Genomic DNA, 57671 nt, shown 5'->3' on the forward strand with positions numbered 1-57671 from the left:
TGAAATAAACTCATGAATAGAAATGCCTTTTTGGAATTGAATCTGATTTTTAGCCATTTTCATTTACCTCCACACAGACTTATTTTAAGTATACGCCTATGGGAGCTGAATTTAAGTGATAATCAGGTTATTCTATGAGTAGTTGGCTTATTATTCGTATTTCCAGCATTAATAATTTAAAAGATAGACAAATATTTTCTATTCGAAATAATGTCTTATTTATTCATAAAATAGAACTTTAATTTGTTATAATATATGGTGTAAAAACTAATTCCGTTATTAAGGAATGATAAATATATTTCTGTTATATATAATTGAACAGAAAAATTATTTGTAGATATTAATGGTGGTTGTTATATTGAGTTTACAAGGTGAAAACATTATTTGTTTTATATTTTAGAGTCTGATTCATTCGAGTTCATAATATTAAGGATGATATTTATATTGAAAGGAACTTATAATAAATAATAAGTTCCTTGATAATTAAATGAGATTACAGATAAAGGTTTTATGAACAAGTATTAACCGCGTCTACAGAGTCAAGTACCAATCTGGCTATAGCAGGGCCAGCCAGTGCTATTTCTACAATAAATGCAGCTCCATCTGTAGCAAACCATATAGTTAATTGTGCTATTGCAGTTATTCCAGTAATAACCCAGTCGTACCAATGCATTGACTCCTTTAAGCAATTAGTTATTCCAGAAATACCTATATCATCCTTAACTTTAGCAATTAATGACCAGGTATTCTTTGATTTATCAGTAATAGAATTCGAATTCTTAAGGTCATGAACTATAGTCAATAACTCATGTATAGCCTCATGACCTAATTTTTTCAATAATATCTGTGTGGCTGATTCTCTTTCGGGTTCATGTATGCCCATGAATTTAAATGCAAGTTTAAAAGCACCTGCGACAACTGTACCAATTGCAAGAGTGCATGGAGATACACCTGCGTACTCTATTAATTTTGATCTTCCATCAGTGTCAGTTGGAGCTGAATTATTAAAATGCAATCTCTTGTAAGCATCATTTACAACCATGTCAAAACTAATATTTTCTTTTTGATGATCCGAAAGTTGATCATAAAAATCTTTATAATACGGCGTCAGTGCTGTAGCAAGGTCTTCTTTGGATAAAGTATATAACATTTCTTTATTTTCAATGTTCATTTTTTACCCCAATCAAAGTGAAATTAAAAATAATTTTTTAAAGGTTCGTGCTTATCAATAGAAATACAACCAAGCACAAATTAAATATAGTCGTATTTGAGATAATTCAAATGATATTATTGTGGCGTAATTCACATATATTAAAATTAATCTTGTGTAAAATATGGTTTTATTAAATTTTAATTAATACTCTTATTGATGGTCGATATTAATTATTATTTACATGGATAAATATATTTTTAGGCTAGGTGGATTAATAAATTTTTATATTATTTTTTTTGTGGTGTATTTGTTAATTTATTTTTTACATATTGGGATTTTATCATTGAAAATTAGATTGTGAATTATTATTTCAATATTAATGCCTTGGTTAATTTGTCACTTATATATTATTTAAGTTTTGGGGTGCAATCACTCCTCCGAAAGGAACAGGAATCCAACATGGGGCAATCAGTCGCCACCGTCTAATGGAGTCCCCACCGAAATTCAGTGGGGGAAATGTATTATGAATAGAAACGAAACCAGTGGCGGTATCAATTTTATGCAAAGATAATCTTTACGGAGCTGAATTTTCCAAAGGCAATTTCTGTACTACAGAAATAATTCCAATAATGAATTTAGGAACAGTTTGCCTTTTTGCGTGATTTGCCAGTGTGTTGCTGTTTCAGAAAGATAACCTGCGGCTAAGGCTTGCCCTATTTGAGTACGGATTGAGTCTTCAGATAACCCTGTAAAATCACTGAAATCTTGTTTTGGCATTATTTCCAGTAAACGGAATCGGTTCATAAAAAATTCAAATGGCCGATCTTCATTTTCTACCTGATGCTGTTTATCCAGATAGCGTCCTTGCATATATCCACGGGGATGTTTGGTTTTCACTGTGCGCAGAATACGGCCATCTTCAAATGTGATTTTTCCGTGAGCGCCGCAGCCAATACCAAGGTAATCGCCAAAGCGCCAGTAGTTGAGATTATGTTGGCATTGATAGCCTGGTTTGGCATAAGCAGAAGTTTCATATTGCTGATAACCTGCTGCTGTCAGCAATTGGTGACCTTGTGAAAAGATATCCCATAAAGCGTCATCATCGGGCAGAACAGGAGGGCGAGAGCCAAAGCTGGTATTAGGTTCAATAGTCAACTGATACCATGAAAGATGCGGTGGTGATAATGCGATTGCTTGACGTAAATCATCCAGCGCTTCATCAAGGCTTTGGTCCGGTAAACCATGCATCAAATCCAGATTAAAACTGCGTAGCCCCAGACTGGCGGCTAAACATGCCGCCCGTTTGGCTTCATCCGGCCCGTGGATACGGCCAAGGCGTGCCAGTTTATCCGGGCTGAAACTCTGCACGCCAATGGATATTCGGTTAATACCCGCTTGCTGATAACCACTAAAACGATCAGCTTCCACAGTACCCGGATTGGCTTCCATAGTAATTTCAGCTTGCGGCGATACCGGTAGGAGAGCACGGACACCATCCAGCAATTGTTGCATTGCCTGTGAGCTAAGTAGGCTGGGGGTTCCACCACCAATAAAGATAGTCGTAATTTCCCGTCCGTTGACCATTGGCAGATCCGTTTTCAGATCTGCTAATAAATGGTCAACATACTCCTGATGCGGAACATCACCTTTCAATGCATGAGAGTTGAAATCACAGTAAGGACACTTTTGTACACACCAGGGAATATGGATATAAAGACTTAGTGGTGGAAGCTTAAGCATTGCTGAGTGTATCCAACATCATTTTTAGTGCCTGACCACGGTGCGAAACGGCATTTTTTTGATCACCCGTTAATTCAGCGGCAGTACAGCCTAATTCCGGTATGTAGAAGATGGGATCATAACCAAACCCCCCATTACCGGCAGGTTGATGTGCGATAACTCCCGGCCAGCGGCCATGAAATACCAGCGGTGTTGGATCTTCGGCATGGCGCATATAAACCAGCACACAGTTAAACTGAGCTTGACGTTGATCATCAGGAACATCTTTCATCGAATCTAGCAGTTTTTCTAGATTTTGCTGATCGGTGCTGTTTTCACCGGCATAACGAGCTGAATAGATACCTGGAGCGCCGCCAAGGATATCTACGGATAGACCAGAATCATCCGCAATCGCCGGTAGGCCGGTAATTTGCGCGGCATGACGGGCTTTAAGAAGGGCATTTTCAATAAATGTCAGCCCGGTCTCTTCGGCTGAATCTACGCCTAATTCAGTTTGAGCAACAATATCCAGCCCAAAATCAGCCAGTAATTGTGCCAGTTCACGAACTTTTCCGGGGTTGCCGGTTGCCAGAACGACTTTTTGCATTATTTTGAATCCAATTTAATTCTTATTTACTGTATTAACCATGAGAGAACATCAGCACGAAGATAGTTCAGGGCGTAGAGGATCAAAATGACGATCATTGCTGAGAAATCAAGGCCGCCCATCGTTGGGATAATACGGCGGATAGGCGCCATCAACGGTTCTGTCAGTTGCATCAAAACATAGTCAATCGGATTGCGCCCCTGACTTATCCAGCTTAGTAAAGCACGCGCCAGCACCAACCAAAATACCAGTTTACCTGCTGCTGTCAGCAATTCGATTAACCCGACAGGAAGGAAAAGTGCGTGGAAAGCAACCGAACCGGTATTGAACCAAAGTTGCATGATAAATTTAAACAATACCAGAACATAAGCGACAACAATGGAGGCAGTATCAAGCGAGCCAATAGCCGGTATGACCCGGCGTAATGGCCGAACGATCGGTTGAGTTATTTTCACAATAAATTGGGCGAATGGGTTATAAAAATCACAACGAGTCCATTGCATCCATACACGAAGTAATAAAACAGCGATGTATAAATCCAGAACGGTGGATAGAATAAAGTGTAAAAATTGCATTTAGCGGCCTTGATAAAATTAAAATTGTTTTTCCATTTCCTGCGCCCGGCGAATAACCGCCTGCATAGCGTTGGATACAGTTTCCGGCAATCTGCCTTCATAAAAGATACGTAATGCTTCCGCAGTAGTACCGCCTTTAGATGTTACCTGTTCACGCAGGGTTGCAAAAGGGAGATCTACGTTTGATGCGGCCAGTGCCGCAGAACCTATTGCCGTTTGCAAAACAATTTCACGGGCTGTCTGGCTATCAAAACCTAAACGTTCTGCTTCCTGTTGCATTGACTCCATAAATAGGAAGAAATAAGCGGGCGCACTGCTTGCTACGGCGATAATGTCATTGATGCCGCTTTCATCTTTTACCCAGTAGGTTTTACCGACGCTGTTCATTAATGCTTGAGTGAAATCACGGTCAGACTGGCTGACGTGTTCAGATGCGAATAATCCACTCAACCCCTGACCAATTAACGCCGGCGTGTTTGGCATGATACGGACAATATTGAGTTTGTCTTGTAATAAAGCATCAAAGCGTGCAACGGAAATACCCGAGGCGATAGACAAAACCAGTTTGTTACTGAAATCTACCTTTTCTTGCAGAGGCTGACAAACATCCGCTATCACTTGCGGTTTTACCGCCAGAACAACAACGTCGGCTTCCTGTGCGTAGCGAATATTGTCACTACCGCTGTTAACGCCATACTCTTTTGCTAGTGCATCACGGCGAGTATGACTTGGCGCGCAGACATTAATCAGTTCAGCAGGGTACCCTCCTTTTACTAATCCGGCGATGATGGCGTGAGCCATATTACCTGCGCCAATAAAGGTAATTTTACGTTCTTCCATTTAAATACCTCGTAGTGTTGAAATGGTTAATTGTGATACTGACGCGCACCGAAAATTGCTGTTCCAATTCGTACTAATGTGGAACCACAATTAATCGCAGCGGCCATATCATCAGTCATCCCCATTGAGAGGGTATCTATTTGAGAATATTTAGTTTTCAGGCTAAGGAAGGCTTGCTCCATTCTCCTGAAAACCACCAATTGACGTTCATAGTCAGGTTCCGGCGCTGGGATTGCCATTAAACCCCGGAGCTTTACGTTTGGTAGTTTGTTCACTTCGGCAGCCAGAGTAGGTAGTGCATCAAGTTGAATACCTGATTTGCTCTGTTCATCACTGATATTTATTTGAATAAGAATATTCAGCGGTTCCATTCCCTCCGGGCGTTGTTCGTTCAGGCGTTGTGCTATTTTTAAGCGGTCAATGGTATGGCACCAGTTAAAATTTTCTGCCACTAAACGGCTTTTATTAGACTGCAACGGACCGATAAAGTGCCATATCAAATCATTACGATTGGCAAAATAAGCAATTTTTTCCACACCTTCCTGCACATAATTTTCACCAAAATGGCGTTGCCCGGCAGCGATTGCTTTTTCGATATCTTCCACAGGTTTGGTTTTACTGACTGCAAGCAAGGTAATTTCTTCTGGAGCGCGTTCGCATTTTTGTGCGGCAATGGCTATGTGGGTCCTGACATCTTGTAAATTTTGTTCAATATTGTTCATGGTGACTCAGGAGATTAAAAAATGAATATGGATAAGTTAGTGGCCCTTAGTGTAAAGCATAATGCTTCGGATCTGCATCTTTGTATTGGACAAGCTCCCGTATTACGTATAAATGGAGTGCTTTGCCCGCAAACTCAACTGCCATCTGTAAATAATCTATTGTTGGAAGAGTGGAGTAGACAATTTTTATCAGAAAATCAGCGACAACAGCTATTAACTGGCGGGCATGTGGATTTTGCGTTGGAGACAGAAAATGGCCAACGATTGAGAGGCAATATCTTTCGTCAGCACTCCGGGTTATCAGTCGTTTTGCGTTTAATTCACTCTCAGTGTTCAACTCTGGAACAGCTAAAAGCACCTGAAATTATCCGTGAGATGGCTTTGCGGGAAGAGAGTGGGTTGATTCTGGTAACCGGCGCTACAGGCAGCGGGAAGTCGACAACGTTGACTGCCATTGTGGATATGCTGAACAGCCACAGTTGTCAGCACATAATTACATTGGAAGATCCTGTGGAATTTATCCACCACAGCCGCAATTGCCTGATACAACAGCGACAAATTGGATTGGATTCGCCCAGTTATCAGGCTGCGCTAAAAGGGGCGCTCCGGCAAGATCCTGATGTATTGCTGTTGGGGGAGTTGCGGGATAAGGAAACAATACGTTTGGCGTTAACTGCGGCAGAGACTGGGCATCTGGTATTGTCGACTTTGCATACCAGAGGTGCTGTACAGGCAATTGACCGATTGGTAGATATTTTCTCTGCCGAAGAAAAAGGGTGGGTACGTAGTCAGCTAGCAGGCAGTTTGAAAGCGGTGATAGCCCAGCAATTAGTTTCTGCTCAGGGAGGAGGGCGAGTCGCTATATATGAAATATTGGTAGTTAATCAGGCTGTGAGCCATTTGATACGAGAAGGAAAAAATCATCAAATAACAACGCTTATGCAGACGGGCGCTGCCAGTGGGATGCAAACCTATGAGCAAGGCTGGCAGCAGCGTAAATTGCAGGGATTACTGGCAGAGCAAACGGAGAGGAAGATTAAAGAAAATGCTATACCCTATGGATTTCAAGATGCATCGCGACGGCAAAGGAGCGAATCCCCGGGAACATAGATAACTATGTGACTGGGGTGAGTGAGTGCAGCCAACAAAGAGGCAACTTGAAAGATAACGGGTATATCAGTTAATCGCGAATCGCGGTTATACGATTGCTGTTAATTGATCGCTATTAATAACGTTTAATAGTGCTGTTCAAACCAGCTCTCCAGAATAATAACAGCGGAAGTAGCATCTACTTTTCCTTTACTTAAGGCTTTATAACCACCTCGATCGAACAGATGAGCGCGGGCTTCAACGGTTGTCAGGCGTTCATCTTGGAGTTGAACTTGTACGCCAAACCGGCCATGCAGCCGGTTTGCAAATTTACGTGCTTGTACTGTGACTAATTGCTCAGTGCCATCCATATTAAGGGGAAGACCAACGATAACTAAATCGGGTTGCCACTCTTTAAGTAATTTTTCGATTTGTTGCCAATTGGGGATACCATCTGTGGCTTTAAACGAGGTTAATGCTCTAGCGGTACCCGTGATTTCTTGCCCGATGGCTGCGCCGATGCTGCGGGTGCCAAAATCAAAAGCCATTATTGTACGGTTGCTCATCTACGCATGTCCTGCTTGTGGAGCAATATTGTAGATATTGATACCGAGCAAAGATGCAGCTTCACGCCAGCGGTCCGCAATGGGTGAGTTGAAAATAATATGTGGATCAGCGTTTGCTGTTAGCCAGCTATTCTCCATTATCTCTTTTTCAAGTTGGCCTTTTTCCCAACTGGCATACCCCAACGTGACCAATATCTGTTTTGGTTGGCGTGGTGTACCCAAGGTTTCAAGGACATCTTTGGATGTGGTGATCATTGTGTCATCGGAAATTTTGATACTTGAATTGAAACCTGGTTTTGGTGTGTGCAATATAAAACCATGATCTTCAGCCAGTGGGCCGCCAGTCATGACAGGTTTGTTTAGACTGATGCTTTCATCCCGATCTTCTGGTGATATTTTCAGCTTTTGTAAAACTTTCCGAACGGAGATTTGCTCAATAGGTTTATTTATCACCAATCCCATAGCCCCATTTTCATTGTGTTCACAAATGTAAACAACTGAGCGTTTGAAATAGGGATCAGATAATGAGGGCATGGCGATAAGAAAATGGTGCTGTAGATTCATTTTATTTCTAGTAATTAACCTTGCTGTGTAAGGATTATTTAGCCCACAGTATGTGGGCTAAAAGTATAAATGACAAACCCTGACAGGCAAATTCGCAAAAAGAATTTTTTATTTCTTTAACCGTTCTTCAATCGCATTCATTAACATGCCGATGATTGAAATATCAGGGAAAGCGGCTTCTATCTCACGTGCACAGGTCGGACTGGTGACATTAATTTCAGTCAGTTTGTCACCAATAATGTCCAGACCAACAAAAATTAACCCTTTTTCTTGTAAAGTCGGAGCAACAGCTCTGGCGATAGCCCAGTCACTTTCTGAAAGCGGGCGAGCTTCACCACGGCCGCCCGCGGCAAGATTACCGCGAGTTTCACCTTGGGCAGGGATACGAGCCAGGCAATAGGGAACGGGTTCGCCGTCGACAATTAATACCCGTTTATCGCCTTCTTTGATGGCCGGTAAGAAATTTTGCGCCATGCAGAAACGATTGCCATGTTCCGTCAGGGTTTCAATGATAACCCCAACGTTTGGATCATCTTTTTTCAGGCGGAATATCGATGCGCCGCCCATACCATCTAGTGGTTTAAAGATGACATCACCATGTTTCTGGTGGAATTCACGCAACTGAACGGCATTGCGAGTCACTAATGTATCTGGTGTTAAATCAGGGAACCAAGCTGTGAATAGTTTTTCGTTACAATCGCGCAGGCTTTGTGGTTTATTGACAATGAGAGCGCCTTTCTCTTCCGCACGTTCCAAAATATAAGTGGCGTAAATGTATTCAGTATCAAATGGTGGATCTTTACGCATCAGGATGACATCCAATGTTTCCAGTGCCAGATCTTGTTCTCTATCGAACTGATGCCATTGCTGTGGGCTGTTTTCTACCTGTAATAGGCGGGTACGTGCGCGGGCTTCCCCTTGGTGCAGATAGAGATCACTCATCTCCATATAATGGAGCTCCCAGCCGCGGCGCTGCGCTTCCAATAGCATGGCAAAACTGGTGTCTTTCTTGATGTTGATGGATGAAATGGGGTCCATCACTATGCCGAGTTTGATCATTCTTTCTCCTTAACCCAAATCGCCGAAACGCACTTGTAATGCGGTAATTGCGGTGAGCGCTGCCGTTTCTGTTCTCAGCACTCGTGGTCCTAATAGGATATCAGTAAATTGGTAATTAGCTGTCATAGCAATTTCATCTATCGATAATCCACCTTCCGGGCCGATCAGTAAGCGTACTTTTTCTACGGGTAAAGGCAGGGTATTGATGCTTTGGCTGGCTCGTGGATGTAGATTCAATTTTAAACTGCCATCATCTTCCGCACACCAGTGTTCGAGTTGCATCACTGGGCGAATTTCAGGTATACGGTTGCGACAGCATTGCTCACAGGCGGCGATAGCAATCTTCTGCCACTGTTGCAGTTTTTTAGCCAGCCGTTCTCCATCCAGCTTTACGCCACAGCGTTCAGAAATTAAAGGCGTAATAACATTGACCCCTAACTCTACAGATTTTTGAATGGTGAATTCCATTTTCTCGCCGCGGGATATGACTTGCCCTAGATGAAGATTAAGTGGCGATTCATTATCGGCAAGTTCGCTATTGCTAATATGTACTTTGACGGATTTTTTGCTAGCTTCGGTGATCTGAGCGTTGAAGATCTGATTGCTGCCGTCAAACAGTTGTAACGGTTGACCATTGTTCATTCTGAGAACCCGCCCGACATGGTTAGCCGCCTCATCACTCAGATAAATTTCAGTATTCGATGAGAGTAATTCCGGGTGATAGATGCGGGGTATACGCATGTTTTTCTTTCCTTCCAGCGGGGTATAAGGCAATAAATAATGGAGGGTATGATAAGGGAGGCCTAATCAAATTATCAAGCTATCTCGATACGGATTGTTATCTCTGAATAAATGTTGCGAGTCTGCTCGCATATTTATATTTAATTTGACTATTTTATATTTATTGTGTTGTTTTAAAAGGTCGTTGTTTATTACTATATTTTTATGTCGAAACCATAATTGATATTTGTTTTTTTATTTAATTGAAATATTCATAATGGAATAATGTTGGAGGTATTTTATTAAATGGATTTTAACATTAAAATCATTATTTTGGCTATTTTTGTCGGGGTAGTGGCAGGGATAATTTTGAATAAAATGATATCGGTATTTCCTAAAACTATTTATGGATATGAAAAAATAGATTTTGGTTATTTTCAGGTTGAATTAGTAACACTATTTATAACTGCTTTTTTTATGATTTGTTTTCCATTGAATTTCAATTTATATGTGGTTTTGATATTTGTTTGGATGCTAATTATAATTTCTTTTATTGATATAAAAATTAAATTATTACCAGACATAATAAATTATTCCCTTTTATGGTTAGGATTATTATTGAATTTAAATCAAATTTTTGTGCCTATTGAACACGCTGTAGTCGGTGCTATTGCGGGTTATTTGATTTTATGGTCACTCCATTGGTTATTCAAAATAATTTGTCATAAAGAGGGGTTAGGATATGGTGATTTTAAGTTAATGGCAGCGGTTAGTGCTTGGTTGGGGATTGGTGCAATTCCTTTATTAATGTTTTTATCCTCACTGTTTGGTCTTATTGGGTACTTTTGGATGTGGAGAATACGAGAAAATTACCAAGAGTCTGTTGCTTTTGGCCCCTATATAGCCATTTCTGCGATCATCATGATCTATATGCACTTATTGGGAATGGATGGGTTATTGTGAATGGCGCCCGATAGCTGAAAATGTATGGGCGCCAGTAGTTAAAATTGTGGTATTAAAACTGATAGTGAATCAGCGCGTCTTGCCAACGTTTTGGTTGTCCCAAGTATTTATCAAGAGAAATAATAGATAGCTCGTTTCTGTTATTTTCTAAAATAAACGTAGGGAAGCCTGAGCCGCCAACGGCTGCCAACAGTTCACGGCTTTTCCTAATATGTTGGAGACTTTCTGACTCATTATTCAGTGCCAGCTCTTGCTGAAACAGTTCTGAATCAAGCTGTAACTCATTTGCTAAATTCAATAATGTTTCAGTTTCGCTGATTTTTAATCCACGAACATAATGCGCTTTTTGTACTGCCAGTAACATTTCAACACCTTTACCAGCCAACTCTTCTGCTGCAAGAATGGCTGATATTGGTGGTAATGAATCCATAATCAGTGATTTATCATTTAACAGTGCGACATATTGCTCACTGAAAATTTGCCCGGTAAGGCTTGCGATCCGTTTATCCTGACTAAGGACATAATCACGCCATGTGCTGTCTATTTGGCGTCTGTTATCCCCTGTCAGCATTCCGCCGCCATGCAATTCAATTTTCACATTTGCGACCTCTTTTGCTGCTTGTATCAGAGAGGAAACGCCATAACACCAGCCACATAGTGGATCATAGATATAATGCAGAGTCATTCCGGGCATATTACTTATTCCTGAAAAAGAGTTAATTTACTTATTGGGGCCACTTCATTTCGCCTTTCAGCACTTTGGCGCTTAATTCGAGACTGGATTTGTCCGCAAGTTTTGGATAGCACTTTTCCATTGCTGCTATCAGCGCTTTTGAATCTTTCGCTTTTGCCAGCTCTTTTTCAAAAGTAGTCAGATATCTTTGCGTAAACTTGACTGATTCCAATGTCATTGGTGTGTTGCCAATGAAATGTCCCGGAACCACAATGGTTGGTTTCAGCGCTTGTATACGATCTAATGTTTGCATCCAGTTTTTACGCGACTCTTTAGTCTGTGTATCTGCCATCCAGACATGAATGTTGCTTGAAACGGTGACGCCGCCTACTACCGCTTTTAATTTTGGTATCCAAACAAAAGTACGGTCAGCCGCGGGGCCATCAAGACCTTCGACGATTAACTTCTCACCGTCAACTGTAAAAGTGTTACCTTCCAACGGTTGCGGCACGATAACTTTTTTGGGGGCCTGTTCTTTCAGAACACCTCCCCAATAAGCCAGTTTGCCATCTTTGGTTTTTTTGATTTCTTTAATGGTTTCTGGTGATGCAATAACTTTTGCGTTAGGGAACGCTTTGGTCAGTGTATCAAGGCCAAAATAGAAATCAGGATCAGACTGACTGATATAGATAGTTGTCAGTTTTCTGCCGGTATACTTAATTCTTCTGGCCAGTGCTTCAGCGTCATTTTTTTGGAACTGAGCATCGATCAATACAACTTCTCTATCACCGATGATGAGCTCAGAAGAGACGGGAAATACGCTTCTTTCACCTGGATTGAAAACATCCAGTTTTAGGTTAGTGGCTTGTGCCAGAGAAATGGTACCCAAGGAAAGGATACCTGCCAGAGCAATATTTAGTGTTGTTTTGCGAGTCATGATTGAATTCCTGATGTTGTGTCAATGAGGTTCATAATAAGTTGCGTTTTTCGATGAAAAAACCGCATAATTGGCAATTATTTGTTGCATAAATCGAGCTAATTGATGGATAGAGTCACTGCTGCGCAAGTGTTCACTATAATTGTAGAACAAGGCAGCATGATTGCCGCATCGGAACGGTTAGATATGTCGCGGGCAATGGTATCTCGCTATCTGGCTGAAATGGAAAAATGGGCGGGAGTACGTCTGTTACATCGTACAACGAGAAAGATCAGCCTGACATCGGCAGGAGAGATCGCCTATCAGCGCAGTCGTAAATTATTGCAATTGGCGGAAGAGATACCGGTTCATCAACCTGTAGAAGCACAGGAGCTGAGTGGTCTTTTACGGATAAGCAGTTCTCAATCTCTGGCGGTGAGCGCATTGTCTGTGGCGATTCCTGAGTTTATGCAGATTTATCCTCAGATAGCTATTGATATGCAAATGAGTAATAAGGCAATAAATTTGGTCGAGGAGCGGATAGATTTAGCGTTACGCATCACGAATAATCTGGAACCGAATTTGATCGCCAGGCCGTTATCAACATGCCATTCTGTAGTTTGTGCCGCTCCTTCTTATCTGGCAGGAAAAATGCTTCCGCAAAAGCCTGCTGATTTAGCTTTGCATAACTGTATGACTTATAACTTCTTTGGTAAAAGTCTTTGGTTATTTGAACGCCGAGGGGAAAAGTATTCTGTTCCTGTTAGCGGTACTTTAAGTGCTAATGAATCGGTTGTATTAATGGAGGCAACGTTGCAAGGGGCGGGAATCGCCATGCAACCCTATTATTCTGTTGCTTCGCATTTGGCGTCAGGAAAATTGATTCAGTTGTTGCCAGACTATCGACCTCAGGCGATGGGAATTTATGGTATTTATGCCAGTCGTCAAAATATGCCAGCAACGTTGAGAGCATTACTGGATTTTCTGGTTCAGTGGTTTGCTTCTTCTCCGTACTGGCAAGCACTAATGCTGAAAAGCTGACTTTAGTTTTTGAGGAAACAGGGCAATTTGTGCTTTTAGGTGTTCAATAAAAGTATCTACTGGGGCAGAAGAAGGGCGATGAATGGGCTTTATCAGGCTGACAGTAAAAGGAATATCGATACTAAATGGGCGAGCGCATATTTCAGATTTGTCGTGGCTGTCCAGATAATCGAGTACGGTCAGTGGGTTGACGATAGAAACGCCAATGCCTTCTCGCACCATTGCACATACTGATGCAGCACTGTGAGTTTCCATAATCATGCGGCGGCGAATATGGTGTTCTGCGAATATGCCATCAATGAGTTGCCGGTAGCTATCCGTTATTGAAAGGCTGATAAAATTTTGCTCGCTGAAATCTTCGGGAGTCAATAGCGGTTTATGACTGAGAGGATGCTCGGCGGGCAATACGCAAATTTCATTCAGCGTGATCAATGTTTCTCTCTGTGTACCGGGTGGTGTCTGCAAATGTTCTGTCAAACCCAGATCATGGCGTTGAGCTGAAAGCCACTCTTCCAGTAGCGGTGATTCCTGTGGAATGATGGTTAAATTAGTATCAGGGTATTGACAGGTGAAGTGGCGGCAAATTTTCGGTAACAGTGATTGAGAAAATACCGGCAAGCAAGCAATGGAAAGCTGAGCATGTTGAAATTTACGTATATTGTCAGCCGCATTCATTATTCTTTCAAGTCCGTAATAAGAGCGCTGAACTTCTTCAAAAAGGCGTAATCCTTGTGCTGTCGGATGCAGGCGGCCTTTTACTCGGTCAAATAGTTTGAATTTTATCAGATGCTCAAATCGTGCTAATTCACGACTGACGGTTGGTTGTGATGTTTGTAATAAAATAGCCGCTTCTGTCAGGTTTTTTGTCGTCATTACCGCATGGAAGATTTCAATATGGCGCCATGAACAAGAAGACATAAATTGTTCCTTCAAATGATAATTCTATATCACAGATGAATAGACTATAACGAAATGGATATTTTTATTCCTGTTTTTTGCTGTCAATAATGGGTTATCTGCTGACTTTGTGAGAGAAACCCTGATGAGTACTTTTACCCGCAATTTTACCTGCAATAGTTGTCCTAATCTGATAGCGGAGAATTTGAGTCGTCTGCCAGAAACGTACGGTACTCCATTATGGGTTTACGATAGTGAAACAATTATCCAAAGAATCAAATTATTATGTCAGTTTGATGTCGTCAGGTTTGCTCAGAAAGCTTGTTCTAATACTCATATTTTGCGCCTGATGCGTGAGTATGGTGTGAAAGTTGATGCTGTTTCGCTAGGGGAAATTGAGCGTGCTTTGCGGGCCGGATTTTGTCCAGGGCAAGAAGTGTCAGACATTGTTTTTACTGCTGATTTAATCGATGTGCCGACGTTGCAACAAGTAACCAAATTGGATATTCCGGTTAATGCGGGTTCTATCGATATGTTGGAACAGATTGGTCAATGTAAACAAGGGCATCCAGTATGGCTGCGGATTAATCCCGGGTTTGGTCATGGTCATAGCCAGAAGACGAACACGGGAGGGGAAAATAGCAAACATGGTATTTGGTATCAGGATCTTCCACGAGCGATTGAGAAAATACGCCACTATGGATTGAAATTGCTTGGTTTACATATGCATATTGGATCTGGTGTTGATTATCATCATCTTTCCAGTGTATGCGATGCGATGGTTGAACAGGTTATTCTTTGTGGTGAAGATATTCAGGCGATTTCAGCCGGCGGTGGTTTATCGACCCCTTATCATCAGGGAGATGAGCAAATCAATATCGCTCATTATTTTGGGTTGTGGGATGATGCGCGTAAAAGAATTGAGCAGCATTTAGGTCATAAAGTTGAGCTGGAAATTGAACCGGGACGTTTTTTGGTAGCGGAATCTGGCATTTTGATGACAGAAGTTCGGGCGGTTAAGCAGATGGGGAACCGTAATTATGTGCTGGTGGATGCGGGATTTAATGACTTAATGCGCCCGGTAATGTATGGCAGTTATCACCATATTTCAGTTTTGCCTGCTGATGGACGTAAGATTGAGCAATTTTCATTGCAAGAAACATTAGTTGCGGGGCCGTTATGTGAATCTGGCGATATCTTTACACAGATTGAGGGGGGAGGCATTGCGCCAAGAGCGTTGCCGCCGGTTCGGGTTGGTGACTATCTGGTTTTTCATGATACTGGTGCTTATGGTGCGTCAATGTCTTCCAATTACAACAGCCGCCCGCTGATCTCTGAGGTGCTGTTTGTTAATGGTAGCCCCCAATTAATTCGCCGTCGCCAAACAATTGAAGAGTTATTAGCGTTGGAAGAAGTACCCTGTCCCTCTACACCATAAAAGATGGGGCGATACTTTAAGGTATCGTCCAGTCTGTTGATAAACCTATCCCTTAATCCTGTCAGTCCGACAGCATTTCCTTAAAAAGCATGTGATATATAAAACCGATACCACTATTGATTGCAAATTTATTTGTATTCGAAAATGTTAAATTAATGAATATAAATTATTAAATTTAGGCGATAAAACACACTTATTTTTATAACTTTCGGAATATTCCTATATATTTTTAAATTAAATCTGTTGCACTATTAATCAGATATTAACTGGTTAGTAGTAAGGCCATCTCAGGTAGAACCGACACGATGGGCAGAACCCTGACCGGACAGAACGAGGCTGACGAAAATCTGCAACCGGGCCGGTGGTAACACGCTGGTAGAGTATTATGGGATTTATGGAGAAGTAAGTATGGCAATATCCAATAGCGGCAAAATGTGCCCGGCTGTCACATCAATCACCTGTACGATGGAAATAGGGGTCTTTCCCGCCGATGAAGATCCCTGTTATCTGGCGAGAAAAGCCGAATATGCCCTGCGTCTGCCGGCAATGATTATCACCAAACTGGGGGCTATTCGCTTTCTTAATCAGGTCATTATGAGTGGGTTGATTAAGGTTGAGGAACTCAAACATGACTTCCTGTGGCCCTATAAAGCGGAAGTGGTGTTTGCTATCCGTCGGCCCGATATTATTCTGGTTAAAGATGAAACTCTCCGCTGGCCGGGCAGAAATGCCACCTACTTCGATGGTTCTGTGCACCCTGATAATTTGAAAATGTTGATTTAAGTGAAATTTATGGGCGATAAACTTGCCGAAGATCAAGAAATAGATTACATCCAAATTGCAACCGAAGACCGCTTTGGTGTAATGCGTATCAGCGATAATCGCACAGAAGAGTAAAAACAGTATGATGAAGCGTGGCGAAAACTTTATCAGCCCGGTTCCCAACACTATAAAAATCCCATCCCACTGGCCCCGCTACCGACGGGTTCGCCTCCTGATGACGAAGCTTTACCCGCTCCTCCCGCAGAGGGTGTGCCGGGGACCATTCCGCAGCCGCTGACAAAAAATCCACCGCTTCTCAGTACTTCCCGTTGGTCTTTTTTACCCAGCTATGAAGACTGGGTTATCCTCGGGCAGGAAGTGGCGAGTCTGGCTGAAAACGGGTTGAATTATGTTCGCGACAGTACCCGGGAGCTTCTTGCCCAGTTTGGTTCATGGCTCAATCAAACCGGCAAGTGGGTGTGTGAAGAGATTATTGACCCGATAAGCCATCAGGTCAGCTACGCATTTTCCTGGGTCAGTGAACAAACGGGGAAAATCGTGACCTGGACGGAGAGTGAGATAAAAGCCCGCTGGCAGACGGTGCAGCAGGGTTCAGATATCACCTTGGAAGAGCTAAAAAATATTAGCTGGATGCAGATATTGAAAGAGGTGGGTGAAAGCATGCTGGAAATGGTGGTGATTATTGCCGGTGTTGCCGTTGTTATTCTTGTCACCCTTGCCGTCGCTGCCGCATTGATTGCACTGGTGGAAATTTTAGCTGCCGCCGCCGCAGTGAGCGCCGCGGCGTTAGCCTCTGTCTTGGCAATATTGGCGAGTGTGACATTCGCCACCGCTTCATAATTAACGGAGAAAATATGGAAACTTCAGACTACTTTGCCCAGTTGAAATCACAACTGACCGCGTTTACCTTCCTCAATGGCGATGGGCTGACTGTTTCTCGTCTTGGGATTTCTATCACCCTGTTTTTTAAACAAGGCTACACCTCGGAGAAAAAACAGCGCATTCTGGCCTGCTACCGGCGCTTTCGCGAAGAATTTGGTACCTACCTGCGTTTTCATCGTCATTCGCTGGAGGGATTAAAAAAATATTCCCCAGAAAATATTGCCAAAGTTGAAGAAGGTATTCTTAATCGGAAAAAAAACCAGCCCTCTAGTTGGGTAGTCAGTGATGCCAAAAATCTCTATGAAGCCCCTCGCTATCTGATGCGTTACCTTGATTCCGATGAAGCTGATGGTGACGATAGTAGCTCTTACCTAAGCCTGACATTTCCTTGGGATTACCTAAAAGAACAAGATGGCATGACTCGTTTTATGGCCTGGCTGGAGTTTCTGTGTGAACAACTCGAACCGGACAGTGGGGATTGTGGCTACAGCCTGGTTATCCCCAGAGATTACCATGACTACTTTCCTTTAGAATACCAGCTAGCGCAGCGTTACCCCTCCCTGCAAGTCAATTCTGCGGTTCATACTGCGGTATTACAGTATGGACATTCCATCCGTGGCATTAACTGGATCACCTTGCTGTCCAAACGATTTGTAAACCGGCTGGGTGGGGAATACTGGATACGTCAGGTGCTGCGTCCCTACCGGGATGTGGTGATGACTTCTTACCGTGATGGCCTGATTATCCGGGCCGGTGAATACCCGGACTTAACGCCGCTCCCGGGCAGTGTCCCGGAGAGTTATTTTGCCATTAACCAGTTGATACGCCCGATACGGGTGATACCTCGTGAAGGCCATTCCTTGCACTTCTATGGTGACGGTCATTTTGATGATATTTCCACCCTGGCTTGGTATGCCCGTTATGACCGGGGACCGCTGCAAGTGACTCCTCTGAGAGGCGACCACCCTGCACTGGTCAGCGGGATCTGGCAAACCGATAGCCTGCCGGGCAAGCAGTACTTCTTTGCTCAGGGTACGATGTCTTTTGATGTTCCAGGTACAAAACCGGGCACAACCCTCTGGCATCTGATCCGGGAAGCGGCAAGTATGTGGGAATAACAGATTGTCCACTACCTGATAATCATAGGTATTTACACAATTTTCATAAAGAATGGTTAAGGACAGCCATTTTTCGTCTGTCAATATGGTTTTAAAATCTGGAAAACAGAACCAGAGTACCATGAGAAAACAGGTAAAAAATTTAATCATTAAAAGTAAAAAGCAGTGATTAAAGATTTTTTAAAGTGAGTAAAAGATTCGATACTCTTCTGACATTGGAAGAAAAAACATCAAGAAAAACGGGTTTTAGATTGAATTAATAAGGTGACAAAATAATAACATTAACCCAATAACAAAAACGTGCGATTATATTAAAACATTTAACAGGATTAACCGTATTAAACAAATTATCAGTTAAAAAGCACAAAAACACTTAAAAAGCATTAAAGATTATTAAAGAAATGAACGTTGTTTTTAATACCATTAGCTCATCTGTTATCCTCGCTGGTTTTAAACCTAAAAAAATCACATACAGAGAAAGGAAAAATGAGAAAACTTAACTATCAGTTTACGGGCATTAAAAAGTTTTCTAGTCGTTATTTTACAAAGTAAGTCATAAAAAAATAGCGCAATAAAGAATAGGTAAAACGGTTAATTTACCCGGGTTTAAGCCCTGAAAAAGATCTGATTATTCGAAAAGATATAAAGGGGTATTTTTATATCATCAGGTTATTTACTGGCTGATTTATTCTCTTCATTCTTTAAATCACTGCTGCGTTGGTTGCTTTCACTTATTTATATTAATCTGTCAGACTTTTCACCCTCGTTGATGCGATTAAAGCATCGGAGAAAGCCAATAAACGACAACACATTATCTGAAATTTTCGATGATGTGAAAACATCCCTTGTTTTTTTAAATGGGTTATCCAACAATCTGGGGCGATACTTTAAGATATCGCCCCATGATTAATTTAGCTCTTAATTCTCTTTAATCGTCAGTTTTAGGCCGCTTTTGTTCTCGGTTTTTTGACCGGGGCAGCGACAGCCAGTGCTTCTGGTTCAAACTCATCGACATTAATAGAGCGTAGACGGCTTGCCTCGGCGCGTTTCAGAATTTCGGCTTCGTCTGGAGTGATCTTACGTTCTGCGAGTGCGCGTTCTGCCAGTTTATCCAGGCGAGTAAAACCAAGGCGTTTACCTGCTTCGCGACTCAAGCGGGCATGGATCGGTTCTGCCGCAATAATATCGTGCAGAGCTTCTTCCAGTAATCCGTGAGGATTGTGCTCGCTTGGTGTCAGATATTGACCTCGGCCAATGCGATCACGGGTAGCCGAAGGTTGTTGTAAGATCTGAGCCAGTTTGTGATCCAGATGGTCAGATGGCGCTGAATGTACACGTCCTAGAGGGAAGACGATAACACGCATCAGACCGGCAACCAGACGATTCGGGAAGTTACTCAGTAAATTATCTATCGCCTGTTCTGCCTGATACAAACTATCTTGAACGGCCCACTGAACGAGCGGCAAATCTTCTTTTTGACGACCTTCATCTTCATAGCGCTTCAACGTCGCGGAAGCTAGATAGGTTTGGCTCAGAACATCGCCAAGACGGGCGGAGACACGTTCACGACGTTTCAGGCTGCCACCTAATACCCCCATTGCCACATCTGATAATAGCGCAAGGTTGGCACTCAAGCGGTTTAGTTGCTGATAGTAACGGCGTGTTGCATCACTGACCGGTGTGCTGCTGGTGCGGCCATTGGTTAAGCCAAGCCAGAAGCTGCGTAGCATGTTGCTGGCAACGTGACCAAGGTGGCTAAACAGTGCCTTGTCAAAGTCTTTGATACGATTATTTTCAGCCGCAGCCATTTCATCAAGAACATAAGGATGGCAGCGGATAGCTCCCTGACCGTAGATAATCATGTTACGGGTCAGAATATTGGCGCCTTCAACGGTAATGGCGATAGGCGCGCCTTGATAAGCGCGAGCAAGGAAGTTGGATGGACCAAGGCAAATACCTTTACCACCGGCAATATCCATTGCATCAATAACAGATCTTTGGCCTCTGTGGGTGCAGTGATATTTGACGATAGCGGATAACACAGAGGGTTTTTCACCTAGCATGATACCGGTTGTTGCAAGCGTTGAAGCGGCATCCATCAAATAGGCGTTACCGGCAATGCGTGCCAGAGGCTCTTCAATTCCTTCCATTTTACCAATTGGCATTTTGAATTGGCGGCGGATATAAGAGTATGCGCCAATCGCCATAGCAACACTTTTCAAACCGCCGGTTGCATTTGACGGCAGAGTGATACCGCGGCCGACAGACAGACACTCAACCAGCATGCGCCAGCCTTGTCCGGCCATTTTTGGCCCGCCAATAATGTAGTCGATCGGAACAAAGATATCTTTACCGCGAGTTGGGCCATTCTGGAATGGAATATTCAGTGGGAAATGGCGATGACCAATTTCTACCCCCGGTACATTGGTCGGGATCAATGCGCAGGTAATGCCCAATTCTTCTGTATCACCCAATAAATGGTCAGGGTCGGACAGTTTGAAAGCCAAACCGAGTACGGTAGCGATAGGTGCAAGCGTGATATAACGTTTGTTCCAGGTCAGGCGCATACCCAGAATTTGCTCGCCTTGCCATTCTCCCATACAGACTACGCCTGTATCTGGGATTGATCCGGCATCAGAGCCGGCTTCCGGGCTGGTCAATGCGAAACATGGGATCTCTTCGCCACGGGCAAGTCCGGGTAGATAGCGGTTCTTCTGCTCTTCAGTGCCATAATGCTGTAACAATTCCCCCGGGCCGAGAGAGTTAGGCACACCTACGGTGATTGCCAGAATGCCGGATGTCCCCGCCAATTTTTGCAGGACTCGCGCCTGTGCATAGGCTGAAAATTCCAGACCGCCATACTCTTTTTTAATGATCATGGCGAAGAAACGCTGTTCTTTCAGGTAACGCCATAACTCAGGCGGCAAATCAGCAAGTTCATGGCTTATCTGGAAATCATTGGTCATACGGCAAGCTTCTTCTACCGGGCCATCCAGAAATGCTTGTTCCTCAGCGGTTAACTGAGGTTTTGGATAGTCATGCAATTTTTTCCAGTCGGGTTGACCGCGGAATAGTTCGCCTTCCCACCAGGTGGTACCTGCATCAAGAGCTTCTTTTTCCGTGCGAGATAGACTTGGCATCACCTTACGGAAAGCTTTTAAGGCCGGAACAGTCAATAAGGAGTGGCGCATTGGCGCAAAATTCAGTGGGAACAGAATAATGGCCGTTGGTAACAACATCCAGTAGCTCCATGCATCAATAGCGCCCATCAAGACGGTATAGACAAGGAGCAGTAGGCTGCTGAGACTGAGATTGACTTTGTGATAGCAAAGTATCCCAATCAATACTAAGAATAGAATAATACTCAATGTGGTCATAATAAAAGCTCCTGGTTAATCTCAGGGTCAGGTAAGTCATCAGAGGTCGGACCTGTTAGGGTGTTCTTCTCTTTTTAGACCAGGAAATTGTTTTTAGCAATATCTTTACATCTTAATTACAATGTAGCTCACAAACTCGTGGTGATCGGGAGCGGATTAATTCTCCAGAAACGTGATGTTGTCTTCTTTCAATTCTCTTGATCCGGTAAACTGCCATCCGGCACAACATTAAAGATTACCTGACCGAAGTGAGGAGCCTATGTATCAAGACCTGATCCGTAGTGAATTGAACGAAGCCGCGGATACGCTGGCAAAGTTTTTAAGTGACGATGCAAATATTGAAGCAATTCAAAAAGCAGCGGTATTATTGGCTGATTCATTTAAAGCGGGTGGCAAGGTACTGTCCTGCGGTAATGGGGGTTCGCATTGTGATGCGATGCATTTTGCCGAAGAATTGACAGGCCGTTACCGCGAAAATCGCCCTGGTTATCCAGCGATTGCGATTTCTGATGTCAGCCACCTTTCCTGCGTCAGTAATGATTTTGGGTATGAATTTGTTTTTTCTCGTTATGTGGAAGCTGTTGGAAAAGAGGGAGATGTGTTACTCGGTATCTCCACTTCCGGGAATTCCGGTAATATTATCAAAGCAGTTGAAGCTGCCCGCTTAAAAGGCATGAAAGTTATTACGCTGACAGGCAAGGATGGCGGTAAAATGGCAGGAACCGCTGATGTGGAAATTCGTGTCCCACATTTTGGTTATGCAGATCGTATTCAGGAAATTCATATCAAAGTTATTCATATCCTGATTCAACTTATCGAAAAAGAGATGATTAAAGCCTGATTTTACAGGCTACAGAGGTGGGCAATGTGTGAGTTACTTGGCATGAGCGCAAATGTGCCAACAGATATCTGCTTTAGTTTAGGTGGTCTGATTCAACGGGGGGGTCATACCGGGCCTCATAAAGATGGTTGGGGGATCACGTTTTATGAGGGGCGGGGCTGTCGCACATTTAAAGATCATCAACCAAGTTACAATTCGCCCGTTGCTCGCTTCGTACAAGAGTACCCGATTAAATCCAGAGTGGTGGTTTCTCATATCCGGCAGGCTAACCGTGGTAATGTCGCGTTGGAAAATACTCATCCTTTCATTCGTGAGATATGGGGACGCAACTGGACTTATGCCCATAATGGGCAGCTTCGGGGCTATCGGCAGCTTGAAACGGGTCAATATCGCCCCGTTGGGCAAACGGATAGTGAATATGCTTTTTGCTGGATTTTGCATCAACTTTCACAAAAATATCCAAGAACCCCTTCCAACTGGCCTCAGGTTTTTCGTTTTATCGCTTCACTGGCGGACGAACTCAGCAAAAAGGGCGTATTCAATATGTTGCTGTCAGATGGGCGTTTTGTGATGGCATATTGTTCAACCAACCTCTATTGGATTACCCGTCGGGCGCCGTTTGGAAAAGCAAAACTTCTGGATCAGGATGTTGAGATTGATTTTCAACAGCATACACAGCCGGATGATGTTGTTTCTGTCATTGTTACTCAACCGTTAACCGGTAATGAAGACTGGAATCGTATTGATCCGGGTAGCTATGCATTATTTCATCTTGGTGAACGCATATTGTGATTGATGCTGCAAAAGCGGCGATTTGTCAGGTGTCGCATTAACCGCATATTGACCATTAATGACGCTGATTGTTGCCGGCTGGTGATTTTTTACAAAATAGTCATAAGCTGGTTGCAACTGTAGCCAAAACATATAATGAGAGGATGAACGGTGGCGTAACATATTCTGAGGCGTCATTCTAAATGGATAAATACTGATATTAATTTCATACTGCCCGCGCAATAATGCATTTTCTACATAATCGTAGATTTCATCCATGTAACCGTTAGTCATAGCGTAACAACCGATAGATTTACACTCTCCGTGGATCATTAAATAGTTGCCGGAATAGCCTCTGAATTTATCGTATTCATTGGGAAAACCGAGGTTAATAGATCGATAATACCGACTATTTGGATTGAGTTGATGGGTTTTTACACGATAGAACCCTTCCGGGCTTTTCAGATCGCCTTCTGTGGTTTTGGGACCAAGGCCGCCAGAGTAATTACAGATAGGGTAGCTTTTAGACAATTGGTAGCTTCCATGACTATTTTTAGTATAAAGCTCCAGTATCCGCTCTTCTTTGAAGATTTGGATAAAGACAGGAGCGCCGGTCTGCGCAGGGGAGTTTTGCTTTAATTGAACTAAAGTATCCTGAGAATAGACAGGAGTGAGTGAATTAGAAAACAACAATATTATTGCAGGAAAAACCGCAGTTTTTTTCATGTGACTACCGTATGGCGACGTAACGGGCTGACTAAAAATTTAGCTTAAGATTGCCATGAGTCATCGACTTTGTGAATAGAAAATGACGATGATAACTTTATCACTACAAAGTGATTGTTAGGTTAAAATATAATCGGTTGTCGGTAAAGGTGATATAATCATTCGTTTTTTGCGAGCTATTAATGGTTCAGCGCCAAAATTATTCCTGTTTGCTTGAACTAAATCACTTGATTAGTCAGACAGTCCAAGAAGGGAGATGTTAAAATTACCGCCCGGAGATTAAAAGAAAATCGCAACAATTATCGGAGAATTATAACCTGGGCACGATTCGTGACTTAAGGGGTTTTTTATAGAGTGGCTATGTTACCACCAGGTAATCTGTAGCATATGATTTAATTGATAAACTTGTGCAAATCTTATGATTAAAATTAAAAAAGGACTCGACCTCCCGATTGCAGGAGCGCCTGCTCAAGTAATAGAAGACGGTCCGACGATTCGCCATGTAGCACTGTTGGGTGAAGAGTATGTTGGAATGCGTCCTTCTATGTTGGTTAAAGAAGGTGAGCATGTTAAGAAGGGCCAGATTCTTTTTGCAGATAAAAAGAATCCGGGTGTGGTTTTCACCAGTCCGGCCTGTGGGCGGATTGTGGCGATTAATCGTGGTGAACAACGTGTTTTGCAGTCAATTGTGATTGAGATAATGGGAGACGAACAGGTTGATTTTGACCGTTATGATCGTTCCCAACTTTCTCAGTTATCCCGAGAACAAGTGGAAAAGAATCTTATCGATTCCGGGTTATGGACCGCATTTCGTACCCGTCCTTACAGCCGAAGTCCTGCTCCTGGCTCCTCGCCAAAAGCAATTTTTGTAACCGCTATGGATACTCAGCCTTTGGCTGCAAATCCACAGGTTATTATTGCTACTGAGGAGGAGGCTTTTGTTGATGGTCTGAATGTGCTGACTAAACTGACCGAAGGTAAAGTCCATGTTTGCCATAGTGCAGGAAGCTTGCCGAGTGTCGGTAATAATGCGCAAATCACTTATAATCAGTTCTCAGGTCCGCACCCTGCGGGATTAGTTGGAACTCACATTCACTTTATTGAACCCGTCAGTGCGACTAAAACGGTATGGCACTTGGGATATCAGGATGTGATTGCTATCGGTAAATTATTCACTACCGGCACACTTTATACTGATCGTGTCATCGCATTGGCCGGTCCACAGGTTGAGAAACCACGGCTTATACGTACCTGCTTAGGGGCTGATCTGCTTGAGTTAACTCAGGATCAGCTTAAAGAGGGTGAAAACCGTATTATTTCAGGCTCCGTATTGTGCGGTACTCAGTCAGATGAGGTTCATCACTATCTTGGTCGTTTCCACACGTTAGTTTCTGTTTTGCGTGAAGGCCGCGAAAAAGAGTTATTTGGTTGGATCATTCCGGGCGCCGATAAATTTTCCATCACCCGCACCACCATTGGTCATTTCCTGAAAAATAAGCGTTTTGCTTTTTCAACCACAATGAATGGCGGCGAACGTTCTATGGTGCCAATCGGTAACTATGAGCGTGTTATGCCTTTGGATATTATGGCGACGCATTTGCTGCGGGATCTGCTGGTGGGTGATACCGATAGCGCTCAGGCACTGGGTTGTCTGGAGTTAGATGAGGAAGACTTGGCGCTTTGTACCTATGTCTGTCCTGGCAAATATGAATATGGTCCGGTACTGCGTGAAGTGCTGACTAAGATTGAGCAGGAAGGATGATTTCATGGGCCTGAAAAACTATTTTGAAAAAATTGAGCGCCACTTTGAGCCTGGGGGCAAATTAGAAAAATATTATCCGCTGTATGAAGCGATAACGACGGTTTTCTATACACCAGGTACAGTAACTTCTGGTCGTGCTCATGTCCGTGATGCTATCGATCTAAAGCGTATGATGATCATGGTATGGCTGGCGGTATTCCCGGCAATGTTCTGGGGAATGTATAACGTTGGTCAGCAGGCGATTCCTGCGCTGTATCATTTGTACAGTGGCGCGGAATTACAGCAAATTCTGGCATCTGATTGGCACTATCGTGTTGCTCAGTTTTTCGGTGCGTCACTGACGCCAGGTGCTAGCTGGTGCAGCGAAATGTTGCTTGGCGCGACTTATTTCCTGCCTATTTACATCGTTGTATTCGTCGTTGGCGGCTTCTGGGAAGTACTGTTTGCCATTATCCGTAAACATGAAATTAACGAAGGATTTTTCGTTACTTCGATTTTATTTGCGTTGATTGTTCCGCCGACGATTCCTCTATGGCAGGCGGCGCTGGGTATTACATTCGGTGTTGTCATTGCGAAAGAGGTCTTCGGTGGTACAGGCCGTAACTTCCTGAACCCGGCACTGGCTGGCCGTGCTTTTCTATTCTTTGCTTATCCGGCACAGATTTCGGGAGACTTGGTATGGACTGCGGTTGATGGTTTCTCTGGCGCGACTCCGTTGTCTCAATGGGCGGCTGGTGGTAGTCATGGATTAGTGAATACCGTTACTGGTCAACCTATCACCTGGATGGATGCTTTCATTGGTAATATCCCTGGCTCTATCGGTGAAGTGTCTACGCTGATGATTCTCATTGGCGGTGCGATGATTCTGTTTACCCGTATTGCTTCATGGCGCATTGTCGCCGGGGTGATGTTGGGTATGGTTGCGACTTCCTACCTATTTAATGCTATCGGTTCAGAGACTAACCCATTGTTTGCTATGCCGTGGTATTGGCATATGGTTCTGGGTGGTTTCGCTTTTGGTATGATCTTTATGGCAACCGATCCGGTATCCGCTTCATTTACCGATAAAGGTAAATGGTGGTACGGCATTCTGATTGGTGTGATGTGTGTTCTGATCAGGGTTGTCAACCCGGCATATCCAGAAGGTATGATGCTGGCGATTCTGTTCGCAAACCTGTTTGCGCCATTGTTTGATTATCTGGTAGTGCAAGCCAATATTAAGCGGAGAAAAGCCCGTGGCTAATGATAAACCTAAAAATAATGACAGCGTGGGCAGAACATTTATCGTTGTTTTTGTGCTATGCCTCGTTTGCTCAATTGTGGTGGCAGGTTCTGCGGTAGGGCTAAAATCTCAGCAACAGGAACAAAAATTGCTGGATAAACAGCGTAATATCCTCGATGTCGCTGGATTACTCAAGCCTCAGATGAGTGCCGATGAAGTTAAAGAAACATTCAAAAGCCGTATCAAAACCGAGTTATTGAATCTGGATACTGCAACACTTGAAAGCAGCCAGGGCAAGTTTAACCTGAACGATGCGTTGCGCAGTGATGATACTAGTATTGCATTAGCACCTGAAAAGGATTTGGCGAAAATTCGTCGTCGCGCCAATATGGCCGAAATCTATCTGGTGAAAAATGAGCAGGGTAAAACTCGCGAAATCGTTCTGCCTATTTATGGTTCTGGCCTGTGGTCTGTCATGTATGCATTTATCTCCGTTGATGTGGACGGTAAAACGGCACGCGGCATCACCTATTATTCGCACGGTGAAACGCCGGGATTGGGGGGAGAAGTGGATAACCCGCAATGGCGTAAAAAGTGGATAGGTAAAAAACTGTATAACGATGAAGGCAATCCGGCGATCAAAATTGTTCGTGGCGGCGCCGCCGCCGATGACTCTTATGGTGTTGATGGCTTGTCTGGTGCGACCCTCACCTCTGCCGGTGTCCAGAATATGTTTAATTTCTGGTTAGGGGATAACGGTTTTGGTCCGTTCCTGAAAAAAGTACGCGAAGGAGCGTTGAAAGATGGCTGATAGTAAAGAAATAAAACGAGTCCTTCTTGGGCCGCTCTTGGATAACAACCCGATTGCATTGCAGGTTCTGGGGATTTGCTCAGCGCTGGCGGTAACAACTAAGTTGGAAACGGCATTGGTAATGACAATAGCGGTAACATTGGTTACTGCCTTTTCCAGCTTTTTTATCTCGTTGATCCGTCATTACATCCCTGGCAGTGTGCGAATCATTGTACAGATGGCGATTATTGCGTCACTGGTTATCGTGGTAGATCAGATTTTGCAGGCTTATGCTTATGAAATTTCCAAGCAGTTGTCTGTATTTGTTGGCCTTATCATTACTAACTGTATCGTGATGGGACGTGCGGAAGCCTATGCCATGAAGTCTCCACCTATTGAGAGCTTTATGGATGGTATCGGTAATGGCTTAGGCTACGGGGTTATTCTGGTACTGGTTGGTTTCCTGCGTGAGTTGTTTGGTTCCGGCAAACTATTCGGGATTACCGTGATGGAATCGGTACAGAGTGGGGGTTGGTATCAGCCTAATGGTTTGTTCCTGTTGGCGCCTAGCGCGTTTTTCATTATTGGTATGCTGATTTGGGGTCTGAGGACTTTGAAACCGGCGCAGGTTGAGAAGGAGTAACTGACAACATGGAACATTTTATAAGCCTGTTTGTCCGCGCCGTCTTTATTGAGAATATGGCGTTGGCTTTCTTCCTCGGCATGTGCACTTTTTTGGCGGTATCGAAAAATGTCGCAACAGCGTTTGGTCTGGGTATTGCCGTCACGGTGGTTTTAGGGATCTCTGTTCCTGCTAATAACTTGGTGTATAACTTGGTGTTGCGCGACGGCGCATTGGTCGAAGGGGTTGATCTCAGCTTCCTGAATTTTATTACGTTTATTGGCGTGATTGCTGCGTTAGTGCAGATTCTTGAAATGATCCTTGATCGTTATTTCCCTTCACTCTATAACGCGCTCGGCATTTTTCTGCCGCTGATTACCGTTAACTGTGCGATTTTTGGTGGTGTCTCTTTCATGGCGCAGCGTGACTATAACTTTTCTGAATCCATCGTATATGGTTTTGGCTCAGGTATAGGTTGGATGTTGGCAATTGTTCTGCTGGCTTCTATCCGTGAAAAAATGAAATATGCTGATGTTCCGGCAGGTCTGAAAGGATTGGGGATCACCTTTGTCACTACGGGTTTGATGGCATTGGGTTTTATGTCCTTCTCTGGTGTGCAGTTATAAAGGCGAGAAGCATTCATGGATATAATAATTTTAGGCGTAGTGATGTTTACCCTAATTGTGTTAGTACTGACGGCGCTGATTTTGTTCGCAAAATCAAAGTTAGTTAACACTGGGGATATTAGAGTTGAAGTTAATGGCGATCCGGAAAAGAGCTTTACCGCTCCAGCCGGTGATAAATTGCTAAATATGTTGTCCAGCCAGGGGATTTTTGTCTCTTCTGCTTGTGGCGGCGGCGGTTCTTGTGGCCAATGCCGGGTAAATATTAAAGATGGCGGCGGCGACATTCTGCCGACAGAGCTTTCTCACATTAGCAAGCGTGAAGCGAAAGAGGGTTGTCGTCTGGCTTGTCAGGTCAATGTAAGACAGGACCTGAAAATTAAATTACCGGAAGAGATATTTGGTGTTAAGAAATGGGAATGTGAAGTTATCTCCAATGATAACAAAGCAACTTTCATTAAAGAGCTGAAATTGAAGATCCCTGATGGGGAAGTTGTGCCTTTCCGTGCAGGCGGCTATATTCAGATTGAAGCTCAACCACATATTGCTCGTTACTCCGATTACAATGTGCCGGAAGAATACCGAGAGGATTGGGATAAATTTAATTTATTCCGCTTTGTCTCTGAGGTGAAAGAGCCAACAATTCGAGCTTACTCAATGGCAAACTACCCGGAAGAGCACGGTATTATCATGCTTAACGTTCGTATTGCGACGCCGCCGCCAAGAAATTCGGAAGCGCCGCCGGGAATTATGTCTTCTTATATTTGGTCACTGAAACCCGGTGATAAAGTGACTATTTCTGGTCCGTTCGGTGAATTTTTCGCAAAAGATACTGATGCGGAAATGATCTTCATCGGTGGTGGCGCAGGTATGGCGCCAATGCGTTCTCATATCTTTGACCAGCTTAAAAGATTGAATTCCAAACGTAAGATTAGCTTCTGGTATGGCGCCCGTTCTAAACGTGAAATGTTCTATACAGAGGATTTTGATCAGCTAGCGGCGGAAAATGAAAACTTTAGCTGGAATGTAGCGCTATCCGATGCACTGCCCGAGGACAACTGGGATGGCTACACCGGCTTTATCCATAATGTTCTGTATGAGAATTATTTGAGGGATCATCCCGCTCCTGAAGATTGTGAGTTCTACATGTGTGGGCCTCCGGTTATGAATGCTGCGGTTATCAAGATGTTGAAAGATCTTGGTGTCGAGGATGAAAACATCATGTTGGATGATTTCGGTGGCTGATAAGCCATAAAATAGTTTGATTTTAATGACTGGCGCCCACAATTTTGTGGGCGCTAACAATTCGGAAAGAGTAATTAACTGTGCGTAAAAAGATAAGTAGCTGGATAGCGTTAATGTTTGCCGTACTGCTGCTGGCGGCATGCGATGGTCTGGAGCAGAAAAATATTCATGGGCAAACAATGGGGACTTACTATTCCATTAAATTTGTCACGGGTTCGTCGGCGCTTTCGCCAGAAGCTCTGCAAAAAGAGATTGATCGTTTGCTGGAAGAAGTTAACGACCAGATGTCGACATATCGCCCTGATTCTGAATTGAGTCGTTTTAATCAAAGCCGTCAAATTGATCGGCCATTCCCGGTATCGCCCGCGACAGCCAAAGTGGTTAAAGAAGCTATCTACATTAATAAATTGACGGATGGCGCATTGGATGTGACCGTTGGCCCGTTGGTTAATTTATGGGGGTTTGGTCCTGAGGGGCACGTGACGAAAGCGCCTTCTGCAAGTGAATTGGAAAAACGTCGTGAATGGATTGGGATAGATAAACTGGTGGTAGAAGGCAATAACCTGATTAAAACCGTGCCAGAGCTGTATATCGATTTATCATCTATCGCTAAAGGTTATGGCGTGGATGTTGTTGCTGAATATCTGGAATCGCAGAATATCAAAGACTATATGGTTGATATTGGGGGTGAAGTCCGTACATCAGGTCATAATGGTAAAGATCTGCCGTGGCGAATTGCGATTGAAAAGCCATCTGACACTGGCATGGCACAAAATGCTCAGGAAGTGATAACGCCTGGAAATATGTCGGTAGCGACTTCTGGTGATTACCGTAATTACTTTGAACAAGATGGTGTGCGCTACTCCCATACGATTAACCCAAAAACCGGGAACCCTATTTCGCATAATTTAGTCTCTATTACAGTGATTGCTCCAGCTTGTATGAGTGCTGATGGCCTTTCTACTGGACTGAATGTTTTAGGGCCGGAAAAAGGGATGGAAGTTGCAGAAAATCTGAGTATCCCGGTTTTTATGATCATAAAAACGAAAAATGGTTTTGAAGAGCGTTACAGTAAAGCCTTTGAGCCATACCTACAGAAAAATCAATGAGAAGGGGAAAGAAGTGCTGAAAGTATTTATTGCAGCCTTCGTCTTTTTCCTGCTGGCTTTTGCAGGAATGTCGTTAGGCTATATGATTAAACGTAAGAGCATACAAGGGAGCTGTGGCGGTTTAAGCAGTATTGGAGTGGAGAAAGTATGTGATTGTCCGGAACCTTGTGATGCTCGTAAGAGACGTATGGCTCGTGAGGCTGCGCGGCAGGTTCAATTAGAGAAACATCGGATTATCTGAGTTTAACCAATCTGCGTAATACACCTTCCTGCTTTCACGTAGTTTGAGATAAAGTAAATAAAAAGCAGAAATACCAGTTTGATAAAATCCCCTTCACATTAAGCGGCTTACTGTGAAGGGGGTTTTAAATACACACTCTGTTAATATAGGTTTTAAGATAAAGTGAGCAATCTGAATTCATATAAATATGAAATTCAGGTTATTTAATTGTATCTTTTGAAAACTATTTAATTGATATAAGACCATTTATATTGTGTGAGGAGTTTTTTGTAAATAAGAAATTAAACTTCCAATTTAAAATGAAAAATATAAACAGCTTTTAAAGTTGTAATATAGGCTAATGATGATTTAGCATGAATTATTACATGTGATTTTATATTTCTCAGCAAATAATTTTCTATTTAATAAAATAAAATTCCAATATTTCCAGGGTTAAAATAAATATTTTTATAACCTCAGGATTTTGACAAAATTTATAAAAGCGATACACTTAAGGTGAAATTTATAAATTATGTAAGTTATAAAACTATTAAAGGAGAAACTTTTATGTTTAAGAAATTATTAGCAGTTGGGGCATTAGCGGCAGGTATTACATTAACCGGAGGAATTGGGGCTGCATCGGCAAGCGTATATATTCCTTGGGACAATTGTTATAGTTCAGGTATAACCCATAACAATGGCCTATATACTCAATATATTGCTAAAGATAATGGTACTTTTGCTAATGTATATGATTGGGCTGGAGTCAGATGGTATCTTAAAGGTTATAAATATTTAGATTATTGTGGAAAATATATCGCTTTATATGAAGGTAGAGGTTTATAAAATTTTACCTAAAAACCTCAATAATCTGGGCCAAATATCATAAAAATTTGGCTCATTATATTATGTAAAATATTTCTCCCTGCAAGGTGGTTAGTTTAAATATCCTTAGGAAAATATATGTCAAAGTTACCCCTGTTATGAATAAGTTAAGTAAGATAATATTAATCACATAGCTTAATATTTTTTACATAGGTATTCGGTGACATCCAGGATATTCTTTCACATACCAGATAATTCTCACTTTTTAATTTATAATCCACATAGAAAAATAGGGGTAAACTCAAAAAAAATGAAATTATAGCTATAAATCCAAAACAGTTAATAAAATTATCGTGATATTTTGGACAACGGCCAGTTATATTAAATAAAATCATAAAATACGAAAGTAGAGGAAAATAATATTATAAAAACAGGGCTTGAGAATGTTATTTTATCTTTCATTTTAATTAAGGAAAATAAATTTTCCCCAGCCAAAAAGAAACCTGATAGCGCTAAAATAAAAATAGCAAGAGCACAGATTATTGGGGTAGACCCAACAGCCGTGTCACCAGCCGCCATTTCGATCATGGCTGCCCAAGCCATCACTCTTTGAGCCGGTCAGCCAGTCGTGTCATCAGGTCCATGCGTTCATGGAAAATAGCCACGATCAGAGCAGGCGCTCCCTCACGCGGTAGACAGAAGACGTAATGATGTTCGTACCGCCCCATCCGTAGGCCCAGAAAAAGCGCGCTCATGTCTTTGAACACACCCCGGCCATCGGCGAGGTTGGCGATACCCTGTTCTAACATAGCAATGTAGCGGCGCACCCTGAGCATCGCCCCATTGCTTGCGGGTGTAGCGGACGATGCCACGCAGGTCGGATTTTGCCGCCGTAGTGAGAACGTAGCCGGTCAATCCCGGCCCTCGGTCAGTTCTTCATCGAGAATTTCGCTGATGCTCTTGGTAGACACATTGCCAGCAAGTCCCTCGTGGATGCGGGTGCCGAGCAGGATTTTCAGTTCCTTCCATGCCTGATTGGCATCAACATCGCCGGGAAACAGCCTTTCCAGCGCGTATTGCTTGATGGTCTTGCCCTGCAAGGCAGCCAGCGCTTTCAGGCTTTGGTGCTGCTGGTCTGTTATGTCGATGGTTAGGCGACTCATGGGATAATCTCCAAACTCCAAAATTACACATTCCCACATTAGCACATATGTGTTAATGGAGCCAAACAGTTGTACATGACAACATTGGCGCAGGTAGCTGGTAAACAGGTGTTTTACGACACGGGCAAAAATGGTCTGGATGTCCTGTGTGCACATCGCCTAAAAACATGCGGAAAACTCTGTCGTTAGGTACAGCATACGAAAATTCAACGTGAGGGGTTTTTCATAGTTCCCCAAGTTATGAAGAAATTAAATAAGATAATATTAATCACAAAGCTTAATATCTTTTACATAGGTATTCGGTGACGCCAAGGATATTCTTTTACATATTAAATAATTCTCACTTTTTAATTTATAATCCACATAAAAAGATAGGGGGAAACTTAAAAAGAATGAAACAAAGGCTATCACCCCAAAACAGTTAATAAAACTATCGTGATGTTTTGGCCAGCGATTTTTTATATTAAGGAAAATAACAGAAACTATAAAGTATGAAAGGAAAGGAAAAGCAAAAAATAGCATAAAAACAGGGCCTGAGAATATTATTTTATCTTCCATTTTAACTAAGGAAATTAAATTTTCTCCGCTAGAAAAAAAGTAAATAACGTTAGAATAATAAAAGAAAAAGCTCCTATAATATGCAAAATCTTTTTTTTATTTACCATAATTCCCCCAGTTATGAAGAAATTGATTGAAATTAGCTTCTGGCGTTCTTGGTTTTCTTTCTATTTCTTTTTTGATTAAATTAATCACAGTTTCACTAATTTTAAATTTTTTATCTAATGAATCAAGTATAGATACTGTTGCAATACCTACTAAAAGCATAATACCAGCCACAACAATTACGCTAGCACCAGTAGCAAATGCAGCTGCCGCAAAAGTCCCAATAACCCAAGAAGCAAAAGCCGCTATGGCAGTCTTAGCCAAATCTACTGAAATATTGCCTAGGAAATCGGCCAGTGTGTATTCATCTTTAAAGATGTATTCAACCACCCGATAGGCTGAGGAAAATAATATATTGAATTTAACTCCCTTAACTATGCCACTATTTGTTCCCTGTTGCCCTATCCCCATAGATATACCCGTCATCTTTCAAGTTGCCTCTTTGTTGGCTGCACTCGTTCACCCCGGTCACATAGTTACCTATGCTCCCGGGGATTCACTCCCTTGCCGTCGCGATGCATCTTGAAATCCATAGGGGATATAACTAATGCGTTATCCTCAACCGAAGCATCAATTGACGAGATTGCCGATATATTGATGTTGGGACGAGAGCATTTCCCATATCGTTGGAGCTGCGTGGCCTCATCTGTTTCGCATTTAGTGCAGCAACTCACGAACCACGGTTCAATCTCACTATCTTCACCATCATCTTCGTTATCTGTTGGTCTTATTTTTGATGAATGCTCTCCAATAGATATTCAATTATTGATGAAACGAGGAGAAACATTTCCGGCTTTTCATCGTGTAATAAAACAAGCAGAGAACTTATATTCAAGGAAAGCTTGGACGCTTCGGCAGCGCTGGATTATTTGGTTGTTGGGACATCATGCGGTATTGACAGCGTTTGGGGTGACGATTGACTTGTTATTGGCCTACGGTGTGGGGAAATTGGCTGCATAGGTTGTCGATGGTGGTCTTGAATTTGTTGATGCATTGCGTCTTGCTGATGAACCGGTCACTGATTCAACATTTGATCACCAGCGTTTGCAAACCTTGTTGCAAGAACAGGCTGAACTATGCTTGGTGAGATTCAGTCGTTGTGGTGAGCTTGCAACAGCCATTAACACGTTGGGTTATCAGTCATACGATAGTGAAAGATCTCTGTTGACATTGCTTGGAGATTGGTTTGTCAATGGCGCCAATCTGGATTGGCAGCAAGGGTGTGAACGCAAGATAAATCGTCGTCTTGAACTGCCATTTGCTCCTTTTGTTGCCACCTATTGCTGGCCAGAGACTATTGAGAACCCTGCAATGGTTTCTGACGTTGTACCGCACACTTCGATATTAAATTCAGGAGAAAATGTTGAAGAGATACTGTTGACTCAAGTCAGAGAAGTGCTGAAAGAACCGAAATTAACACTTGACGATGATTTTTTTGAGGCCGGAGGCAATTCACTTAATGGTGAGCAACTTGTGGTTCGACTGAACGAGGCATTAGGTACGGATCTGAAATTGATGGATTTGTTGGATTGCTTGGATCTGAACGAGTTTTATCAATTGGTGAAAGACAGTGTTCAATTATCCTCCGTATTTACAACACCGGAGATGGAAACGAGGAACAATGAGCATGTACTTTCTGGTCAGCAATTAGCCATTTGGGCGGCAACAGAAATTGCTGGTGAATCTGGCGCTTATAATGTTCCCGCTGTTTTGCTTATCAATGCGGAGGCGGATGTTGCCTGGCTGGAAAAAACGCTAACTGAACTTGTCTTACAGCAGCTGATGCTGCGTTGTAGTCTGGAATACAGCGAACAAGGCGTTAACCCGGTAATCCATCCTCCGATGCAGGTCAAACTGGTTCATAGTGAAGTCGATTTAACAAAATACACTATTGCAACGGGCATGCCCGTTTTGACTCAGCGTCTCCGGCAGATGGTTGAAGCGCCGCTCTCACCTTATGGTATTCCTCCCACACGATTCGAACTGTTGCAAGTGAATTTTAGCGATGGAGTACGTCAAGCACTATTGCTGAATTTTCATCACCTATTTTTTGATGGCTGGTCATGGCGATTGGTATTAGCAGCTCTTAGTGGTGACAAAATATCCCCGCCTGTGAACGATTATTTAAATTACGCTATGGAGCAATATACCTTACTTGAAAGTGAACAGGGTCGAAAATTGGAGGCTTTCTGGTACGAATATTTAGCAAACCTCCCAATTCTGCTTTTGCCTTGTGATGGTGAGGGGGGGACAGCATCTGACCTCCGGGGAGCTAATTTACCTGTGATGATATCGAAGGATGTTACCGAGAGGTTGAGGCAGATGGCGATGAATTCTCGCGTAACAGTGCAAATGATAATGTTGACAACTTGGGTGGCATTACAATGGCAGATAAGTGCGCAGCATGATATTTGTGTTGCTATGCCGGTGGCTAACCGGCAACTGAAAGATGAAAACACCATTGGTTGTTATGTTAATACCGTGATTGTGCGTGCACGGCTTGATCCACACCAGTCATTTCACGTAGTGCTGAATGCGGTTAGGCAGGCATCGCTCAGTGCGATTTCACATAGTGCATTTCCTGCTGATCGAATTCAGAAACTGATAGCAAATACTTCCTATCATCTCACAATGTTTGATTTTCAGAATGATGTTGATCCTATTAAGGTATTAGGGGGAAATGGAGCCGCTGTCGAATTGCTGGATGTCGATCCTAATGGCGCAAAATATCCACTCAATCTTACCTGTATTGAATATGGTGATGAACTTCAAGCGCGATTGGAATATTCCACTTCTCTTTTCTCACAAGACACGGTTTCTCGCTGGTTGAATATTTATATAGGTGCACTGACACAGCTAGTGACATTAGGCGAGGAAACCACTCTTTTCGCCTTATTTGATGGTCAAGACGATGTTTTTAGCGATATTCCAGATTTTCAGTTCTAGATGTGGATAAAAAAATGACAACTATGAAGCTGATTGATCGTGAATACTGGCTGATGCGGGTTGGTGATTTAACTAAGGCCGCTGCCGCAACCGCAGATATTTTTCCTCACCATGAGGGATCTTTGGTAAGTGCGCAATGTCCGCTTTCCTCCGTTGTTACTGACCGACTGAAACAAGTAGCGGGCAACTCTGAATTGCTGACATGGGCAATTTTGGCGGCAGTGACTAGTATCGTGTTGCGCCGTATTGGGGGAGTATCCTCTGTTGTATTGCATATTAATACAGAACAAGGCAAGCGTTTGCCTGTCTTATTGACAGTACCTCCTGCTGTGACTTTTCGTGAATGGTTAAGCAATGTTCGCATGGCTGCTGTTGAGGCGATTAATCATGGATCGATAGACAAGGCGCTGTTGATGCCGTTCTTGGAGCATTTCATGCCTATTGTCGTTAATTGCGCTCAGACGGGAACTGGGATAGTTATCGAACTTATTGATGGTGTAGTTAGTGTTAGTGGAATTGTTGCTGAGGCTCAGACGCTTCATCATTTAGCGACAGGTATCGCTACACTGTTAAACAAGGGGCTTTTTGATCTCGACATCTGTCTGAATAATATGGCTATCGTCGATGACGCGATGCAAACAAAATTGCTAGCCAGATTCAATTCACAACCTGATTATAGCTCAGGAAAATCGTTTTATCGGCTAGTGTTGGAGCAAGCGGAAAGTAACCCCCATGCGATAGCTCTGCGTGATGAAACAGAGTCGCTTACCTATCGGGAACTATTTCGGTTGGCGTCATCGGTAGCATTGAAGTTAAAAAATGCAGGCATTAGTGCCGATGATATTGTGGCGCTCTCGGCACCACGCAGTGCTCGGTTTATTGCTGTTGCTACTGGTATTTTCTTCTCTGGTGGTGCTTACTTACCCATTGATCCAACTTTACCGAAAGCCCGGCAACAGCATATGCTAAAACATGCGAAAGCATTGATTGCAGATCATGTTGTAGATATGCCGCAGATAGTTTGGCTCTCATTCAGTGAACTTAGTTTTCAAAGCCCGGCTTTAGTGGATGATGATGAGGTAAAGTTACTTAATCAGCAGGTAACTGAGCCATCACCAAGAGAATTAGCTTATGTAATCTTTACTTCAGGCTCGACAGGCTTTCCTAAAGGTGTAGGAATTGAACATCGTTCCTTCCTTAATTTACTGGCATTTCGGGTCCAAAACTGTGAATTGAAACCAGGAGTGGTATTACCGCAAACAGCACCCATTTCGTTTGATATCTCAGTTTGGCAAATGTTTACCGGATTGACCGCAGGTGCGACGGTTTCTATTGTTTCTGATGATGTTGTAAAAGATCCTCAAGAGTTAATCCAATATATTATTGAGCAGAAATTTGAATATATTGAACTGGTTCCTTCTCTCATCGCAGTCATCCTGGATATCCTTGAAAAATCAATTTCACTGAAGACGCTGGTTCAGCGACAGCTACGTGGGATGATCTCAACCGGAGAAGTGTTAAGCACGGAACTGGCACGTCGTTGGCATCAGTGTATACCAACGGTGACACTGCTAAATGCTTATGGTCCCGCTGAGTGTACCGATGATGTGACTCAAGGAAGGGTCGAAGAACAGTTTGATGGTCTATATTGTCCAGTGGGTACGCCTTTGCCAAACGTGACAATTTATGTATTAGATAAAGATTTTCAACTTGTTCCTCCAATGGTCGGTGGTGAAATTTTCATTGGTGGACCGAATGTCGGGCGAGGATACATCGGCAGTAATCGCTTCACGGCGGCAGCTTTTCTGCCTGACCCATTTCTGCCTGTCCCGGGTACCCGTATGTACCGGACGGGCGATCGTGGTCGTTGGCGAGAGGATGGCATATTGGAGTGCTTTGGCCGGACCGACAACCAGGTGAAGATTCGTGGTCGCTGCGTCGAACTTGGAGAAATTGAAGCAGTGCTGGCAAACCATCCGGGTGTAGCAATGTGTACGGTTGAACTTGTTGATATGGGTGGCTTTGAGCAATTAAGCGCTTTCGTGACGCAGCCGAGTGATGTCGTTGTGGATGCTAGCTCGTTGAGTAAATTTTTGGCTGAGCAATTGCCGGATTATATGGTGCCGAGCAAGTTCTATTTTCTTGATGCGCTGTTATGTAATGCCAATGGTAAAGTCGATCGTAAGCAATTAAAGGCACTGGCAAAACAACAACCTGAATCTGCTTCTTATGTTGCCCCTCGCAGCAAGTTGGAACAACAGCTTTGTGATTTATGGTGTAAATACCTCAAGCTAGCCAAAGTGGGCATCACGGATGATTTTTTCGCTTTGGGTGGGGATTCCATTATTGGTATCCGTCTGATACATGAGGCGGGCTCTTTGGGGATCAATTTGCGTCCTCGTCATGTGCTTGAACATCCAACTATTGCTTCACTTGCAAAACTGGCGAGTACCAAAGGCGAAATGGCAGCAAATTCAACTCCGCGTATAGAAAAAGCACCATTGACACCAATCCAACAATGGTTTTTCGAGCAGCGGTTTTCTGAACAGCACCATTGGAATCAGTCACATGTGATCAGTACAACGGAGCCGTTAAATGCAGAAGCATTATCCCTGGCGATACAGTCATTAGTTGAGCACCATGAACAATTGCGAGTTTGTTTTCCCAAGGAGAAGGGAAAGCATTATCAAGCCTTGCGCTCGCCTTATGACAACTTACTTTGGTTTGCTGAACCAGATTGTTCGGAAGAAACCATCGCCAATGAGGCTCATGCATCATTATCAATCGAGGAAGGACCGTTACTACGAATTGTGATGTTGGATGATTTTCGAGTTTTGCTGACATTACATCACTTAATTGTGGATCAAGTTTCCTGGCAAATCTTGCTGGAAGATCTTGAAACTGCGTATCAGGCTATTATTCAAAAAGAAATGCCGAGGTTACCGAGGAAAAGCACGCAATATCTCTATTGGTCTCAACAACAAACAGCAACATCTCCCCAAATACTTCCTCCGATCCAGTTGACCACACCAATTGATGTGGTACAGGCGAATAGTCATGTAAGTAACCTTTATGGCAAACGCTCGGTTGCTGAAGTCAAGTTATCTGAGTCAGAAACACAATATATTCAGGAAATTTCGGCATTAGTGCCTAACGGAGGAATACCTGCGGTTCTTTTGACGGGACTTGCAAATACCATTGCTGTTGAACAGGGTAACGGTCAACTCTTGCTTGAGTTGGAAGGTTATGGCAGGCAAGAGGAAAACGAGTCTATTGACGTAATGAGAACTGTGGGGTGGTTTACAACAATAGGTCCCTTTGTGCTACCGGTCAATGCTATGGTTACGGTAGTCGAAGTTGCGACTGCAATGATTGAAGCTAATCCCTATATCAAGACCCATTTACAACAAACTTATGTTATGGAGCAGAATCCAAACATTGGATTCAACTACTTAGGGCGTTTCAATACGAAGCAGCCGAATGATGGCTTTTTCAGTGTAGAAGAAGATATTGGAATGCGGCGGGCAGCAACGGGGCACCGTCCTCTGGAATGGGAAATCAATGCGGCCATCGTTGATGGGAAACTGACTATTACCCTTGAATACATCCCTTTCCGTCATAATGAAGCTGCAATTAATGCATTATTAGCCAAGTGGAAGGGCGCACTAACCAAAGTCAGACATGCGCCGAATGAATTAAGTGATTTGGCCCCTTTGACACCAGCTCAGCATGCTTTTTTTGAGCGTGATAATCCAAATGAAAATCATTGTAATCATGGTGTGTTGTTTACACTGAGTCGCACTTTGTCATTGGCGACTGTTGAACAGGCGGCAGCAGCGCTATTGGCCAGATTCCCTATTTTGGGAGCCAGCTTTATGGTTACTACATTGGGGAGGTGGCAAGGAATTAACCCGCAAGCCCGTATCGCAATTGAACAATTTGAATTGCAGCAGATAGCCCTAAATAGCTTATCGCAGAAAATTACTGAGTTAGCGAATATAGGTCATAAGTCGTTAGATCTGCTGAATGGGCCAATTTGCCGCATACAATTTTATCGAACTGCTCATAATTTGCCGGACAAGTTGTTGATTATAGTTCACCACTTGGTAGTCGATCCTTATTCCTGGGATTTACTTACAGAAGATTTAGCGGAGTTGCTTGGCGGAGCTGAAGCCCATGAATTAGATATTCCGACAACCTCGTATCTCGCTTGGGCCAGGCGTTTACACCGATTGGTGCAGGATGATCCAGCGTTGTTTGGTGTTCATTATTGGCTTTCACAACCTTATGAACAGGCACAGCAGTTAGTAAGTACGGATGCTATTGGCATTGAGGCGAATATGGTTGAGCAAACAACAGTATTTGATGAAGTACAGACTCAGCAGTTTTTAAAACCATCTAAGCACAGTCAACTTCCCGTACTTGCCCGATTACTGACTCTGCTTGCTCGGTCTTTAGAAAGCCATTTTCCTTCCCGTGCCAACAATATCCTTGTTGAGTTGGGAGGGCATGGTCGAGAAGACCTATTCGACGAAGTTGATTTAGGACGTACTATCGGCTGGTTTACATGTGGTTTTCCGTTCCTATTGCCCTTTTCGATGGGACGCAGTTTTGATGAACATGCAACTGACGTGGCGCGGCTGTTACGTGAGGTACCTGCTCGAGGGTTCGGCTTTGAAGCACTTCGCTATCTTTCTGTTAATCCTCAAATCACTGAAAAATTAAAGGCAATTCCTCGACCACAATTAAGACTGGATTTTGAAGGAGAGCTTTTATTTCTGAATACGCCTGATGAGGAGAAAGTTAATCCGATCTTTATTGATATCACCACAGAGGGAACGGGTTACTGGAAGCCTCGGGTAACGCCGATAGATTATTTGCTTTGTTTTAACATCAGTGTGAATGATGGCCAGATGGAAATTCGTGCTCAATTTGCAGGTGATGTCATGCCAAAAGAGCAAATAAAAACGGTCCTATCTGAATTTAATGAACGGATAACTCATAAAAATTAATATGAAGATACAAACGAATATGCAAGGTATGAACTTTCCTAACCCATTAACAGGTTTTAAGTTGCTTTGGCAGAGCGCCCGGACAATGAAAAAAGCCATTATTGGCACTTTCCTGGCATTAATTGCCACACTTGTTTGCGATTTAGTGGGGCCATTTGTGATCCGTCATTACATCGATAAAGCTACCGCAGGTACTTTCGTTTATGAACTGGTCCTCTTGGCTTTGGGATACGCAATCATCTCTTTTGGCGGTGTTATCGCTGGTCTGGTTACCAGTTATTGCAGTACCAGTGCAGGTTGGGGTATTGCCGATGCACTTAGGCGTCAGCTATTTCATCATGTTGTGCACAATCGGTCTATCCTGCAAATTGAAAGTGAAGCTCAGGGTAAGCTCCTTGAAAAGATTGAGGGGAATGCGGACATCATTGGAAAAACTATTGCGGAATCTGGATTCCGGATTATAGGAAATATCGCATTAGCATTAGGTACTTTGGTGATTTTGTTTTCTATTATCCCAGAAGTCGGTATCGCAATTACCGTGTTGGTTCTCGTTGTGGCTTATGTTCTGGTGAAACTTACTAACCTTGCAGTAGTGCGATGGAAAAAAGCCCGTGAAGAGAGAGCCCACATATTTGGTTTTATCGGCGATACTCTTGCCGCGAAAGATGATTTGCATTCATTGGGAAGGAGCCGTTGGCCTGCTTTGCAACTACAGAAGATGCTTTCTGGCTTATTAAAAATAGAACGTAAAGCCTATGTCAGCGGACGCATATTTTGGCCGATTACCCAGCTATTTTTTGCCTTGAGTTTTGGTCTGGGTTTTGGATTTGGGCTGCAATTACTCGGTCATAACAGTATCAGTATTGGTACGTTAACCATGATTTATCTTTATGTTGACCGACTCAGAGAGCCAATGGAAGACATGTCTTCGGAAGTAGATCAGGTACAACGATTGATGGCGACCTTATCACTGGTAGTCAAGATGTTACGAGATGAGGAGAAAGTCAATCACAACAGTGTAGAAAATCAGCTACCAGAAGGCCCCTTGTCAGTTCAATTTGATCAGGTTGACTTTGGCTATGAAGGTCAGGGTAAGCAAGTCTTACATAACGTTAGCTTCAGTGTGGACGCTGGAAGCAAAGTAGGCATTGTTGGGCGCACGGGGGCAGGTAAAAGCACATTACTCAATCTCATGTGTGGGTTGGCTCAGCCTGATAGCGGACGGGTTACCCTTGCTGGTGTTGAGGTCACTTCCATTCATCCTGATGAATTCTCCAATCGTGTGGCAGTGTTAAGCCAAAAAGCGTATCTCTTTTCAGCAACACTACGCGAAAACTTAACTCTGTTCGATAACAGCATTTCAGATGATGCAATTTGGTGCGCGCTCGAAGAGTTAGAGATCCATAAATGGGCGAGGACATTACCAGAGGGGCTGGATACTTTGGTGGGTATCGGGGGACGTTCATTGTCGGAAGGAGAAGTCCAAATGATCGCCGGGGTAAGAACCATGCTTCAAGACGCACAATTAATCATTATTGATGAAGGCACCTCGCTATTAGATCCTCGCACTGAGCAGAGTTGGATGAGATTACTGGAAAAAATTAGCGCTAATCGTACCGTGATCATCGTTGCCCATCGCCTGCATACATTATCCACTGCTGACCAAATCATTATCATGAATGAAGGCCGTGTCGAGGAACTCCTTCATGGCGCAGGGATCAAAACGTTAACAAAACATAGGGAACTTATATCATGACGGGGTTAACCCACTTTTTCCCATCAAAAATGTTGCCTTCTTTACTGAGTTTAGTGCGCAGATTTTCCTTTCTTTACTCCATCAGCATGGTTATATGGACGCTGATCCACGGCTTACCTTTGGTCGTTGGTTTTGCCATCAGCCGGCTTCTTGATAGTGCTGTTGTCGATCCCGCAGGTTCAGCGGTTTGGTGGCTATTGGTATTGGCGGTAGGCTCGATGGTATTACGCTCAGTGATACTGATTTTTGGCTTACAGATTGATTTTACCCTTATTTTTAAGGTCAGCGCATATCTTAAACAACGCATTCTGGAGGGAATAAATTGCAGTCACTCTGGCGCGGATCTGCGTCTTTCTCAAGGGGATATGCTCAACCGTATTCGTAATGACAGTGATGAAGTAGCCTCTTTTCTCGGCTGGACAGCAGATTTCTTCTACCGGGCGGTACTATTGTTGATAGCACTTGTCGTGTTGCTGAGTACTGACATTGTGACGACATTGGCGCTTTTACCGATGGTTGGTGGTTTGTGGCTGGGTATAGCTCTCAAACATAAGGTCGGAGCATTACAGGGAGAGAAACGTCAATATCAAGGCCAAATTGCGGGTCGTATCACCGACATATTGGCAGGAATCCGTGACCTTCGCCTTGGTGGAAAGTTGGATCTGCATATTGAGCGACTTTCGGCAAGTTTTGAACGTCGTCGGGCGGTGCAGGCAAAGCATCAAATGTTCACTGATCTGCTGTCGGGGCTATTTCGTAACATCGTGATGCTAGGTACCTCTATTGTCTTGATTATTGTCAGTACCCGAATTGTCAGTGGTGATTTCACTATTGGTAAATTGGCTCTGTTTTTGACTTATATCGGTTGGGTCAGTGAGCAGATCTTCTTTTTTGGTCGCGCATTGGCTAACTATAAAAATGCCGATGTCTGCTACGAGCGAATTCAGCCACTGTTACAGACAGAGCAGCCTGTCAGCGAAGCCCCTATTGCTGATGACATACTGAAATCACTGACGGTGAGGGGGCTTTGTTGCAATAGCGATACGCAACCTATTTCGTTTGCAGCTACACCCAATCAACTCATTGTCGTTAATGGAGAAGTGGGTTCCGGTAAAAGTCGTATGCTTCGCGGTCTGCTAGCGCTGGAACGACACTTATCAGGAAGTGTGCTTTGGAATAACAAAGAAGTTTGTGGAGACGTTGATTGGTGGCAAAGCCCTAAAGTTACTTATGCCCGTCAGGGTGCTGGCTTTATTGGCGGTACTGTTCGAGATAACTTGGCACTGGGTAACGACGCTATCAGTGATGAAACTATGGAGTGGGCGTTAACGGCAGTATATCTGAAACCGGGTTCATCTGATCTTCCTGAAGGGCTTGATACTGTGCTGGGTTCCGGTAGTGTCAAACAGTTATCAGGAGGCCAGCGCCAACGTTTGGCATTGGCCCGTATGCTATGTCATTCAGCCGAAGTTTATGTCGTCGATGATTGCGATTCATCTCTGGATACTGATACAGCCAGAGCCATATGGTCAGCACTACCTAAAAAGTGGCCGGGGATTTGGATTGTAGCCTCGCAAAATATTGACCTGCTTGCTCAGGCGGATCAAGTGGTGACTATCAAACGGCGGAACGAAACATCATGAATTACAGGGTGGTATGTAACAAAGAGGATAAGCACTCCATTTGGCCAGAAGGTCGGACATTACCGGTAGGGTGGCAAAATGTGGGTTTTTCGGGATCAGAACAAGAATGCCTGGATTGGATAGCTACATATTGGAGTGATCCCAAATTGAAAGTTTCCGGAGAGACGTTGGAATGAAACGTGTTCAACTGACGCCAGGGTTATGGAATTACTGCGATCAAGAGCAAACGACAATGACTGTTGTGATTGCGCCTTTTGGCGGCGGTAGTGCTTATTCTATGACCGACTGGGTTCAGCAACTACTGGCAGATAGTTATCGGGTACTGGTGCTTCAGTATCCGGGACGAGGTTCTCGAAGTATTGAACCACTCCCTTTATGTATAAGAGATTTAGCGGCTACAGCGGCAAAAGATGTATTGCTGCATACACAGGGTCCTCTTCTTCTTATTGGTCATAGTATGGGAGCATTGTTATGTCATGAATTGGCATTACTTTTAGAACAAGCTAACCGAACCGTTGAATATTTGGTCTTATCAGCAGCACGTCCACCACATTTGAATGGCATGGTGCCAGAAGAGATACTCCGCATGAGCCGGGAAGCTTGGATTGAAGAGCTAAAAACCAATATAGGAAATGAAGATAAGAAACTGCTTCATGAGGATGTGCTTGATCTCATGTTGCCTGTATTGCGTGCTGATTATTTGTTGGTGGCTGAGCACAAACAAGCCAGTGGCAAGGTACATTGCCCTATTTTAGCCATTGGCGGTGATCGTGACCCGTGGGTGAGTCCATATCATTTACAAGAGTGGCAATCGCTGACACATGATTCTTGCCAATTAGTCATGTTCCCTAGAGATCACTTCTATTATCGAGATCAGCTTTACGACATTTATTTGTGTATCCGTCAAACTTGCTTAAAAAAGGAAGTCTGCGCTAATGAGTGATGAAAATACCCAAACACAAATGAAGTATTCATCCAGTTTTGAAGGTTTGACGGATGAATATTTGGTTGTAATAAATGATGAAGAGCAATATGCCTGTGTTCATTCTGAATGGCCTCTCGCTACCGGATGGCGAGCGATCGGTTTTAGTGGGACGCAAGAAGCATGTAAAAAATGGATTGAAGAAGTTTGGACCGATATGCGCCCGGCTTCTCTGCGTAATGTCCCACAATCCTTTGATAATCAACCCCTGATAGTGATTTATGATGAAGGCGCAGCCCTTCCCAAAGATATTGTCACTGAATTGAATGGGGTTGCACCACTTGTACTTGTTATCAATTCAAACGAACACACAAGAGAGCGCATATCCTACTTCTCACGATTTGGTCACGTAGTTGATGGTTCTGATATTGAAAGGGCGGTATCAGAACTCGCTCTCCTTAATCCTGCTGGGATTGTGACATTTAGTGAGCGTGCTTTACGTCTTACAGCTACGCTGGCAAAACACTTGAATTTGCCTTTTCACGATCTCGAAACGGTATATCGACTTACTGACAAAAATAAGCAGCGAGTGGCTTTACAAGAGGCTGGCATTGAGTCGATAAGATTCTACCTCATTAACACTGTGTCAGATTGGGAGCAAGCTGTTGAACAGGTTTGTCTTCCCGCAGTGTTAAAACCATCCTATGGTGGTGGCAGCTTGCCGGGTGGCTCACAAACCAATGAAATTAACATGGTGTTGGGCAAAGTGGATAACCATAAGGCATTTCTGGATATTTATCAGCGTATGGGGCAGTGCTTGCGTTTTCATGTTCGATTTATGGACAGTGAAGAAGTTCAAATTCTTAATGCGCATGAATTGGGGGCGATATGAGTCTTATTTCAAATGTAGCTAAAGTGCCGGATAACATAAATCTCACTGACCCCCTGACTCATTTACGTCCTGATATAGATAACATCTGGCGACAATTACGTAATGAGTCACCTGTCGCTTGGCATCCATCGGTCAATGGTCAATCAGGATTTTGGGTTGTCAGCACCCATGAGTTAACTATGCGGGTTTACCGTGATCGCCATGTTGAACAACTGGTCGCCCATTATACAACTCACACTGATCATACAACTCATAAAAGCACTGATGTTGAGCAAGCTATCATCACTCGTGTTCAAACGTTGTTACCCAGCTATATGTGGCCTAGTCAGTTTATCCAGCATGAACAGCTACCTTTAACAAGCAGTGGTAAAGTGGATCGTCGATTTTTGATGGGTTGGAAAGAGGCTGAGAGATTAGAAGAGGTGGTATCTGGTGAACTCTCCATGACAGAAGCGATGGTGGCAGAGATCTGGCAACAAATTTTAGGGCCATTTGACGCTGTGCCTGATGCTGATTTTTTTGCGTTGGGAGGCGATTCGTTATTGGCTATTCAGGTTATCGCGGAAGCCGAAAAACAAGGACTCAATCTGACACTCTCTACCTTATTTCGTACCTCGACACTTAGGGAAATGTGTAAAGATTTGGTGCTCCCAGAACAAACAGATAATGGATTGACGGAAGATGAAGCACTGCTCGCAAAGATTTGGCAACAAGTATTGGGCCCGTTCGACGCAGTGCCTGAAGCCGATTTTTTTTTCCCTAGGGGGTGATTCGATTCTGGCGATCCAGGTGATTGCAGAGGCCGAGAAACAGGGCTTGATGATTGAGCTGGGTACGTTATTTCGCAATCCGACATTGTGTGGGGTTTGCCGCAGCTTGGCACAAACAGAAGAAGCTATCAGTCAGCAGAATGAGAACTCATTGATAAATGAAACGGATAAGCAAAGGTTGCCTGTTAATATCGAAACTGCTTATCCGGCGACGAGATTGCAGCTAGGGATGCTGTTTGAGGGATTATACAGTGGTAAAGCAATCTACCTTGATGTTATTGCTCGGGATGTCAACTTGCCACTGGATGAAAAAATATTTCACGACACGCTTCAGTCAATCGCCAAAAGGCACCCGGTTCTCAGAACAAAATTTGATTTGGCCTCTTTTAGTGAAGTGATGCAATTGGTTGAATCACTACCATCATTGCCACTTATAGTGGAAAACTACACAAATCTTGATGATGAACAGTTGGCTGCACGTCACGAAAAAGTAATGGTTGAGTTAAGCCAACCATTTGATCCTGAAGAGGCTCCTTTAATGAGGGTACATGCGGCGGCATTGAATGAAGGACAATTTCGGTTAGCTTATGCCTTTCATCATGCGATCCTTGATGGTTGGAGTGAGTCTGTTTTTATCCTTGAGCTTTTGAGATTGTATCAAGCCAATTTAGTTGGCGAGTCTGTTTTATTGGAGCAACCGGCACCATTGTCAGAGTTTGTCAGACTTGAGCGAGAAGCGCTCGGTAACGACAAGGCGAAACAGTTTTTTAGTCAATATTCAGCTAAAGAAAAAACGGATAGATATCAAGATACTGATTATAGGAAAGCAGTACTGGTCTTGCCGGAAAGAACAGTGGAGCAATTGTTAAAAAATGTATCAGATTGGGGCATTCCGTTAAAAAGTATGTTTTTTGCTGGTTTCTATCTGACAACAGCTCATCAGTTACAAGATATTGACTTTGTTGCAGGGATGCCTGTTAACGGTAGGCCTGAGAGGGAAGGCGCGGATTTGACTCTTGGACTGTTCCTTAATCATATTCCGATAAAGTTGAATCTTGACTTTGCCAATAACTGGCAGATGCTGGCAAGACAGGCTTTCGATGCTGAAAAAGAAATATTGCCTTTTAGACGTTTTCCATATTCAGAAATACAAACTCTGTTAGGAGGGCCACCCTTCGAGGCTACGTTTAGCTACGTTCATTTTCATTCTCGCAATGAGTTATTAGGACGAGGGTTGGTGAATACTAATGAAGATGTGCGTGACCATACCAGCTTACCGATTAGGGTTGAGTTGATAAATGATTTGAAAGGAGAAGGTATTTTAATAAATGTGACAGCAGATGAAAGACGCTATGGCACGGGATTCGCTTTAGCGTTGGCCGAACGGCTTAGTGAAAAGATAGAAGACATGGCTTTTTTATCCGGGCAGATTATTTAATTATCGTTGGATAGTTAATTTTTTGGTACTTGATTCCACAGTTTTTAGTTGCTGTAAACGCAGAAGTCTAATCTACGAGTGACTTACATTAGCCTCATTCAGAAAACGTTTAGAGGAGAACTTAAACAGACGGAAGAATTAATAACACAACAGGATGATTATCAGATTCTTGAGCAGTATGAATCAGAAGTACGTTCCTATTGCCGAAATTTTCATAAAGTATTCCATAGAGCCTCCGGTTCCTATTTATATGACCAAAATGGCTCGCCATATCTTGATTTTCTCAGTTGTGCAGGGGCGTTGAATTATGGGCATAATCATCACGCACTAAAACAGGCTATATTTCAGTACATCAATGAAGATGGTATTCAAGGTGCATTGGATTTGCACACTAAAGCGAAAAAAGATTTTATCACCGCTTTTCAAGAAAACATTCTGGTACCCAGAGGGTTGACCTATAAACTACAGTTTACTTCACCGACTGGTACCAGTGTTGTTGAATCGGCGATTAAGCTTGCACGTAAAGTAACCCAACGCTGTCGAGTCGTTGCTTTTACCAATGGTTTTCACGGTATGACAGGAACCTCATTAAGTTTGACAGGTAATAAGGATCATCGTCAGCCTGTGATGGATGCTTATGTGGAGCGTTGATGAAGTCTTAGCTAAAGTAATAGATATTTTAGATACTCGATTAAATTGATCGTCAAATTTGGGGGTTCTTCCACAGGAGAGCGTAAAAATGAGAGCATAAAAAAGTCTGGGGCACTTGAGTTATTTAGCGGTAAAGTGGGCAATTCAACCGGACTATTACACATTATCGGCCCATGAATACTTATACGTTAAAGTGGCTTCTTTAGCTGCTTTACCACATAAATGCCCCAAGGTTTTTTATGCTCTCTATAACTTTCAATGTGTTTGGTCTTTACCCACCGCTAATCAGAGATGGGCAAATTTACCTTACCCGCTATGTGCCAAAATTAAATGCCCGGTTTGGGCAGTAGTCGGCTTGACAGTGATCTCGATGTCACACCCCAGCCGATTCAGACACTCCATCATCTTACGTTCTGACAGGTTGGAAAAATCGCCCCGGAACAGGTGGGATACTTTTGCCTGGCTGATCCCAATACGTTCGCCAGCAGTAGTTTGTGTCAGCCCCAGACGCTTGATAGATTTGATGATCTCAAAGGCCAAGCCGGATTTAATTTTGTGCTTTTCGGCATCACGGAAACCCAGATCGGCAAACACGTTGCCGGAGCTGATTTCAACCGCTACGCCATTAATGGTTTTCTCTTTCATTTTTCATCTCCTGGGCCATCACAGCGGCCACTTTCAGTCGATTACGGATGATGTCCATATCTTCTTTCGGCGTCGCTATGCCGTGCTTACTCTTCTTCTGAAAGGCATGTAGCACAAAGACCGCTTCGTCAAATTTCACCGTATACACCGCTCGGTAGGTACCACCTATGTCGTCCTCCAACACTTCCAGAACGCCGGCACCACCAAACCCTTTCATCACCTTCACAGCATCATGCTTTTCGCCACGCTGCGCGAAGTCTAGGGCAAAGCCAAAGAAGCGCTGCACGTCCTTCGGCAAGTTCAGCAAGTCCTTCTTGCTGCTGCCTATCCACACTAGCAGCTTTTCACTTTGTTGCTCCATCCTGTTTATACCTTTTCTGGTATTGTGTGAATTCAGTATACCAGAAATGGTATACTCAGCAACTAGGGGAGAGCATAAAAAAGTCTGGGGCACTTGAGTTATTTAGCGGTAAAGTGGGCAATTCAACCGGACTATTACCCATTATCGGCCCAATACTTATACGTTAAAGTGGCTTCTTTAGCTGCTTTACCACATAAATGCCCCAAGGTTTTTTATGCTCTCCGTAAAAATCTATGGTCACCCCCGTTTTTGCAACCAGACTCTTATTAAAAAAATAAGCGTTTAAAAATATTCTGTCAGGTGAAGTTAGGAATTTCACATTTGAGATATTCTTTTATCTTTGATTTTAGATTTAGCACCTTTAATTAGAGTAGGTGGCATATGTATATTTTGCTGACTTATTTGTTGCCCAATATGCTGTACCACATAGGCGGCATCCTGATCGATCCCGAGAAAACGCCCAGAACCCCATGTATATAACCACGGCAAACCAATAAATGTGACATCTGGATCGATGGTAATACCACGGTTATGTTTTGGATAACCATTGGCTTGAAAAATATCTAAATCAATCCATGAATAATCTGGTTTAAAACCAATACACCAAATCACTGACGTGATATTTTCTTTTACTAAGTCAATGTGTGTGATTTCCTGTTCAGGCTGCCAAACAGGTTGATATACCGACGCTGGTTCGTCGGTTGCAATATTGTTTTTCTCTAAATATTCATCAATTGAGGCATTAATGCGATTATAAGTGGTATCGGCAAGGTCCAGGTTTTCCGATAAATCTGGTCTAAACCAGAATTGACCATCTTTAAAGTCATTAAAATGTCCGAACAGTTGCATACCTTCTAAGGCAAATTTACGCAGGTCAATGTCACGTCCGCCGTCACGCCCTGTGACATAGTGGTTGGTGCTGTTACGCACTTCTTCACTATAGCGATGATTTTCGACGGTAGTTTCGTAATATCCCATATCAAACAACCATTTCACCACATCTTTACCGCGATAGAAGCGAGCGCAACGTGGTGCATTGCCGGTCGATAAATAGACTTTTTTGCCTGCCAAATGTAAATCTTCGGCAATCTGTGCACCGGATTGTCCTGACCCAACGACCAATACAGCACCTTCTGGCAGTTGGTCTGCATTTAAATATTCTTCCGAATGCATCACTTTCACATGTTTAGGCAAGGCATCGCTTAATTTTGGATAAATCGGGGTGTGATATCCACCGGCTGCAATGACAAGCTGTTTGGCTGTGGTTATACCGTGATTGGTTTTAATGACAAATTCATGTGCCGCCACTTTTTTCACATGTTCTACCTGAGTATTTAAAATGGCAGGAGGATTAGTCTTTTCAATAAATTCGTCAAGATATGCCACAATTTCAGGCTTTTTCATAAAGCCGTCAGGATCTTTCCCTTGATAAGGATGTTCAGGCAATAAACATTGCCAGTTCGGTGTCACCAAAGTGAAATTATCCCAACGTTTATGGCGCCAGCTATGGGTCAACTCGGATTCTTTTTCCAATACTACATGGTTAATGCCTGCTTTTTGCAAATAGTGACTGATACATAAACCTGCCTGACCACCACCAACAATGACCACATCGTAATTTGGCTGTAACATTTGATTTTGGATACTTAACATGGGATATCCCTCTCATTGATTCTTCATTTCAATAACTTCAATTTGATCTTCTGGACTTAGCCCGAAGAATTTGGCCTGGCGTTTGATAATCGCCAGATTGTCCACGGCCGAGCTACAGAAAAAGCCATAACGCGCCCGTACCCTTTCCGATGCGGCATGCAGACCATTTTCAACTTGATGTAAGAACTCCGTGCTTGGGTAACGTTGACCAATGGACAAATATTCATAAATCACCGTTGAGGGTGAGTAATATTGAATCAGCTCCCCATTAGGCCATTTCACAGTAAAATTCACACTGGGCATAACATCGACTCCTGCTGATTTTTAGGTTTAATCTGTACGGATTGAGCCTGTAACTTTTTTAAGGCATCGGCATAACAAAAACCGGTGAATATTTGGCGGTTAAAATCCCAAAATATGCCGTGTCGCTTTTGTTGTTGTACGCCAACTACACCACAGGCATTGGTTTCACCAATCACCGCGCAGGCAATGCCCTGACGGTGAAACAGTTCGATTATTGCTTCACATTCATTTGCATCGGCAGTCAGTAAAAAACCAAAACTGGGGAAGATTTGTAGCCATTTAAACCAGTCCACATCATCAGGTTTAGGAATGGCATCTAAGTTGATCTGCGCCCCCGATGCTGTCGCTTCGAGTAGCATCAACAAACTGCCTAGAATACCGGCATTGCTAATATCACGGGCGGCGTGAGCCAGATTTGTCTCCGCCAATTGCGGCAACAAGGCAATTTGTGACTGTAAAATGCGGTCAGGCACACGCTCAAAGCATTTCCAATAAGTGGTATTGGGGTGGAATCGCCCTTTTAGATTTAAAGCGATCAGAATTTTTTGTTGTGGTTTGACATGCAACACCGAGAGTAGTTTTCGCGCTATGCCTTGAATCGCAACTGATAAAGTGGGCTGATAAACTGCGCCAAGATTGGTATGCCCACCGACCAATAGCACACCATAAGCGTTACAAGCATCCTGTATACCTTGCATTAACAACTGGGCACTTTCGCTACTGGTATGCCAAAAGCTATTCACCACTGATAATGCCCGACCACCCATTGCGGCAATATCACTAATATTCGCCATGACCGCTGACCATCCCGCAAAATAAGGATGATTGGTCACAAAACTGGGTAACATGCCTTCACAGGCGTGCAATACATATTGATCGTTTAGCGGCACTGCCGCCGTGTCATCTCCGGGATAGGTATATAAGCTATCCAATGAATCCACATGGCAAGTTGTGTTAATTGAAACATGGTGAGCAATCGCCTGTTTGGACTGCATAGCAGGCGTATGTTTTAACATTTCGAGTAATTGATTGAGTTCCATCATTGCGTCTCCTTCTGCATATAGGTTTGCATCGGGACATGCGGTAACGGATAGTTTTCAATCTGTGCCTGCATCAGCACATGTGGAATGTTGGCAACGGTCAACTGACGCAAACTATCCCAACACAACCTTTGAAAATAGTGTTCATTTTGACTTTGCACGGTGGCTAAAAAAGTACGGCATCCCAGGTTTTTGGCGGTCGATACTGCGGTATTAATTAACGCTTTGCCAATAATATGGCGACGTCGATATAAAGGTTCTACGCATAAACGCCCGCCATACCACGTCTGTTCACCATCAGGGAAAATCCGTACCGCGCCAATCACTCGGTCATGCTCACCAAACATTTTCTCAATGGCAACAATGCCTAATGCTTTAACGTCGTATTCGTCACGATCTTCTTGCAAGATTTTCTGTTCATCGCGAAAGGTCATTTCACGCAAGCGATAATATTGGCGACGCTCCCAATCTTCCGACACAATTTTGATAGCAATGTCATCGCTAACAAATTGTTTCAGCCCTTTATTTTGCTCAAGCAGCCAAGGATAGTGAGGTTTCATATCACATTCTCCTTATTCATATGCTTTCAGCGAAGAGCAAGCGCCACATTTGGCACAGCCTGCTTGGGTATTTTCGGAGTTCAAACCATGTTGTTTGAGTTGCTGGCCAATTTTCGGGTAGAGCGACTGCATAAAAGCTTGATCAGGTTTAGGATGATGCTCTAATGGCGTGCCTCGAATCGGTACAAACGGTACCACAAATGGATATACCCCAATTTCAGTCAGTTTGGCGGTCATCTCCACGATTTCCCGTTCGGTATCGCCCAATCCTGCCAAAATGTAGGTACTGACCTGTCCTCGACCAAACACCTCAACGGCTGCCTCAAATGCCGCAAAATATTTTTCCAACGAGACTTCGGCTTTGCCCGGCATAATTTTCTGTCGTACACGTTCGCTTACCGCTTCAAGGTGCATGCCGATCGACACCGCGCCTGCATCTTTTAGACGTTGAAACCAGACAAAATCATCAGGCGGTTCGCACTGTACCTGTATCGGCAAATCTACTTGCGCCTTAATGGCTTTAACTGAGTCATATAAAATTTTGGCGCCACGATCTCCCGTGTTTGGCGTACCGGTGGTGATTACCATTTGCTTGACGCCATCCAGCTCAACGGCGGCTTTCGCTACCTCAGCCAATTGTTCCGGGCGTTTACGGGGCAAGGTTCGACCCTCTTTTAGAGACTGATCAATCGAGCAAAATTGGCAGGCAGTTGCCTTGTCCTTCATACGAATGCAATGCTGTAACACCGTTGTCGCCAATACATCACGGCTATGTAAGGTCGCGATTTGTTCGTAGGTAATGCCTTCGGCGGTTTTTAAATCATAAAAACGTGGTCGTGCAGGCGCGGTTAAGGTCGCTACAGGAATCCGGTTTTTAAAGACAATCACCTTGTCAGAGTGCGGCTCAGGCTTTGCGGTGTAGGGAGAGTCTTGTGCCGCAAGGTTCAGCACAGGAATCATCATGGTCTGTCCGTCAAGGCTCAGTGCCTTATGATCGCTTGGCCCTGCGCCGCCTTTACGGGACAAGCCAAAGTCGCCTTCCCAGTTCAGACCATTACATTGCAAATCGGTTAATAATTGCAAATTGGTTAATAGTTGTGTTGCAGACATCTTTAACCCCCTATCGATCGGGTTTACATCAATACGGTTTCGGCATGTTCTTCATTAAATTTTGAGAGCTTTTCGAGATGACTTTGAGTTGATGTTTCAATTTTCAGTTCATGTAATACATGTGTTGGACGACGATCAATCAATAAGCTGAGCAATTCAGGACGGCTGTAATGTCCAATCGAATCCATCATGCGTTTGCGTTTATCAATCAGGTTAAAGTCCAGATCGGCAATGCAATAACCTTCACCTTGCGTGATCGGTTCAGCCAGGAGTTTGCCTTCGGGAGAAACGATGGCGGCAAAACATCCTCCTGAAATTGGACCGATATCACAACCGGTATCCTGCATAATTTGCTGTTGTTGTTCGGGATGCAGCCATGCGGTGGCATTGACCACAAAACAGCCGGATTCTAAAGCATGGTGTTGAATGGTGGCGCGGATTTGATCGGCAAAGACTTGTCCTACCAACGAACCGGGAAACATGGCAGCATGAATTTGTTCGCCATCAGCCATCAAAGCAAACCGTGCCAACGGGTTGTAATGTTCCCAACATGCCAGCGAGCCAATACGTCCCACCGCAGAATTAATGGCGCGTAAACCACTGCCGTCGCCTTGTCCCCACACCATTCGTTCATGGTAAGTTGGGGTAATTTTGCGGCGATGCTGAATGATTGAACCGTCGGCATTAAATAACAGTTGCGCGTTATAAATCGTACTGCCCGCGCGTTCATTAATGCCAATCGACACCACCATGTTGGCTTCAAGGCAGGCTTGACCAATCGCTAAAGTTGCTTCGGAAGGGACAACCACCGATTCATTCAACAGCTTTAAATGTTCTTTACCCATAGCAAATGGCGGTTGTACAAAGGAGAAATAAGGGTAATAAGGCACGACGGTTTCAGGAAAGACTGCAAATTGCACTCCCTGTTTTCCAAGCTCTAAAATAATGTCACAGATTTTTTTTACCGTTGCGGTTTGACTATAAAGCACTGGACTACATTGCACTGCGGCAGCTTTAATGATTCGGTTCATAACCTTATCCCCTTATAGTTTATGTTTACTTAGGCAGTCCAGGTATCAATGATTAAGGCATTATCGCGACGCATCAGCAGTCTTAAATCCATTACATCCAATGGATTAATTGGCCGAATTCCCGGAATAAGCGCTTTTTCGGTTTGCCCATATAACGCTTGCAACGCAAAACGGCAGGCATAGACTTCGCCGCCTTCTGCCATAAAGGCTTTCAACTGATTATTGACGGCCAGATGACCCGGAAAAGCTTCTGCCCCTAAAGTTGGAAAACCGCGTTGTACACCCAACTGCACGCCCGGGCCGTAAAGCAAAATTTTGGTTTCAAAGCCTTTACGCAACAAACGTTTTGCCTGTAACACATTGACTAGGCCAATTGAGCCTTCAAATGCAACGGTATGGAAAGTCACCAATGCTTTTTCACCCGGCAGGGCTTTGACGTCCTCAAACACTTTTTCTTCATAATCAACGAGAAAATCGCCGTCTTTATATTGTTCGATATCAATGTTTGGCATAGCAGCCTCCTAGTTCAATGTTATTTGGGAATGAACCAACATGTAGTCTAGTCTGATTGTATTAATGCGAGAGCTGTGCCAAGTTATATTTTGGATCGGAAATTAATTCTTATCGCATTGAAAAATATCATTTAATTTTTAT

56 protein-coding genes and 2 pseudogenes are annotated in these 57671 nt (G+C 43.4%); 29 read left to right on the forward strand and 29 right to left on the reverse strand.

The window, feature by feature from the left end; genetic code table 11:
* Positions 1–508: 508 nt before the first annotated feature.
* From EAE92_RS13735 to EAE92_RS13760, 6 genes are all read right to left on the reverse strand, one after another.
* Entirely contained in the window at positions 509–1171 is a 663-nt protein-coding gene (locus EAE92_RS13735) for a hypothetical protein (protein WP_214068482.1), read from the reverse strand.
* A 591-nt stretch (positions 1172–1762) separates the two neighbouring features.
* Positions 1763–2893 (reverse strand): radical SAM family heme chaperone HemW, encoded by a 1131-nt coding sequence (gene hemW / locus EAE92_RS13740; RefSeq protein WP_214068483.1) that lies wholly within the window; start codon positions 2891–2893, stop codon positions 1763–1765.
* Positions 2886–3479: an XTP/dITP diphosphatase gene (locus EAE92_RS13745; RefSeq protein WP_214068484.1), complete on the reverse strand. Its 594-nt coding sequence runs from the start codon at positions 3477–3479 to the stop codon at positions 2886–2888. The genes hemW and EAE92_RS13745 overlap by 8 nt, the downstream gene beginning before the upstream one ends.
* A 26-nt stretch (positions 3480–3505) precedes the next feature.
* A complete protein-coding gene (locus EAE92_RS13750) occupies positions 3506–4054 on the reverse strand; it encodes a YggT family protein (RefSeq protein WP_214068485.1) in 549 nt (182 codons plus the stop codon).
* Positions 4055–4072: 18 nt separating this feature from the next.
* A complete protein-coding gene (gene proC, locus EAE92_RS13755; protein WP_214068486.1) occupies positions 4073–4894 on the reverse strand; it encodes a pyrroline-5-carboxylate reductase in 822 nt (273 codons plus the stop codon).
* Positions 4895–4920: 26 nt separating this feature from the next.
* Positions 4921–5616 carry a YggS family pyridoxal phosphate-dependent enzyme gene (locus EAE92_RS13760; protein WP_214068487.1) on the reverse strand — a complete coding sequence of 232 codons (696 nt, stop codon included), beginning with the start codon at positions 5614–5616 and terminating at the stop codon, positions 4921–4923.
* A gap of 21 nt (positions 5617–5637) precedes the next feature.
* Between EAE92_RS13760 and EAE92_RS13765 the strand changes: the two genes are divergently transcribed.
* Positions 5638–6726, forward strand: a complete 1089-nt coding sequence (locus EAE92_RS13765) for a type IV pilus twitching motility protein PilT (protein ID WP_214068488.1) — start codon at positions 5638–5640, stop codon at positions 6724–6726.
* 125 nt (positions 6727–6851) lie between these two features.
* On the opposite strand, the gene ruvX is transcribed toward EAE92_RS13765, so the two are convergent.
* From ruvX to rsmE, 4 genes are all read right to left on the reverse strand, one after another.
* Positions 6852–7271, reverse strand: a complete 420-nt coding sequence (gene ruvX / locus EAE92_RS13770) for a Holliday junction resolvase RuvX (RefSeq protein WP_214068489.1) — start codon at positions 7269–7271, stop codon at positions 6852–6854.
* A complete protein-coding gene (locus tag EAE92_RS13775) occupies positions 7272–7835 on the reverse strand; it encodes a YqgE/AlgH family protein (RefSeq protein ID WP_214068490.1) in 564 nt (187 codons plus the stop codon).
* Positions 7836–7943: 108 nt separating this feature from the next.
* Entirely contained in the window at positions 7944–8894 is a 951-nt protein-coding gene (gshB, locus tag EAE92_RS13780) for a glutathione synthase (RefSeq protein ID WP_214068491.1), read from the reverse strand.
* Positions 8895–8903: 9 nt separating this feature from the next.
* The gene (rsmE, locus tag EAE92_RS13785; protein WP_214068492.1) at positions 8904–9635 is read right to left on the reverse strand and encodes a 16S rRNA (uracil(1498)-N(3))-methyltransferase; all 732 of its coding nucleotides are present in this window, start codon (positions 9633–9635) and stop codon (positions 8904–8906) included.
* A 285-nt stretch (positions 9636–9920) separates the two neighbouring features.
* On the opposite strand from rsmE, the gene EAE92_RS13790 reads away from it, so the two are divergent.
* Positions 9921–10577, forward strand: a complete 657-nt coding sequence (locus EAE92_RS13790; protein ID WP_214068493.1) for a prepilin peptidase — start codon at positions 9921–9923, stop codon at positions 10575–10577.
* Between the two features lie 52 nt (positions 10578–10629).
* Here the strand turns inward: EAE92_RS13790 and EAE92_RS13795 are convergent, their stop codons facing one another.
* Positions 10630–11271, reverse strand: coding sequence for a DsbA family protein (locus EAE92_RS13795; protein WP_214068494.1), 642 nt, complete (start codon positions 11269–11271; stop codon positions 10630–10632).
* Between the two features lie 31 nt (positions 11272–11302).
* Positions 11303–12187: an MBL fold metallo-hydrolase gene (locus EAE92_RS13800; protein WP_214068495.1), complete on the reverse strand. Its 885-nt coding sequence runs from the start codon at positions 12185–12187 to the stop codon at positions 11303–11305.
* 105 nt (positions 12188–12292) lie between these two features.
* Between EAE92_RS13800 and EAE92_RS13805 the strand changes: the two genes are divergently transcribed.
* The gene (locus EAE92_RS13805) at positions 12293–13207 is read left to right on the forward strand and encodes a LysR family transcriptional regulator (protein ID WP_046396561.1); all 915 of its coding nucleotides are present in this window, start codon (positions 12293–12295) and stop codon (positions 13205–13207) included.
* Here the strand turns inward: EAE92_RS13805 and EAE92_RS13810 are convergent.
* Positions 13190–14125 carry a LysR family transcriptional regulator gene (locus EAE92_RS13810; protein WP_214068496.1) on the reverse strand — a complete coding sequence of 312 codons (936 nt, stop codon included), beginning with the start codon at positions 14123–14125 and terminating at the stop codon, positions 13190–13192. The genes EAE92_RS13805 and EAE92_RS13810 overlap by 18 nt on opposite strands.
* Before the next feature lie 124 nt (positions 14126–14249).
* Here EAE92_RS13810 and lysA point away from each other — a divergent pair, with 124 nt between their 5' ends.
* The 4 genes from lysA to EAE92_RS13825 all read left to right on the forward strand — a co-directional run bounded on the left by lysA (position 14250) and on the right by EAE92_RS13825 (position 18325).
* Positions 14250–15542 (forward strand): diaminopimelate decarboxylase, encoded by a 1293-nt coding sequence (gene lysA / locus EAE92_RS13815; RefSeq protein ID WP_214068497.1) that lies wholly within the window; start codon positions 14250–14252, stop codon positions 15540–15542.
* Positions 15543–15950: 408 nt separating this feature from the next.
* Positions 15951–16325 carry a hypothetical protein gene (locus EAE92_RS24645; protein ID WP_246545205.1) on the forward strand — a complete coding sequence of 125 codons (375 nt, stop codon included), beginning with the start codon at positions 15951–15953 and terminating at the stop codon, positions 16323–16325.
* A gap of 249 nt (positions 16326–16574) precedes the next feature.
* Positions 16575–17165 carry a hypothetical protein gene (locus EAE92_RS24650; RefSeq protein ID WP_246545206.1) on the forward strand — a complete coding sequence of 197 codons (591 nt, stop codon included), beginning with the start codon at positions 16575–16577 and terminating at the stop codon, positions 17163–17165.
* Positions 17166–17179: 14 nt separating this feature from the next.
* On the forward strand, positions 17180–18325 hold the full coding sequence (locus EAE92_RS13825; RefSeq protein WP_214068498.1) for a DUF3396 domain-containing protein: 1146 nt from the start codon (positions 17180–17182) through the stop codon (positions 18323–18325).
* Positions 18326–19266: 941 nt separating this feature from the next.
* On the opposite strand, the gene fadE is transcribed toward EAE92_RS13825, so the two are convergent.
* Positions 19267–21702: an acyl-CoA dehydrogenase FadE gene (gene fadE / locus EAE92_RS13830; protein WP_214068499.1), complete on the reverse strand. Its 2436-nt coding sequence runs from the start codon at positions 21700–21702 to the stop codon at positions 19267–19269.
* Positions 21703–21961: 259 nt separating this feature from the next.
* On the opposite strand from fadE, the gene lpcA reads away from it, so the two are divergent.
* Both lpcA and EAE92_RS13840 read left to right on the forward strand, forming a co-directional pair.
* Positions 21962–22543, forward strand: a complete 582-nt coding sequence (gene lpcA / locus EAE92_RS13835; RefSeq protein ID WP_036814714.1) for a D-sedoheptulose 7-phosphate isomerase — start codon at positions 21962–21964, stop codon at positions 22541–22543.
* Positions 22544–22567: 24 nt separating this feature from the next.
* Positions 22568–23335 carry a class II glutamine amidotransferase gene (locus tag EAE92_RS13840; RefSeq protein WP_214068500.1) on the forward strand — a complete coding sequence of 256 codons (768 nt, stop codon included), beginning with the start codon at positions 22568–22570 and terminating at the stop codon, positions 23333–23335.
* Here the strand turns inward: EAE92_RS13840 and EAE92_RS13845 are convergent.
* The gene (locus EAE92_RS13845) at positions 23306–24040 is read right to left on the reverse strand and encodes a L,D-transpeptidase family protein (RefSeq protein ID WP_214068501.1); all 735 of its coding nucleotides are present in this window, start codon (positions 24038–24040) and stop codon (positions 23306–23308) included. The genes EAE92_RS13840 and EAE92_RS13845 overlap by 30 nt on opposite strands.
* A gap of 418 nt (positions 24041–24458) precedes the next feature.
* Between EAE92_RS13845 and EAE92_RS13850 the strand changes: the two genes are divergently transcribed.
* The 9 genes from EAE92_RS13850 (at position 24459) to EAE92_RS13890 (ending at position 32479) form a co-directional block, all read left to right on the forward strand.
* Positions 24459–25802, forward strand: a complete 1344-nt coding sequence (locus EAE92_RS13850) for a Na(+)-translocating NADH-quinone reductase subunit A (protein ID WP_214068502.1) — start codon at positions 24459–24461, stop codon at positions 25800–25802.
* A gap of 4 nt (positions 25803–25806) precedes the next feature.
* Positions 25807–27045: an NADH:ubiquinone reductase (Na(+)-transporting) subunit B gene (locus EAE92_RS13855; protein ID WP_214068503.1), complete on the forward strand. Its 1239-nt coding sequence runs from the start codon at positions 25807–25809 to the stop codon at positions 27043–27045.
* Entirely contained in the window at positions 27038–27835 is a 798-nt protein-coding gene (locus EAE92_RS13860) for a Na(+)-translocating NADH-quinone reductase subunit C (RefSeq protein ID WP_214068504.1), read from the forward strand. The genes EAE92_RS13855 and EAE92_RS13860 overlap by 8 nt, the downstream gene beginning before the upstream one ends.
* Positions 27828–28457, forward strand: a complete 630-nt coding sequence (locus tag EAE92_RS13865; RefSeq protein WP_113025244.1) for an NADH:ubiquinone reductase (Na(+)-transporting) subunit D — start codon at positions 27828–27830, stop codon at positions 28455–28457. The genes EAE92_RS13860 and EAE92_RS13865 overlap by 8 nt, the downstream gene beginning before the upstream one ends.
* 8 nt (positions 28458–28465) lie before the next feature.
* Positions 28466–29062 (forward strand): NADH:ubiquinone reductase (Na(+)-transporting) subunit E, encoded by a 597-nt coding sequence (gene nqrE, locus EAE92_RS13870; protein ID WP_046396941.1) that lies wholly within the window; start codon positions 28466–28468, stop codon positions 29060–29062.
* A gap of 15 nt (positions 29063–29077) precedes the next feature.
* The gene (gene nqrF, locus EAE92_RS13875; protein WP_214068505.1) at positions 29078–30304 is read left to right on the forward strand and encodes an NADH:ubiquinone reductase (Na(+)-transporting) subunit F; all 1227 of its coding nucleotides are present in this window, start codon (positions 29078–29080) and stop codon (positions 30302–30304) included.
* Between the two features lie 80 nt (positions 30305–30384).
* Complete coding sequence (locus EAE92_RS13880) at positions 30385–31413, forward strand: FAD:protein FMN transferase (protein WP_214068506.1); 1029 nt, start codon at positions 30385–30387, stop codon at positions 31411–31413.
* Positions 31414–31426: 13 nt separating this feature from the next.
* On the forward strand, positions 31427–31654 hold the full coding sequence (gene nqrM / locus EAE92_RS13885) for a (Na+)-NQR maturation NqrM (RefSeq protein WP_040152259.1): 228 nt from the start codon (positions 31427–31429) through the stop codon (positions 31652–31654).
* Positions 31655–32200: 546 nt separating this feature from the next.
* Entirely contained in the window at positions 32201–32479 is a 279-nt protein-coding gene (locus EAE92_RS13890; protein WP_036814172.1) for an LCI fold-containing protein, read from the forward strand.
* Between the two features lie 161 nt (positions 32480–32640).
* Here the strand turns inward: EAE92_RS13890 and EAE92_RS13895 are convergent.
* The 5 genes and pseudogenes from EAE92_RS13895 to EAE92_RS13915 form a co-directional block, all read right to left on the reverse strand.
* Positions 32641–33037: pseudogene (locus tag EAE92_RS13895) on the reverse strand (DUF1240 domain-containing protein).
* A 23-nt stretch (positions 33038–33060) separates the two neighbouring features.
* Positions 33061–33294: a type II toxin-antitoxin system RelE/ParE family toxin gene (locus EAE92_RS25225; protein WP_339959386.1), complete on the reverse strand. Its 234-nt coding sequence runs from the start codon at positions 33292–33294 to the stop codon at positions 33061–33063.
* 75 nt (positions 33295–33369) lie between these two features.
* Positions 33370–33621, reverse strand: coding sequence for an antitoxin (locus tag EAE92_RS13905; protein WP_046397708.1), 252 nt, complete (start codon positions 33619–33621; stop codon positions 33370–33372).
* 264 nt (positions 33622–33885) lie between these two features.
* Positions 33886–34286 (reverse strand): annotated as a pseudogene (locus tag EAE92_RS13910) (DUF1240 domain-containing protein).
* Positions 34276–34710 (reverse strand): hypothetical protein, encoded by a 435-nt coding sequence (locus tag EAE92_RS13915; protein ID WP_246545208.1) that lies wholly within the window; start codon positions 34708–34710, stop codon positions 34276–34278. Before EAE92_RS13915 ends, EAE92_RS13910 begins: the two are co-directional and overlap by 11 nt.
* A 96-nt stretch (positions 34711–34806) precedes the next feature.
* On the opposite strand from EAE92_RS13915, the gene EAE92_RS13920 reads away from it, so the two are divergent.
* The 11 genes from EAE92_RS13920 to EAE92_RS13970 all read left to right on the forward strand — a co-directional run bounded on the left by EAE92_RS13920 (position 34807) and on the right by EAE92_RS13970 (position 50314).
* Positions 34807–35244 (forward strand): KS-MAT linker domain-containing protein, encoded by a 438-nt coding sequence (locus tag EAE92_RS13920; protein ID WP_214068507.1) that lies wholly within the window; start codon positions 34807–34809, stop codon positions 35242–35244.
* A 33-nt stretch (positions 35245–35277) separates the two neighbouring features.
* Positions 35278–37230, forward strand: coding sequence for a condensation domain-containing protein (locus EAE92_RS13925; RefSeq protein ID WP_214068508.1), 1953 nt, complete (start codon positions 35278–35280; stop codon positions 37228–37230).
* A 14-nt stretch (positions 37231–37244) separates the two neighbouring features.
* Positions 37245–42242, forward strand: coding sequence for a non-ribosomal peptide synthetase (locus EAE92_RS13930; RefSeq protein ID WP_214068509.1), 4998 nt, complete (start codon positions 37245–37247; stop codon positions 42240–42242).
* A 19-nt stretch (positions 42243–42261) separates the two neighbouring features.
* Positions 42262–43998, forward strand: a complete 1737-nt coding sequence (locus tag EAE92_RS13935; RefSeq protein WP_246545209.1) for an ABC transporter ATP-binding protein — start codon at positions 42262–42264, stop codon at positions 43996–43998.
* Positions 43995–45641, forward strand: a complete 1647-nt coding sequence (locus tag EAE92_RS13940) for an ATP-binding cassette domain-containing protein (RefSeq protein ID WP_214068511.1) — start codon at positions 43995–43997, stop codon at positions 45639–45641. The genes EAE92_RS13935 and EAE92_RS13940 overlap by 4 nt, the downstream gene beginning before the upstream one ends.
* Entirely contained in the window at positions 45638–45817 is a 180-nt protein-coding gene (locus EAE92_RS13945) for an MbtH family NRPS accessory protein (protein WP_036776854.1), read from the forward strand. The genes EAE92_RS13940 and EAE92_RS13945 overlap by 4 nt, the downstream gene beginning before the upstream one ends.
* Positions 45814–46584, forward strand: a complete 771-nt coding sequence (locus EAE92_RS13950) for a thioesterase II family protein (protein WP_214068512.1) — start codon at positions 45814–45816, stop codon at positions 46582–46584. Before EAE92_RS13945 ends, EAE92_RS13950 begins: the two co-directional genes overlap by 4 nt.
* Positions 46577–47455, forward strand: coding sequence for an MbtH family NRPS accessory protein (locus EAE92_RS13955; protein ID WP_246545210.1), 879 nt, complete (start codon positions 46577–46579; stop codon positions 47453–47455). Before EAE92_RS13950 ends, EAE92_RS13955 begins: the two co-directional genes overlap by 8 nt.
* Positions 47452–48225 (forward strand): phosphopantetheine-binding protein, encoded by a 774-nt coding sequence (locus tag EAE92_RS13960; RefSeq protein ID WP_214068513.1) that lies wholly within the window; start codon positions 47452–47454, stop codon positions 48223–48225. Before EAE92_RS13955 ends, EAE92_RS13960 begins: the two co-directional genes overlap by 4 nt.
* A gap of 19 nt (positions 48226–48244) precedes the next feature.
* Complete coding sequence (locus EAE92_RS13965) at positions 48245–49663, forward strand: condensation domain-containing protein (protein ID WP_214068514.1); 1419 nt, start codon at positions 48245–48247, stop codon at positions 49661–49663.
* A gap of 78 nt (positions 49664–49741) precedes the next feature.
* Positions 49742–50314 (forward strand): aminotransferase class III-fold pyridoxal phosphate-dependent enzyme, encoded by a 573-nt coding sequence (locus tag EAE92_RS13970; protein ID WP_241509854.1) that lies wholly within the window; start codon positions 49742–49744, stop codon positions 50312–50314.
* Positions 50315–50620: 306 nt separating this feature from the next.
* Here the strand turns inward: EAE92_RS13970 and EAE92_RS13975 are convergent, their stop codons facing one another.
* The 9 genes from EAE92_RS13975 to EAE92_RS14015 form a co-directional block, all read right to left on the reverse strand.
* The gene (locus tag EAE92_RS13975) at positions 50621–50959 is read right to left on the reverse strand and encodes a helix-turn-helix domain-containing protein (protein ID WP_011145549.1); all 339 of its coding nucleotides are present in this window, start codon (positions 50957–50959) and stop codon (positions 50621–50623) included.
* Complete coding sequence (locus tag EAE92_RS13980) at positions 50940–51320, reverse strand: type II toxin-antitoxin system RelE/ParE family toxin (RefSeq protein WP_011145550.1); 381 nt, start codon at positions 51318–51320, stop codon at positions 50940–50942. The genes EAE92_RS13975 and EAE92_RS13980 overlap by 20 nt, the downstream gene beginning before the upstream one ends.
* 315 nt (positions 51321–51635) lie before the next feature.
* Entirely contained in the window at positions 51636–52973 is a 1338-nt protein-coding gene (locus EAE92_RS13985; RefSeq protein WP_214068515.1) for an MSMEG_0569 family flavin-dependent oxidoreductase, read from the reverse strand.
* Positions 52974–52985: 12 nt separating this feature from the next.
* Positions 52986–53276 carry an MSMEG_0570 family nitrogen starvation response protein gene (locus tag EAE92_RS13990; protein WP_214068516.1) on the reverse strand — a complete coding sequence of 97 codons (291 nt, stop codon included), beginning with the start codon at positions 53274–53276 and terminating at the stop codon, positions 52986–52988.
* On the reverse strand, positions 53264–54319 hold the full coding sequence (locus EAE92_RS13995; protein WP_214068517.1) for a sll0787 family AIR synthase-like protein: 1056 nt from the start codon (positions 54317–54319) through the stop codon (positions 53264–53266). Before EAE92_RS13995 ends, EAE92_RS13990 begins: the two co-directional genes overlap by 13 nt.
* Positions 54316–54876 carry an MSMEG_0567/Sll0786 family nitrogen starvation N-acetyltransferase gene (locus EAE92_RS14000; protein ID WP_214068518.1) on the reverse strand — a complete coding sequence of 187 codons (561 nt, stop codon included), beginning with the start codon at positions 54874–54876 and terminating at the stop codon, positions 54316–54318. Before EAE92_RS14000 ends, EAE92_RS13995 begins: the two co-directional genes overlap by 4 nt.
* A gap of 12 nt (positions 54877–54888) precedes the next feature.
* Entirely contained in the window at positions 54889–55986 is a 1098-nt protein-coding gene (locus tag EAE92_RS14005) for an MSMEG_0568 family radical SAM protein (protein WP_214068519.1), read from the reverse strand.
* A gap of 23 nt (positions 55987–56009) precedes the next feature.
* Entirely contained in the window at positions 56010–57017 is a 1008-nt protein-coding gene (locus tag EAE92_RS14010) for a Nit6803 family nitrilase (protein WP_214068520.1), read from the reverse strand.
* Between the two features lie 29 nt (positions 57018–57046).
* The gene (locus tag EAE92_RS14015; protein WP_214068521.1) at positions 57047–57529 is read right to left on the reverse strand and encodes an MSMEG_0572/Sll0783 family nitrogen starvation response protein; all 483 of its coding nucleotides are present in this window, start codon (positions 57527–57529) and stop codon (positions 57047–57049) included.
* Positions 57530–57671: the final 142 nt, after the last annotated feature.

It is taken from the genome of Photorhabdus hainanensis (assembly GCF_018448965.1).
Lineage (GTDB): Bacteria > Pseudomonadota > Gammaproteobacteria > Enterobacterales > Enterobacteriaceae > Photorhabdus > Photorhabdus akhurstii.

Excerpts from the sequence above, each read along its gene's own strand:
- EAE92_RS13735 (WP_214068482.1), bottom strand. The coding sequence starts at position 1,171 with ATGAACATTGAAAATAAAGAAATGTTATATACTTTATCCAAAGAAGAC.
- hemW (WP_214068483.1), bottom strand. The coding sequence starts at position 2,893 with ATGCTTAAGCTTCCACCACTAAGTCTTTATATCCATATTCCCTGGTGT.
- EAE92_RS13745 (WP_214068484.1), bottom strand. The coding sequence starts at position 3,479 with ATGCAAAAAGTCGTTCTGGCAACCGGCAACCCCGGAAAAGTTCGTGAA.
- EAE92_RS13750 (WP_214068485.1), bottom strand. The coding sequence starts at position 4,054 with ATGCAATTTTTACACTTTATTCTATCCACCGTTCTGGATTTATACATC.
- proC (WP_214068486.1), bottom strand. The coding sequence starts at position 4,894 with ATGGAAGAACGTAAAATTACCTTTATTGGCGCAGGTAATATGGCTCAC.
- EAE92_RS13760 (WP_214068487.1), bottom strand. The coding sequence starts at position 5,616 with ATGAACAATATTGAACAAAATTTACAAGATGTCAGGACCCACATAGCC.
- EAE92_RS13765 (WP_214068488.1), top strand. The coding sequence starts at position 5,638 with ATGAATATGGATAAGTTAGTGGCCCTTAGTGTAAAGCATAATGCTTCG.
- ruvX (WP_214068489.1), bottom strand. The coding sequence starts at position 7,271 with ATGAGCAACCGTACAATAATGGCTTTTGATTTTGGCACCCGCAGCATC.
- EAE92_RS13775 (WP_214068490.1), bottom strand. The coding sequence starts at position 7,835 with ATGAATCTACAGCACCATTTTCTTATCGCCATGCCCTCATTATCTGAT.
- gshB (WP_214068491.1), bottom strand. The coding sequence starts at position 8,894 with ATGATCAAACTCGGCATAGTGATGGACCCCATTTCATCCATCAACATC.
- rsmE (WP_214068492.1), bottom strand. The coding sequence starts at position 9,635 with ATGCGTATACCCCGCATCTATCACCCGGAATTACTCTCATCGAATACT.
- EAE92_RS13790 (WP_214068493.1), top strand. The coding sequence starts at position 9,921 with ATGGATTTTAACATTAAAATCATTATTTTGGCTATTTTTGTCGGGGTA.
- EAE92_RS13795 (WP_214068494.1), bottom strand. The coding sequence starts at position 11,271 with ATGCCCGGAATGACTCTGCATTATATCTATGATCCACTATGTGGCTGG.
- EAE92_RS13800 (WP_214068495.1), bottom strand. The coding sequence starts at position 12,187 with ATGACTCGCAAAACAACACTAAATATTGCTCTGGCAGGTATCCTTTCC.
- EAE92_RS13805 (WP_046396561.1), top strand. The coding sequence starts at position 12,293 with ATGGATAGAGTCACTGCTGCGCAAGTGTTCACTATAATTGTAGAACAA.
- EAE92_RS13810 (WP_214068496.1), bottom strand. The coding sequence starts at position 14,125 with ATGTCTTCTTGTTCATGGCGCCATATTGAAATCTTCCATGCGGTAATG.
- lysA (WP_214068497.1), top strand. The coding sequence starts at position 14,250 with ATGAGTACTTTTACCCGCAATTTTACCTGCAATAGTTGTCCTAATCTG.
- EAE92_RS24645 (WP_246545205.1), top strand. The coding sequence starts at position 15,951 with ATGGCAATATCCAATAGCGGCAAAATGTGCCCGGCTGTCACATCAATC.
- EAE92_RS13825 (WP_214068498.1), top strand. The coding sequence starts at position 17,180 with ATGGAAACTTCAGACTACTTTGCCCAGTTGAAATCACAACTGACCGCG.
- fadE (WP_214068499.1), bottom strand. The coding sequence starts at position 21,702 with ATGACCACATTGAGTATTATTCTATTCTTAGTATTGATTGGGATACTT.
- lpcA (WP_036814714.1), top strand. The coding sequence starts at position 21,962 with ATGTATCAAGACCTGATCCGTAGTGAATTGAACGAAGCCGCGGATACG.
- EAE92_RS13840 (WP_214068500.1), top strand. The coding sequence starts at position 22,568 with ATGTGTGAGTTACTTGGCATGAGCGCAAATGTGCCAACAGATATCTGC.
- EAE92_RS13845 (WP_214068501.1), bottom strand. The coding sequence starts at position 24,040 with ATGAAAAAAACTGCGGTTTTTCCTGCAATAATATTGTTGTTTTCTAAT.
- EAE92_RS13850 (WP_214068502.1), top strand. The coding sequence starts at position 24,459 with ATGATTAAAATTAAAAAAGGACTCGACCTCCCGATTGCAGGAGCGCCT.
- EAE92_RS13855 (WP_214068503.1), top strand. The coding sequence starts at position 25,807 with ATGGGCCTGAAAAACTATTTTGAAAAAATTGAGCGCCACTTTGAGCCT.
- EAE92_RS13865 (WP_113025244.1), top strand. The coding sequence starts at position 27,828 with ATGGCTGATAGTAAAGAAATAAAACGAGTCCTTCTTGGGCCGCTCTTG.
- nqrE (WP_046396941.1), top strand. The coding sequence starts at position 28,466 with ATGGAACATTTTATAAGCCTGTTTGTCCGCGCCGTCTTTATTGAGAAT.
- nqrF (WP_214068505.1), top strand. The coding sequence starts at position 29,078 with ATGGATATAATAATTTTAGGCGTAGTGATGTTTACCCTAATTGTGTTA.
- EAE92_RS13890 (WP_036814172.1), top strand. The coding sequence starts at position 32,201 with ATGTTTAAGAAATTATTAGCAGTTGGGGCATTAGCGGCAGGTATTACA.
- EAE92_RS25225 (WP_339959386.1), bottom strand. The coding sequence starts at position 33,294 with ATGCTCAGGGTGCGCCGCTACATTGCTATGTTAGAACAGGGTATCGCC.
- EAE92_RS13905 (WP_046397708.1), bottom strand. The coding sequence starts at position 33,621 with ATGAGTCGCCTAACCATCGACATAACAGACCAGCAGCACCAAAGCCTG.
- EAE92_RS13915 (WP_246545208.1), bottom strand. The coding sequence starts at position 34,710 with ATGACGGGTATATCTATGGGGATAGGGCAACAGGGAACAAATAGTGGC.
- EAE92_RS13930 (WP_214068509.1), top strand. The coding sequence starts at position 37,245 with ATGACAACTATGAAGCTGATTGATCGTGAATACTGGCTGATGCGGGTT.
- EAE92_RS13935 (WP_246545209.1), top strand. The coding sequence starts at position 42,262 with ATGCAAGGTATGAACTTTCCTAACCCATTAACAGGTTTTAAGTTGCTT.
- EAE92_RS13940 (WP_214068511.1), top strand. The coding sequence starts at position 43,995 with ATGACGGGGTTAACCCACTTTTTCCCATCAAAAATGTTGCCTTCTTTA.
- EAE92_RS13945 (WP_036776854.1), top strand. The coding sequence starts at position 45,638 with ATGAATTACAGGGTGGTATGTAACAAAGAGGATAAGCACTCCATTTGG.
- EAE92_RS13950 (WP_214068512.1), top strand. The coding sequence starts at position 45,814 with ATGAAACGTGTTCAACTGACGCCAGGGTTATGGAATTACTGCGATCAA.
- EAE92_RS13955 (WP_246545210.1), top strand. The coding sequence starts at position 46,577 with ATGAGTGATGAAAATACCCAAACACAAATGAAGTATTCATCCAGTTTT.
- EAE92_RS13960 (WP_214068513.1), top strand. The coding sequence starts at position 47,452 with ATGAGTCTTATTTCAAATGTAGCTAAAGTGCCGGATAACATAAATCTC.
- EAE92_RS13975 (WP_011145549.1), bottom strand. The coding sequence starts at position 50,959 with ATGAAAGAGAAAACCATTAATGGCGTAGCGGTTGAAATCAGCTCCGGC.
- EAE92_RS13980 (WP_011145550.1), bottom strand. The coding sequence starts at position 51,320 with ATGGAGCAACAAAGTGAAAAGCTGCTAGTGTGGATAGGCAGCAGCAAG.
- EAE92_RS13985 (WP_214068515.1), bottom strand. The coding sequence starts at position 52,973 with ATGTTAAGTATCCAAAATCAAATGTTACAGCCAAATTACGATGTGGTC.
- EAE92_RS13990 (WP_214068516.1), bottom strand. The coding sequence starts at position 53,276 with ATGCCCAGTGTGAATTTTACTGTGAAATGGCCTAATGGGGAGCTGATT.
- EAE92_RS13995 (WP_214068517.1), bottom strand. The coding sequence starts at position 54,319 with ATGATGGAACTCAATCAATTACTCGAAATGTTAAAACATACGCCTGCT.
- EAE92_RS14000 (WP_214068518.1), bottom strand. The coding sequence starts at position 54,876 with ATGAAACCTCACTATCCTTGGCTGCTTGAGCAAAATAAAGGGCTGAAA.
- EAE92_RS14005 (WP_214068519.1), bottom strand. The coding sequence starts at position 55,986 with ATGTCTGCAACACAACTATTAACCAATTTGCAATTATTAACCGATTTG.
- EAE92_RS14010 (WP_214068520.1), bottom strand. The coding sequence starts at position 57,017 with ATGAACCGAATCATTAAAGCTGCCGCAGTGCAATGTAGTCCAGTGCTT.
- EAE92_RS14015 (WP_214068521.1), bottom strand. The coding sequence starts at position 57,529 with ATGCCAAACATTGATATCGAACAATATAAAGACGGCGATTTTCTCGTT.